The organism is Arthrobacter sp. ov118 (genome assembly GCF_900116495.1).
GTDB lineage: Bacteria > Actinomycetota > Actinomycetes > Actinomycetales > Micrococcaceae > Arthrobacter.
This window is the reverse complement of record NZ_FPAY01000014.1, coordinates 1-55,071: the sequence shown is the minus strand read 5'-3', so window position 1 is coordinate 55,071 and position 55,071 is coordinate 1. Positions and strand designations below refer to the sequence as shown.

The 55,071-nt window shown below is 68.1% G+C and carries 56 protein-coding genes (1 of these 56 only partly in view); 28 read left to right on the top strand and 28 right to left on the bottom strand.

Going from position 1 to position 55,071, the window contains the following annotated elements; genetic code table 11:
* Positions 1 to 458 carry the 3' portion of a DUF429 domain-containing protein gene (locus tag BM372_RS19480; RefSeq protein ID WP_090957100.1) on the top strand. Its footprint begins 298 nt before the window's first position, so the window shows 458 of its 756 coding nt (coding positions 299-756); its start codon lies off the left edge, out of view; its stop codon occupies positions 456 to 458.
* Positions 459 to 539: 81 nt separating this feature from the next.
* Entirely contained in the window at positions 540 to 1,139 is a 600-nt protein-coding gene (locus BM372_RS19475) for a hypothetical protein (RefSeq protein WP_090957099.1), read from the top strand.
* A gap of 55 nt (positions 1,140 to 1,194) precedes the next feature.
* On the opposite strand, the gene BM372_RS19470 is transcribed toward BM372_RS19475, so the two are convergent.
* A complete protein-coding gene (locus tag BM372_RS19470; RefSeq protein ID WP_090957098.1) occupies positions 1,195 to 2,115 on the bottom strand; it encodes an HAD family hydrolase in 921 nt (306 codons plus the stop codon).
* A gap of 181 nt (positions 2,116 to 2,296) precedes the next feature.
* On the bottom strand, positions 2,297 to 3,577 hold the full coding sequence (gene serS / locus BM372_RS19465; protein WP_090957097.1) for a serine--tRNA ligase: 1,281 nt from the start codon (positions 3,575 to 3,577) through the stop codon (positions 2,297 to 2,299).
* Between the two features lie 78 nt (positions 3,578 to 3,655).
* On the opposite strand from serS, the gene BM372_RS19460 reads away from it, so the two are divergent.
* Positions 3,656 to 4,720, top strand: coding sequence for a diacylglycerol/lipid kinase family protein (locus BM372_RS19460; protein ID WP_090957096.1), 1,065 nt, complete (start codon positions 3,656 to 3,658; stop codon positions 4,718 to 4,720).
* Positions 4,721 to 4,731: 11 nt separating this feature from the next.
* On the opposite strand, the gene BM372_RS19455 is transcribed toward BM372_RS19460, so the two are convergent.
* The 3 genes from BM372_RS19455 to BM372_RS19445 form a co-directional block, all read right to left on the bottom strand.
* Positions 4,732 to 4,953 carry a hypothetical protein gene (locus BM372_RS19455; RefSeq protein ID WP_090957095.1) on the bottom strand — a complete coding sequence of 74 codons (222 nt, stop codon included), beginning with the start codon at positions 4,951 to 4,953 and terminating at the stop codon, positions 4,732 to 4,734.
* A gap of 94 nt (positions 4,954 to 5,047) precedes the next feature.
* Positions 5,048 to 6,031 (bottom strand): prephenate dehydratase, encoded by a 984-nt coding sequence (pheA, locus tag BM372_RS19450; protein ID WP_177236083.1) that lies wholly within the window; start codon positions 6,029 to 6,031, stop codon positions 5,048 to 5,050.
* An 18-nt stretch (positions 6,032 to 6,049) separates the two neighbouring features.
* Positions 6,050 to 6,376, bottom strand: a complete 327-nt coding sequence (locus BM372_RS19445; protein ID WP_090957093.1) for a rhodanese-like domain-containing protein — start codon at positions 6,374 to 6,376, stop codon at positions 6,050 to 6,052.
* 340 nt (positions 6,377 to 6,716) lie between these two features.
* On the opposite strand from BM372_RS19445, the gene BM372_RS19440 reads away from it, so the two are divergent.
* From BM372_RS19440 to BM372_RS20560, 4 genes are all read left to right on the top strand, one after another.
* Entirely contained in the window at positions 6,717 to 8,138 is a 1,422-nt protein-coding gene (locus tag BM372_RS19440; RefSeq protein WP_090957092.1) for an amidase, read from the top strand.
* A gap of 624 nt (positions 8,139 to 8,762) precedes the next feature.
* A complete protein-coding gene (locus BM372_RS19435) occupies positions 8,763 to 9,884 on the top strand; it encodes an alcohol dehydrogenase catalytic domain-containing protein (protein WP_090957091.1) in 1,122 nt (373 codons plus the stop codon).
* Positions 9,885 to 10,045: 161 nt separating this feature from the next.
* Positions 10,046 to 11,515 carry a peptide MFS transporter gene (locus BM372_RS19430; RefSeq protein WP_090957090.1) on the top strand — a complete coding sequence of 490 codons (1,470 nt, stop codon included), beginning with the start codon at positions 10,046 to 10,048 and terminating at the stop codon, positions 11,513 to 11,515.
* Positions 11,516 to 11,544: 29 nt separating this feature from the next.
* Complete coding sequence (locus BM372_RS20560; protein ID WP_177236082.1) at positions 11,545 to 11,709, top strand: hypothetical protein; 165 nt, start codon at positions 11,545 to 11,547, stop codon at positions 11,707 to 11,709.
* A gap of 60 nt (positions 11,710 to 11,769) precedes the next feature.
* On the opposite strand, the gene BM372_RS19425 is transcribed toward BM372_RS20560, so the two are convergent.
* Complete coding sequence (locus tag BM372_RS19425; RefSeq protein ID WP_090957089.1) at positions 11,770 to 12,462, bottom strand: DUF4190 domain-containing protein; 693 nt, start codon at positions 12,460 to 12,462, stop codon at positions 11,770 to 11,772.
* A gap of 147 nt (positions 12,463 to 12,609) precedes the next feature.
* On the opposite strand from BM372_RS19425, the gene pgm reads away from it, so the two are divergent.
* Positions 12,610 to 14,271 carry a phosphoglucomutase (alpha-D-glucose-1,6-bisphosphate-dependent) gene (gene pgm / locus BM372_RS19420; protein ID WP_090957088.1) on the top strand — a complete coding sequence of 554 codons (1,662 nt, stop codon included), beginning with the start codon at positions 12,610 to 12,612 and terminating at the stop codon, positions 14,269 to 14,271.
* 134 nt (positions 14,272 to 14,405) lie between these two features.
* Here pgm and BM372_RS19415 read toward each other — a convergent pair whose 3' ends face one another.
* The 3 genes from BM372_RS19415 to BM372_RS19405 all read right to left on the bottom strand — a co-directional run bounded on the left by BM372_RS19415 (position 14,406) and on the right by BM372_RS19405 (position 17,210).
* Positions 14,406 to 15,572 (bottom strand): GGDEF domain-containing protein, encoded by a 1,167-nt coding sequence (locus BM372_RS19415; protein ID WP_090957087.1) that lies wholly within the window; start codon positions 15,570 to 15,572, stop codon positions 14,406 to 14,408.
* Between the two features lie 144 nt (positions 15,573 to 15,716).
* Positions 15,717 to 16,322 carry a hypothetical protein gene (locus BM372_RS19410; RefSeq protein WP_090957086.1) on the bottom strand — a complete coding sequence of 202 codons (606 nt, stop codon included), beginning with the start codon at positions 16,320 to 16,322 and terminating at the stop codon, positions 15,717 to 15,719.
* Positions 16,323 to 16,604: 282 nt separating this feature from the next.
* Positions 16,605 to 17,210, bottom strand: a complete 606-nt coding sequence (locus BM372_RS19405) for a malonic semialdehyde reductase (protein ID WP_090957085.1) — start codon at positions 17,208 to 17,210, stop codon at positions 16,605 to 16,607.
* A gap of 239 nt (positions 17,211 to 17,449) precedes the next feature.
* Here BM372_RS19405 and BM372_RS19400 point away from each other — a divergent pair, with 239 nt between their 5' ends.
* A complete protein-coding gene (locus tag BM372_RS19400) occupies positions 17,450 to 18,805 on the top strand; it encodes a uracil-xanthine permease family protein (protein WP_090957084.1) in 1,356 nt (451 codons plus the stop codon).
* 151 nt (positions 18,806 to 18,956) lie between these two features.
* Here the strand turns inward: BM372_RS19400 and BM372_RS19395 are convergent, their stop codons facing one another.
* Positions 18,957 to 19,310, bottom strand: coding sequence for a hypothetical protein (locus BM372_RS19395; protein WP_090957083.1), 354 nt, complete (start codon positions 19,308 to 19,310; stop codon positions 18,957 to 18,959).
* A 128-nt stretch (positions 19,311 to 19,438) separates the two neighbouring features.
* Complete coding sequence (locus BM372_RS19390; protein WP_090957082.1) at positions 19,439 to 20,350, bottom strand: SDR family oxidoreductase; 912 nt, start codon at positions 20,348 to 20,350, stop codon at positions 19,439 to 19,441.
* A gap of 212 nt (positions 20,351 to 20,562) precedes the next feature.
* Between BM372_RS19390 and BM372_RS19385 the strand changes: the two genes are divergently transcribed.
* On the top strand, positions 20,563 to 21,135 hold the full coding sequence (locus BM372_RS19385) for a DUF6328 family protein (protein WP_256214449.1): 573 nt from the start codon (positions 20,563 to 20,565) through the stop codon (positions 21,133 to 21,135).
* A 4-nt stretch (positions 21,136 to 21,139) separates the two neighbouring features.
* Positions 21,140 to 21,850, top strand: a complete 711-nt coding sequence (locus BM372_RS19380; protein WP_090957081.1) for a DUF6766 family protein — start codon at positions 21,140 to 21,142, stop codon at positions 21,848 to 21,850.
* Positions 21,851 to 21,918: 68 nt separating this feature from the next.
* Here BM372_RS19380 and BM372_RS19375 read toward each other — a convergent pair whose 3' ends face one another.
* Entirely contained in the window at positions 21,919 to 23,043 is a 1,125-nt protein-coding gene (locus tag BM372_RS19375) for a glycerate kinase (protein WP_090957080.1), read from the bottom strand.
* 130 nt (positions 23,044 to 23,173) lie between these two features.
* Between BM372_RS19375 and BM372_RS19370 the strand changes: the two genes are divergently transcribed.
* Both BM372_RS19370 and BM372_RS19365 read left to right on the top strand, forming a co-directional pair.
* Complete coding sequence (locus BM372_RS19370; protein ID WP_090957079.1) at positions 23,174 to 23,983, top strand: histidine phosphatase family protein; 810 nt, start codon at positions 23,174 to 23,176, stop codon at positions 23,981 to 23,983.
* Positions 23,967 to 24,938 (top strand): ADP-dependent NAD(P)H-hydrate dehydratase, encoded by a 972-nt coding sequence (locus BM372_RS19365; protein WP_090957078.1) that lies wholly within the window; start codon positions 23,967 to 23,969, stop codon positions 24,936 to 24,938. Before BM372_RS19370 ends, BM372_RS19365 begins: the two co-directional genes overlap by 17 nt.
* A 72-nt stretch (positions 24,939 to 25,010) precedes the next feature.
* Here the strand turns inward: BM372_RS19365 and BM372_RS19360 are convergent, their stop codons facing one another.
* The 9 genes from BM372_RS19360 to BM372_RS19320 form a co-directional block, all read right to left on the bottom strand.
* A complete protein-coding gene (locus BM372_RS19360; protein ID WP_090957117.1) occupies positions 25,011 to 25,772 on the bottom strand; it encodes a glycerophosphodiester phosphodiesterase family protein in 762 nt (253 codons plus the stop codon).
* A gap of 167 nt (positions 25,773 to 25,939) precedes the next feature.
* Positions 25,940 to 26,185 carry a hypothetical protein gene (locus BM372_RS19355; protein ID WP_090957077.1) on the bottom strand — a complete coding sequence of 82 codons (246 nt, stop codon included), beginning with the start codon at positions 26,183 to 26,185 and terminating at the stop codon, positions 25,940 to 25,942.
* Between the two features lie 106 nt (positions 26,186 to 26,291).
* Positions 26,292 to 27,110, bottom strand: coding sequence for an HAD family hydrolase (locus tag BM372_RS19350; protein ID WP_090957076.1), 819 nt, complete (start codon positions 27,108 to 27,110; stop codon positions 26,292 to 26,294).
* Between the two features lie 174 nt (positions 27,111 to 27,284).
* A complete protein-coding gene (locus BM372_RS19345; protein WP_090957075.1) occupies positions 27,285 to 27,797 on the bottom strand; it encodes a YbhB/YbcL family Raf kinase inhibitor-like protein in 513 nt (170 codons plus the stop codon).
* Entirely contained in the window at positions 27,794 to 28,765 is a 972-nt protein-coding gene (locus tag BM372_RS19340; protein WP_090957074.1) for a carbohydrate kinase family protein, read from the bottom strand. Before BM372_RS19340 ends, BM372_RS19345 begins: the two co-directional genes overlap by 4 nt.
* 56 nt (positions 28,766 to 28,821) lie before the next feature.
* Entirely contained in the window at positions 28,822 to 30,183 is a 1,362-nt protein-coding gene (locus tag BM372_RS19335) for an MBL fold metallo-hydrolase (RefSeq protein ID WP_090957073.1), read from the bottom strand.
* 17 nt (positions 30,184 to 30,200) lie between these two features.
* Positions 30,201 to 30,503, bottom strand: coding sequence for a rhodanese-like domain-containing protein (locus tag BM372_RS19330; RefSeq protein WP_090957072.1), 303 nt, complete (start codon positions 30,501 to 30,503; stop codon positions 30,201 to 30,203).
* 135 nt (positions 30,504 to 30,638) lie between these two features.
* Positions 30,639 to 31,991, bottom strand: a complete 1,353-nt coding sequence (gene nhaA / locus BM372_RS19325; RefSeq protein ID WP_090957071.1) for a Na+/H+ antiporter NhaA — start codon at positions 31,989 to 31,991, stop codon at positions 30,639 to 30,641.
* A gap of 141 nt (positions 31,992 to 32,132) precedes the next feature.
* Positions 32,133 to 32,930: an alpha/beta hydrolase gene (locus BM372_RS19320; RefSeq protein ID WP_090957070.1), complete on the bottom strand. Its 798-nt coding sequence runs from the start codon at positions 32,928 to 32,930 to the stop codon at positions 32,133 to 32,135.
* Between the two features lie 254 nt (positions 32,931 to 33,184).
* Between BM372_RS19320 and BM372_RS19315 the strand changes: the two genes are divergently transcribed.
* Positions 33,185 to 34,291 carry a GTP pyrophosphokinase gene (locus tag BM372_RS19315; RefSeq protein WP_090957069.1) on the top strand — a complete coding sequence of 369 codons (1,107 nt, stop codon included), beginning with the start codon at positions 33,185 to 33,187 and terminating at the stop codon, positions 34,289 to 34,291.
* Positions 34,292 to 34,425: 134 nt separating this feature from the next.
* On the opposite strand, the gene BM372_RS19310 is transcribed toward BM372_RS19315, so the two are convergent.
* On the bottom strand, positions 34,426 to 35,949 hold the full coding sequence (locus tag BM372_RS19310; protein WP_090957068.1) for a SulP family inorganic anion transporter: 1,524 nt from the start codon (positions 35,947 to 35,949) through the stop codon (positions 34,426 to 34,428).
* A gap of 316 nt (positions 35,950 to 36,265) precedes the next feature.
* On the opposite strand from BM372_RS19310, the gene BM372_RS19305 reads away from it, so the two are divergent.
* Complete coding sequence (locus BM372_RS19305; protein WP_090957067.1) at positions 36,266 to 37,276, top strand: bile acid:sodium symporter family protein; 1,011 nt, start codon at positions 36,266 to 36,268, stop codon at positions 37,274 to 37,276.
* A 41-nt stretch (positions 37,277 to 37,317) separates the two neighbouring features.
* Here BM372_RS19305 and BM372_RS19300 read toward each other — a convergent pair whose 3' ends face one another.
* Together BM372_RS19300 and BM372_RS19295 are read right to left on the bottom strand one after the other, a co-directional pair.
* Positions 37,318 to 37,872 (bottom strand): GNAT family N-acetyltransferase, encoded by a 555-nt coding sequence (locus tag BM372_RS19300; protein WP_090957066.1) that lies wholly within the window; start codon positions 37,870 to 37,872, stop codon positions 37,318 to 37,320.
* Positions 37,869 to 39,911 carry an FAD/NAD(P)-binding protein gene (locus BM372_RS19295; protein ID WP_090957065.1) on the bottom strand — a complete coding sequence of 681 codons (2,043 nt, stop codon included), beginning with the start codon at positions 39,909 to 39,911 and terminating at the stop codon, positions 37,869 to 37,871. The genes BM372_RS19300 and BM372_RS19295 overlap by 4 nt, the downstream gene beginning before the upstream one ends.
* A 244-nt stretch (positions 39,912 to 40,155) precedes the next feature.
* Here BM372_RS19295 and BM372_RS19290 point away from each other — a divergent pair, with 244 nt between their 5' ends.
* The 8 genes from BM372_RS19290 to BM372_RS21155 are packed head-to-tail and all read left to right on the top strand — an operon-like array spanning position 40,156 to position 47,940.
* Positions 40,156 to 41,235, top strand: coding sequence for an amino acid ABC transporter permease (locus BM372_RS19290; protein ID WP_090957064.1), 1,080 nt, complete (start codon positions 40,156 to 40,158; stop codon positions 41,233 to 41,235).
* The gene (locus tag BM372_RS19285; protein ID WP_256214448.1) at positions 41,232 to 42,113 is read left to right on the top strand and encodes an amino acid ABC transporter ATP-binding protein; all 882 of its coding nucleotides are present in this window, start codon (positions 41,232 to 41,234) and stop codon (positions 42,111 to 42,113) included. The genes BM372_RS19290 and BM372_RS19285 overlap by 4 nt, the downstream gene beginning before the upstream one ends.
* 8 nt (positions 42,114 to 42,121) lie before the next feature.
* Entirely contained in the window at positions 42,122 to 43,150 is a 1,029-nt protein-coding gene (locus BM372_RS19280) for an ABC transporter substrate-binding protein (RefSeq protein ID WP_090957063.1), read from the top strand.
* Positions 43,147 to 44,322, top strand: coding sequence for an LLM class flavin-dependent oxidoreductase (locus BM372_RS19275; RefSeq protein WP_090957062.1), 1,176 nt, complete (start codon positions 43,147 to 43,149; stop codon positions 44,320 to 44,322). The genes BM372_RS19280 and BM372_RS19275 overlap by 4 nt, the downstream gene beginning before the upstream one ends.
* Entirely contained in the window at positions 44,306 to 45,205 is a 900-nt protein-coding gene (locus BM372_RS19270; protein WP_090957061.1) for a DUF1684 domain-containing protein, read from the top strand. Before BM372_RS19275 ends, BM372_RS19270 begins: the two co-directional genes overlap by 17 nt.
* On the top strand, positions 45,202 to 46,431 hold the full coding sequence (locus tag BM372_RS19265) for an LLM class flavin-dependent oxidoreductase (protein ID WP_090957060.1): 1,230 nt from the start codon (positions 45,202 to 45,204) through the stop codon (positions 46,429 to 46,431). Before BM372_RS19270 ends, BM372_RS19265 begins: the two co-directional genes overlap by 4 nt.
* A gap of 9 nt (positions 46,432 to 46,440) precedes the next feature.
* Complete coding sequence (locus BM372_RS19260) at positions 46,441 to 47,805, top strand: NtaA/DmoA family FMN-dependent monooxygenase (protein ID WP_090957059.1); 1,365 nt, start codon at positions 46,441 to 46,443, stop codon at positions 47,803 to 47,805.
* Between the two features lie 3 nt (positions 47,806 to 47,808).
* Positions 47,809 to 47,940 carry a hypothetical protein gene (locus BM372_RS21155; RefSeq protein WP_256214447.1) on the top strand — a complete coding sequence of 44 codons (132 nt, stop codon included), beginning with the start codon at positions 47,809 to 47,811 and terminating at the stop codon, positions 47,938 to 47,940.
* Positions 47,941 to 48,123: 183 nt separating this feature from the next.
* Here BM372_RS21155 and BM372_RS19255 read toward each other — a convergent pair whose 3' ends face one another.
* Positions 48,124 to 49,101 (bottom strand): ABC transporter substrate-binding protein, encoded by a 978-nt coding sequence (locus tag BM372_RS19255; RefSeq protein WP_090957058.1) that lies wholly within the window; start codon positions 49,099 to 49,101, stop codon positions 48,124 to 48,126.
* 261 nt (positions 49,102 to 49,362) lie between these two features.
* Between BM372_RS19255 and BM372_RS19250 the strand changes: the two genes are divergently transcribed.
* Complete coding sequence (locus BM372_RS19250) at positions 49,363 to 49,923, top strand: SRPBCC family protein (protein WP_177236081.1); 561 nt, start codon at positions 49,363 to 49,365, stop codon at positions 49,921 to 49,923.
* Positions 49,924 to 50,526 carry a DUF6919 domain-containing protein gene (locus tag BM372_RS19245; RefSeq protein ID WP_090957057.1) on the top strand — a complete coding sequence of 201 codons (603 nt, stop codon included), beginning with the start codon at positions 49,924 to 49,926 and terminating at the stop codon, positions 50,524 to 50,526. It abuts the gene before it with no gap.
* A gap of 38 nt (positions 50,527 to 50,564) precedes the next feature.
* Here the strand turns inward: BM372_RS19245 and BM372_RS19240 are convergent, their stop codons facing one another.
* Positions 50,565 to 50,894 carry an antibiotic biosynthesis monooxygenase family protein gene (locus BM372_RS19240; RefSeq protein WP_090957056.1) on the bottom strand — a complete coding sequence of 110 codons (330 nt, stop codon included), beginning with the start codon at positions 50,892 to 50,894 and terminating at the stop codon, positions 50,565 to 50,567.
* Between the two features lie 239 nt (positions 50,895 to 51,133).
* Here BM372_RS19240 and BM372_RS19235 point away from each other — a divergent pair, with 239 nt between their 5' ends.
* The gene (locus BM372_RS19235) at positions 51,134 to 51,454 is read left to right on the top strand and encodes a GYD domain-containing protein (protein ID WP_090957055.1); all 321 of its coding nucleotides are present in this window, start codon (positions 51,134 to 51,136) and stop codon (positions 51,452 to 51,454) included.
* Between the two features lie 123 nt (positions 51,455 to 51,577).
* Here the strand turns inward: BM372_RS19235 and BM372_RS19230 are convergent, their stop codons facing one another.
* Entirely contained in the window at positions 51,578 to 51,955 is a 378-nt protein-coding gene (locus BM372_RS19230) for a winged helix-turn-helix transcriptional regulator (RefSeq protein ID WP_090957054.1), read from the bottom strand.
* A gap of 102 nt (positions 51,956 to 52,057) precedes the next feature.
* On the opposite strand from BM372_RS19230, the gene BM372_RS19225 reads away from it, so the two are divergent.
* Positions 52,058 to 52,921, top strand: coding sequence for an SDR family oxidoreductase (locus tag BM372_RS19225; protein WP_090957053.1), 864 nt, complete (start codon positions 52,058 to 52,060; stop codon positions 52,919 to 52,921).
* A gap of 154 nt (positions 52,922 to 53,075) precedes the next feature.
* On the opposite strand, the gene BM372_RS19220 is transcribed toward BM372_RS19225, so the two are convergent.
* Positions 53,076 to 53,495, bottom strand: coding sequence for a DUF7793 family protein (locus tag BM372_RS19220; protein WP_090957052.1), 420 nt, complete (start codon positions 53,493 to 53,495; stop codon positions 53,076 to 53,078).
* Between the two features lie 669 nt (positions 53,496 to 54,164).
* Between BM372_RS19220 and BM372_RS19210 the strand changes: the two genes are divergently transcribed.
* The coding region (locus BM372_RS19210; protein ID WP_256214446.1) for a M20/M25/M40 family metallo-hydrolase at positions 54,165 to 55,071 on the top strand (907 nt) is incomplete at its 3' end.

The following is a 55,071-nucleotide window of genomic DNA, read 5'->3' as shown; positions in this document are numbered from 1 at the left end:
CCGGCCGGACCGGGCTCATTCCGCTCAGCGTTTCGGCCGACCGCCTGGCTCACCCGGCCATGAGGTGCGCAGTGATCCAAGCCAGGATCGCCCGGGACGTCGGACCGCAGGCCCGGGACGGCTCCGGCCGCCTCGCCGAGGTTTATCCGGCAGCATCCCTGAAACTTTGGGGAATCCACGCCCGCGGCTACAAGGGCCGGGGGATCCCGGAAGCCGCCCAGCTGTCCTCGGCCCTGGCCGAACTCACCCGGACAGCTCCATGGCTGGACCTGGCGGGGTACGGGGCCGATCTTGCGGCCTCCGATGACATGTTTGACGCTGTGATCGCCGCCCTGACGGCCCGGGCCGTACATCTGGGGCAAACGGTGCGACCGGGAGCCGGCGACACCGCGGCAGCCCTGACCGAGGGCTGGATCCACCTTCCCTCCGGCCAGCTGTCCGGACTCGCGGCCCCGTAGCCGCCACTGTTACTCCCCTCGCGTCGCGGTAACTTCTGGCAACTTGCCCCGCAACGGCCACCGGGTAGTGTGTGACCCAGTATGTTCACGCTGACCATCAATCAAACCGACAGCCGGCGCGACGGCGACCGCGTGCCGCAGCTCCTCAAGGACCTGCGGCACATTCCGGCGCGCCTCGATTTCGACCGGTCCGTGGAGGACGAGGTCCAGGGCATCGTGGATTGTCCGCATCAGGCGGTGGAGGCCGCCATGATCGCCCTGCGCAGCGGCAGCTGGTACGTGGGCATCGGCGTGGGTCCGGTGAATGAGCCTCTGCCCAACCAGATCAAGGACGCCTCCGGCCACGGGCTCATCTACGCCCGGCGCGCGGTGGACCGTCTCCGGAACGGCAAGGACCGCGTTCGGGTGGCCGTGGAGGGACCGCTGATGGATCTCGCGGCCGAGGCGGAGGCCGTCCTGCGCCTCCTGGGCCACATTGTGCGCGACCGCAGCCAGGCGGAATGGCGGGTGCTTGATCTGCTCACTCCCGGCGTCCGGGGCCAGCAGAAGGCCGTCGCCGAGGAACTCGGGATCACCACGCAGGCCGTCAGCAAGGCCGTGGCCCGGTCCCAGTGGAATGAAGAGCACGCCGCGCGTCCGGCGGCGGCCCGTCTGCTGGGCCTCATTCTCGAGGTCCGCTAACCGGCAGGGTCGGGGTTCTGCCCGGCAGGGTTCCGCTTTCCGGATTACCCGCCCGTCAGAGGAGGCTGCGGAGCACGTAGGCGGCGCCGTCGTCGTAGACCGACTTCGTCACCTCATCGGCGGCGGCAATCACTTCCACCGGCGCCTGGCCCATGGCCACGCCGCGGCGCGCCCAGGTCAGCATCTCGATGTCGTTGCGGCCGTCCCCGACGGCGACCGTCCGCGCGGCTTCGATGCCGAGCCGGTCGCGGAGTTGCTCCAGGGCACTGGCCTTCGTGACGCCGGCGGCGGCAATGTCCAGCCACGCCGTCCAGCCCACCGAATACGTCACGCCGGCGAGCCCGACGTGGCGGATCGCGGCATGGAACTCTTCGGGGGTGTTCTCCGAGCTGAACACCACCACGCGCACGGCCGTTGCCTCCAGCATCGTCTGGAAGTCGACGCCGATCGCCTCGACGCCAAAGCTGGCGTCCTGGAAGCGCTCGGTGGACAGGAAGTTGAAGTCCTCGTCCTCCAGGGCGTACTTGGCCGAGGGCAGCCGCTTGCGCAGGGCGCGCAGGGCCGGCCCCGGGTCGAAGGTTGCCTTGTGGATGATTTCATAGCCGTCCGGCAGGCCGGAGTCGACACGCAGGATCACGCCGCCGTTCGAGCACACGGCGTAGCCGTTGTCGATCCCGATGTGCTCAATCACGGGCAACGTGGCGTTGAGGGAGCGGCCCGTGGCGATCGTGACGTGGTGTCCGGCGGCCACCACGGCCTGCGCCGCCTCGCGGACCGGCGCTGACATGTGGCCGTCGTGGTCCACGAGGGTGCCGTCGACGTCCAGGGCGACCATCAATTTGTCGCGGGAGTTGTTCTGGCCGGCGTTGTTCTGGCCGGCGATGTTCTGGCCGGCGATGTTCTGGCCGGCGTCGTTCTGATCTGTGGTGCGCCGGTCATCGTTGCCGGCGACTGAGGATCCAGTCATTGTTGTCATCTCCCAAGTAGAGCAGACGCCCCCGGCACCCGCTAGGACTCACGCCACAGCAAAGGCGTGAATTTGCGGTAAACACCCACAGGGTGTCCAGGGCGTGAAAAGTTTGCCCGGGCGGCTGCCGGGGCACGGTGGTGCTTCGAGGTCAGGTGTTTTAGCGGACAGGTGTTTAGCGGACAGGCGTCTAGAGGACGGGGAGGACGGTCATGCCGCCCAGGTACTTCTGCAACGCGGCGGGGACGTTGACGGATCCGTCCGGGTTCTGGTGGTGCTCCAGGATGGCGACGATCCAGCGCGTGGTGGCCAGGGTGCCGTTGAGCGTGGCCACGGACCGGGTGCCCTTGGGGGCGCCGTCCGCGTTAACGACCCGTTCCCGGATGTTCAGGCGGCGGGCCTGGAACGTGGTGCAGTTGGAGGTCGACGTCAGCTCCCGGTACGCGCCCTGGGTGGGAACCCAGGCTTCGCAGTCGAACTTCCGGGCGGCGGAATTGCCCAGGTCCCCGGCGGCCGTGTCAATTACGCGGTACGGGAGTTCGCACTTGGCCAGCATTTCCTCTTCCCAGGCCAGGAGGCGCGCGTGCTCGGCAGCCGCCTGTTCAACCGTGGTGTAAATGAACATCTCCACCTTGTTGAACTGGTGGACGCGGATAATGCCGCGGGTGTCCTTGCCGTGCGAGCCTGCTTCCCGGCGGTAGCAGGAGCTCTGGCCCGCGTAGCGGATGGGGCCGTTGGAGAGGTCCAGAATCTCGTCGGCGTGGTACCCGGCAAGGGCTACCTCGGAGGTGCCCACAAGGTAGAGGTCGTCTTCGGCGAGACGGTAGATCTCGGCGTCGTGCTTAACGTCGAAACCGGTGCCCTGCATGATTTCGGGCCGGACCAGGGTGGGCGTGATCATCGGTACGAACCCTGCCTCGATCGCCTGGTCCATGGCCATCTGGAGCAGCGCCATCTCGAGCCGGGCGCCGACGCCGCGCAGGAAGTAGAAACGGGAACCGGAAACCTTCGCGCCCCGTTCCATGTCAATGGCGCCGATCAGCTCACCGATCTCCAGATGGTCGCGGGGCTCGAAGTCGGGGAATTCGCGGGGCGTGCCCACGGTCTTGAGCACAATGTAGTCGTCCTCGCCGCCGGCCGGGACACCGTCCTCGATCAGGTTGGGGATGGTCCGGAGCAGCTCGTCATGGGCGGTCTGGGCCAGATCGGCCTCGGCAGACGCGGCCTTGACGGAGGCAGCGAGCACCTTTACATCGGCGAGGAGGGCCTGCTTTTCCTCGCCCTTGGCCTGCGCAACCTTCTTGCCGAACAAGTTCTGCTCGGCGCGGAGGTTCTCAAAATGGATCAGCGCTGCGCGCCTGGCCGAGTCCGCGGCTATGATCGCGTCGATCGCGGATTCGTCGGCACCGCGGGCGCGCTGGCTGGCACGGAACTTGTCCGGATTCTCACTGAGCTCTTTTACGTCGATCACCAGACAAGAGTATCCAATCCCGCCGCCGTTGCCGGGCAGGCCAGTCCTGGGACGCCGGCGGGATACTGTTGGATCACAATGCGCGACTGGCTGCTCTACCTCGTCATCGCTGGGGTCCTGGCATTTGCCGTCTCCAGCTGGTGGGGAGTGCGCCGGTTGAAGGCCAAGCACACCCGCAGGGCGGTGTGGGAGGAAACCCACAGCCCGGAGCCAGGCAGGCAGAAGGTCGCAGTGGTCCTGAACCCCATCAAGGCCAGGTCGGCCGAGGCCCGGTCCCTCATTGAAGCCGCGTGCGCCGAGGCAGGCTGGGAGCCACCGCTCGTCTTTGAAACCATCGCCGAGGACCCTGGTTTCTCGCAGGCGCGGACGGCTGTGGCGTCCGGGGCCGACGTCGTACTGGCCTGCGGCGGCGACGGTACCGTGCGCATTGTCGCAGAGGTCCTCGCCGGGACGGAGACGGCCATGGGCCTGATCCCGTTGGGCACCGGAAACCTTCTGGCCCGCAACGTGCATCTGGAGGTGAACGACCTGCAGGGCAACGTGCAGACGGCGTTGTTCGGCCACCAGCGGTTCATTGATACGGCGCGGCTGACGCTGGAGAACTCACGCACGGGCCATTCGGCGCACCATACTTTTCTGGTGATCGCGGGCATCGGCATGGACGCCGAAGTGGTCAGTGACACGAACGACGGCCTGAAGAAAGCCGTGGGCTGGCTTGCGTACACGGAAGCGGGGGTCAGGCATCTTCCGGGGCGCCGGAAGAAGGTTTCAATCGCATTGGATGACCAGCCGGAGCAGTCCCGGAAGATCCGCAGCGTCTTGTTCGCGAACTGCGGCCTGATCCCGGGGGGAATCGACTTCATCCCGCAGGCCATGATCGATGACGGGATGCTCGATATCGTCGTGATGAGCCCGCGCAGCGCAATCGGCTGGCTGTCCATGTACACAAAGATTGTGCTGAAGCACAAAAAGGAACTGCCGGTGATGACGTATTACCGTTCCGGCAAGATCACTATCCGGTGCTCAGAACCTATGCCCACACAGCTCGACGGCGATCCTTCCGGCGAGGCCACGAAGGTCGCCGTCCAAGTGGACCCGGGATCCCTGCTGGTCCGGGTCAAGGAGGGAACAGAGAACGACTAGGCCGACGGGGACTACGCGCTGGCGGCCTTCTTTGCTTCTGCCGCCTTCTTGGCCTCCGCAGCGGCCTTGGCGGCCCTGGCTTCGGACTGCTCGCGGATCATGGCCTGCTCCTCTTCGAAGCGCAGGCGGTCCGCACGGTCCGCGTCATCGCCGTCCCAGTCCTGGTTCTCAGCCGTCGGCCTGGGATTGACAATCATTCCCTGGCCGTCATTTTCTGTGCTGGTCCCTGACATGACCCGCTCCCTCCGGTAGAGGACTTCCCCAATATGGATCAAGCAAGCATACGCACAGTTAAGTAGGCGTGGAAGTGCACCCCGAGGCATTTGTCTACGCTTTGGGCGAACCCCCCGAGGCATATTCCGCCACGGCAGATGCCCCGCCCAGTATGTTTTTCACCCATGCATGCGCGGCCCGGAATGCCTGGTCCGAGGTGTGCGGCGGAACGCTGCTCTCGTGGCCGTCCGCGCGCTGGTAGGACCCGAGGAAGCGGGTGGCCGGGCTGATCCGGTGAAGTCCCGCGAGCGCGTCCGCCATCCGGGCATCGGCCGCATGCCCGTCGGCATCGATGCTGAAGAAGTAATGGCCCAGATACTGCCCGGTCGGGCGGGATTCGATCCGGCTCAGGTTCACACCGCGGGTGGCAAACTGGTCCAGGATCTCCATCAGCGCGCCCGGGCGGTCCTCGGGCAGCGGCACCACCACGGTGGTTTTGTCCGCCCCGGTGCGCGGGGGCAGTTCGCCAGGTCGGCCCACGAGCACAAACCGGGTCACGGCGCCGGGGTTGTCCCCGATGTTTTCGGCCAGCACCGAGAGCAGCGGTTGCTCCGCGGCAACAATCGGGGCGCAGATCGCGGCGTCGTAGTGGGCGCCGTCCCCGTCGAGCAAGCCCATAGCGGCCGCAGCCGTGGAGGAGCCGGGAATGTATTCAGCGTTGGGAATATTCGCCTCGACCCATAGCCTGCACTGCGCCCAAGCGTGCCCGTGGGTGGAGACGCGGCGGACGTCCCCGATTCCCACACCCGCCCTGGCGACGAGGACGAAGCTGATGGGCACCAGCGCCTCCCGGAGAATCCGGAGTTCCTGGCCGGTGGCGATCGCGTCCAGGGTGGCAGTCACGCCGCCCTCGACCGAGTTCTCGATCGGCACCATGGCCGCATCGGCGGAGCCGTCCCGCACCTTGTCCAGCGCCGTGTTCACATTCGAGGACGGGATCCGGAGGGCGTCCGCGGCATCCGGAACCTGCATCAGGGCCGCCTCCGTGAAGGTGCCCTCGGGTCCGAGGAATGTGTAAGTGACGGTGCGTGCAGGCAACGGCTCTTCCTTCTTCATTTACAGGACGACCGGCTTGAGGCCGTTGTCGGACACGAGCGGCATGCCGGTCTCGACCCATTGGTCCATCCCGCCCGCGACGTTCATTGCGGAGTACCCCATGCCAACGAGCCATGCGGCGGCGCGGTAGGACCGGCCGCCGGTACGGCAAATGACGTAGACGTCCTCGTCCGGGTCGAGCTCCTCGAACCGGGCAGGCAGCTGGTCCAGCGGAATGTGCAGCGCACCCTCGGCATGACCGGCAACCCATTCGTAGTCCTCGCGGACATCAACGATCTTGGCACCGTCGGGGATGCCCGACACACTGACGCTCTGGAAGTCGCTCATGTTCGTCCTTTCCGCAGGTTTTCGGGGTCTGATCCCAGCGTATCCCCCGCCGCTGGTACGGCACCCCCGCGGGCTGCACGTTACGCTTCTGGAGAGCACGAAGGAGGCCTCATGGCTGCCGAACACACCCCGAAGCGGCCCGTCCGCGGTTCCAGCCACGGGACATGCCCTTCCCTCACCGCGACCGCTGGACATGATCTCCCCTCCACCGGCACATGCCCTCCCCTCAGAGCGACCGCTGGCCATAATGCCACCCTGCCCACCCGCAGTCCCCGGGAATGGACATGTCCACGCGGGATGGGAAGTCTTCCGCCCCGGGAACGGCTGAGGCCGCGTTTCCTTGGCTGAGATCCACGAACTGTCCGCCGTCCGGCTCCGCGATGCACTCCATTCCGGCGAGCTCTCCGCCCTGCAGGCCGCGGATCATTTCCTGCGCCGCGTCGAGGTTCAGAACCCGCACCTCGGCGCGTTCATCACAATCACTGCGGAACAGGCGCGGATGGACGCCGCGGCGGCGGACCAACGCCACGCCCTCCGCGGCCGGGGCGGCGACGCGCTGCCTCCGCTGCACGGCATGCCTGTCGCGTTCAAAGACCTGACAGATGTGCAAGGGGTCGTCACCACGCACGGCAGCGCGGCCCTGGAGCACAAACCCGCCGTGTCTGACGGCGCACTCCCCGCCGCGCTCAAATCCGCAGGCATAATATCGTTGGGCAAGACCCAGGTCCCCGAGTTCGGCCTGACTGCCTACAGCGAGAACCGCGTCGCCCCGCCGTCGCGCAATCCATACGCTCTGAGCCGCAGTTCGGGCGGCTCCTCGGGCGGCAGCGCTGCCGCCGTGGCCGCGGAACTGTTGCCGTTCGCCCCCGGATCCGACGGCGGCGGCTCCGTGCGGATCCCGGCCGCGGCCTGCGGACTCGTCGGACTAAAACCGGGCCGCGGGCTCGTGCCGGCCGGCGAAAGCTCCGGCGACCCGGCACAGCTCGTGGTTGCCGGGCCGCTCGCCCGCTCCGCCGCCGATGCCGCACTGCTGCTCGATGCCTTGGTGCCCGGACCGGCCGACGCCAGCTACCTGCAACTGACCGCCCGGGAGCCTGGCCGGCTGCGGATCGGCGTCAGCCTGGACAGCCCGTGGCAGACACTTTTCCCTTTCACCCCGGAACGCGAGGCGCTCGACGCGCTGGCCGACGGTGTCGCGCGGCTGGAGGCGGCGGGCCACGAGACCTCGGAGGCAGCGATCCGCTACGACAACCGCTACCCGGACGCCTTCACCACGGCCTGGACGGCCGGCGTCGGCAGTGCGCGAATCGCACCGCAGCGCGAGGCGCTCCTGACCCCGCTCACCCGCACGTTCCGGCGCCGCGCGCAGCAGCGCAGTGCGGCCAAACTCAATGAATCCCTCGGTTTCCTGCGGCAATTCCAGCGGGACACAATCACCCAGTACGCCCGGTGGGACCTCGTACTCACGCCGGCCCTGGCGCAGGCCCCCCGGCCGGTGGGCTGGTTTACCGGCGCGGCGCACGGCGGCAGCTACTGGCCGGCCGCCGAATGGGCCGGCGACGCCGACGAGGACTACCGCAAGCAATGCGAATACGCGCCGTGGTCGTCCATGGTGAACGTCTGCGGCCTGCCGGCAATCAGCATTCCGGTGCACTGGACCGGCGGCGCCCCCGGTTCCGGGCTGCCGATGGGAGTCCAGCTCATCGGGCCAATGGGCTCCGAGGGGCTGCTGCTGCAGGTCGCGGCCCAGCTAGGTTTCTAGCACTGGCCCTGCTGCCGCGATCCGCGCCTTGGACCACAGCGCGGGTCCGCCCCGTTCCGACATGGTCCCGTCTCCCGTTCTGCCGCGTCCCGTCCGAGACCGGACATATCCCGCGTTGCCTGAGGGGAGAGCACATATCCCGCGTGGCCTAGGGCCAGAGCACATATCCCGCGTCGCCTGGGGCCAGAGCACATGTCCAGCGCCCAAGGAGGACATGCCCACTCCTCATGCCACCCGGGGAACATCACCAGCGGTCCCACCGGTCAGGGGACATGTCCCCCACCCTCGAGGCACATGTCCACTGGCCAGGGCGGCAGGCGGACACAAAACAAATATGTCCGCAGACGGGCGCCAGGAACGGGCATGTCCCCCGGACGCACGCTGCACGATGAACGTCGCCGGACGGACATGTCCCGCGCCCGGGGGACATGTCCACTGGTTATGGCGGCGCAGGGACACAAGGTGAATATGTCCACGCGCTGGCCCCAGGAACGGACATGTCCCGGAGTGCGCCGAGCCGCCCGAGCCATGCCCACCCGCGTGCCATCCCCACGAAATGGACGCTGCCTCCGGCCGGCAGATATGGTTCACTCAAACCCCCGACGCGGCCAGGAAAGAGGATCGATGAAGATCACCGGTGCAGTACTTGAGGAAATCGGCCGGCCCCGCCCCTTCGCTGAATCCAAGCCAATCAGCATCTCCGAACTCGACCTGACTGCACCCGGGCCCACCGAGATCCTGGTCCGCCTGGAGGCCGCCGGGATCTGCCACTCCGACCTGAGTGTTGTCGACGGCAACCGGGTCCGGCCGGTTCCCATGCTGCTCGGCCACGAGGCGGCCGGCCGTGTCGTCGAGGTCGGGTCCGAGGTCGACGATCTGCTGCCCGGACAGCGCGTGGTCATGTCGTTTCTGCCGCGCTGCGAGAACTGTGCGAACTGCGCCGAGGACGGCCGGCTGCCCTGCACCGCCGGCTCCAAGAGCAACAATGACGGAACCCTGCTGCACGGCTCCAGGCACTTGAGCCGTGGCGACGAGCCCGTCCACCATCACCTGGGCGTCTCCGGATTCGCGACCCATGCCGTGGTGGACCGCGCTTCGGCCGTACCGGTGGACGACGATATCCCGGCCGAAGTCGCTGCCGTGCTGGGCTGCGCCGTGCTGACCGGCGGAGGCGCCGTGCTCAACGCGGCCCGGCCCCGGCCCGAGGACAGCGTCATGATCGTTGGCCTCGGCGGGGTGGGCATGGCGGCGCTCATCACCGCCGTCTCCCAAGGAATCTCGCGGATCGTCGCCGTGGACACGCTGGACCAAAAACTCGACCACGCCCGCCGCCTCGGCGCCCACGAGACCTACACCCCGCAGCAGGTTGTCGACGGCGGGATCAAGGCCCGGTACGTGATCGAGTGCGCCGGGAACGCCCGCGCCTTTGAAACGGCGTTCGCCGCGACCTCCCCCGGCGGCACCACCGTCACGGCCGGACTGCCCTCCCCCGAGGCCCGCGCCCAGCTCGCGCCACTGACCGTCACCGCCGAAGCCAGGACGATCGTGGGCAGCTACCTTGGTTCGGCCGTCCCGTCGCGGGACATTCCGAAATATGCCCAGCTGTGGCGGGAAGGGAAACTGCCCGTCGAGGAATTGATCTCTGACCGCATCGCCCTGGCCGACATCAACAAGGCCATGGACCAGCTGGCAGACGGCCACGCCATCCGGCAGATCATCATGTTCGACGCCGGAGAACCCCTCTGACGGCAGGGCTGCAGGGCCTGTCAAGAGGTTGGCGGAAATTTTTTCGGATGCCGTGCATGGCTCGGGGATCCGCCTAAATTCCGGCGAAACACCGTCGCGGCTGCTTGCCCCGGGCCTCCGCGAATGTGACAATCGCGCGTCATAATGTCAGCATTAAGTAAATGAGCACAACTCATTTAGACACTCGCCCCGCTACAACGCCGGGCGATACTTCCTTTTTTGGCCACCCAAAGATGCTGGCCAGCCTCTTCTCCGTAGAAATGTGGGAGCGTTTCTCCTTCTACGGCATGCAGGGAATCCTGCTCTACTACATGTACTTCTCCGCGGAGAAGGGCGGGCTCGGGATTGACCAGGGCCTGGCCGCCGGCCTTGTCGGCGCCTACGGCGGCGGGGTCTACCTCTCCACGATCCTGGGCGCATGGCTCGCAGACCGGCTGTTCGGTTCCGAGCGGGTGCTGTTCGGCTCCGCCATCATGATCATGGCCGGCCACATCGGCCTGGCCCTCGTGCCCGGTGTCCCCGGCCTCATTACCGGCCTGGTCCTGGTGGGGGTCGGCTCCGGGGGGCTCAAGGCGAACGCGACCGCCCTCGTCGGCACGCTCTACGGCGAGAAGGACGAGCGCCGCGACGCCGGGTTCTCCATCTTCTACATGGGCATCAACGCCGGCGCGCTGATCGGCCCCCTCGTCACCGGCTGGCTGCAGGAAAGCCAGGGCTTCCACTGGGGCTTCGGCGCTGCCGCCGTCGGCATGGCCGTGGGCCTGACCGTCTACGCCCGGGGGCGCAGCAAGCTCCCCGCCCAGAGCCAGCGCGTCGCGCACCCGCTCCCGGATGCGGAACGCAAAAAATACGGCCTGATCTTCGGCGTCATCGCCGCGGCCATCGCGGTCCTGCTCATCACAGGCGCCGTCAACGCCGAGAACCTGGCCACGTCCATGGCCTACGCGGCCATCGGCGCTTCCGTCATCTATTTCGCCCTGATCTTCAGCAGCAAGAAGGTCACCGCCACCGAACGCGGGCGCGTGGCGGCGTTCATCCCGCTGTATATCGCCTCCGCGGCGTTCTGGGCCCTGTTCCAGCAGCAGTTCACCTTCATCGCCGTGTACTCGGAGGAAAAGCTGGACCGGAACTTCTTCGGCTGGGAAATGCCGGCGGCCTGGGTCCAGTCCATCAACCCGGTGTTCATCATCATCTTCGCCGGCGTCATGGCTGCCCTGTGGACCCGGCTCGGCCGCAAACAGCCAGGCTCGGCGCTGAAGTTCTCCATCGGCCTGTTCGTCATGGGGCTAGCCTTCCTGGCGTTCATTCCCCTCGCCGGCGACGGAAAAACTCCGCTGCTGGCCCTGGCGGGAATCCTGCTGCTGTTCACGCTCGCGGAACTGTTCCTGTCCCCCATCGGGCTTTCCGTGACCACCAAGCTGGCGCCCAAGGCCTTCCACACCCAGATGGTGGCGCTGTTCTTCCTCTCCGTGTCCCTGGGCACAACGCTGGCCGGCATCCTGTCCGGCCTGTACAACCCCGACGACGAACTGCCGTACTTCATCGGGGTGGGCGGAACCGCCATCCTGCTGGCCGTGGGCATGGCAGCGGCCTCGCCGGCAATCAAAAAGCTCATGGGCGGTGTGCGCTGACCCGCTGAACCCCCGCACATCGCAGCCCGGTGGCTTCGCGCGTCCACGCTCCCGCCCCAGGCGGGGCGTCCGACGTCGAACTCATGCCGGCGGGCAATGCCGCCGACGTTGTGGCGCGGGTTGGCGGGACCATCCGCCGCCCGCACCACGACGCCGGGGCCGGGGCCGGGGCCGGGATCGATGCCACGGCCTGAACCACTGAAGCCGGCATCCAGCGCTGATGTTCCGGGCAAACGAGCCCGGCGGCTGTGCCCCTAGACGCTGTAGCCGCTGTTGCGCGCGGTGCCGATGACCAATCCGAAGATGACCAGCACCAGGATGGTCACGGCGATGCCCACGTAACCCATCACGAGGCCGGCGATCGCCATGCCCCGGCCAGCCGGTTCGCGGCGCAGGGCCAGGTGCCCCAGGACGACGGCGGCCAACTGCGGAAGCAGGAAGAACCCGAATCCCACAAGCGCGGCGATGCCGCAGCACATGCTGGCGATGCTCAGCGTTTTGGGGGCTGGCGACGCCCCGTAGTAGGACGGCTGGCCGTAAGCGTTGTAGCTGCCTGGCTGAGCATACGGCGAGGTCTGGTCATAAGGCTGGCCGGGCTGGCTGGGCTGGCTGTAGATCGGCGGGTACGGGCTTGAGAACTGGCCCTGGTCCGGCGCCGGCCGGCCATAATGGTCCTGCCCGGGCCGCTGGCCAGCGTAGGGCTGCTGCGGGTGGCCAGGCTGCTGCGGGTAGTCGGGCGGCTTCGGGGCTCCGGGCTGGGCAGACTGCTCCGGGGCTCCGGGCTGGGCGAACTGCTGCGTCGCGGATTGGCCCTGCTCGTAGCCCTGCTCATGGCCGGAGGGGGGCGCCGGATGCCGTGGCACTTCCGGCTGGTGGTCAGGGAGCCGCAGCGTCGGCTGTTGGCCCTCGGGCGTCTCGTTGTTCCCTTGTTTTGGCTGGTCAGTCATGGCATGTCCCCTCAAGAAGTCTCTGGGTCCAGCGTACCGCCGCAGGGTTTCCATGGGACCGGCCAGTTCGGCGGTCTTCTCGCGTCACAGGACCGGGTTTGCCGCGAAACCGTGTTGCACCGCGCCGTCGTCTGGCATGCTAATGCCATGGCTAGCCGCGCGGGCACAGTTGCCCAACCCCAAGACCTTGTTGACCTCACTGCGCTCCTTGATGCGTACTATGACGTTTCGCCGGACCTTACCGACCCCGGGCAACGGGTGGCCTTCGGCACCTCCGGGCACCGGGGTTCAAGCCTGAAGGCGTCCTTCAACGAACCCCACATCCTCGCCATCACGCAGGCGATCGTGGAGTACCGGGCCGGACAGGGCATCACCGGTCCCCTCTATCTGGCCAAGGACACCCACGGCCTGAGTGAACCGGCGCAAAACTCCGCCCTTGAAGTGCTGGCGGCCAACGGCGTGAACGTCCTCATCGACGCCCGCCACGGCTACACGCCCACCCCGGCCCTGAGCCATGCCATCCTCACGCACAACCGCAATGCCGCCTCCGGCGCGCCGCAGGCCGACGGAATTGTGGTGACCCCCAGCCACAACCCGCCCGGCGACGGCGGGTTCAAGTACAACCCCCCGCACGGCGGGCCCGCGGACACCGACGCCACCGGCTGGATTGCCAACCGCGCCAACGAGCTGCTCGAAAACGGCCTGCGCGGCGTCAAGCGCATCCCCTTGGCCGATGCCCTCGCTGCCGGGACCACCGGCAAGTTCGACTTCCTCAGCAGCTACGTGGACGACCTCCCCTCGGTACTGGACCTGAACGCCATCCGCGAGGCAGGCGTCCGGATCGGCGCCGACCCCATGGGCGGCGCGTCAGTGGACTACTGGGGCGAGATCGGCGAACGCCACCAGCTGGACCTCACGGTCGTGAACCCCACCGTTGATCCGCAGTGGGCCTTCATGACCCTGGACTGGGACGAGAAGATCCGGATGGACTGCTCCTCGCCCTCGGCGATGGCCTCGCTGATTACCAGGATGTCCGAAGGGGCGAAGTTCGACATCGCCACCGGCAACGACGCCGACGCCGACCGGCACGGGATCGTGACGCCTTTGGTTGATGGACGCGGCGGACTCATGAACCCCAACCACTACCTCGCCGTCGCCATCGATTATCTGTACCGGCACCGCAGCGGCTGGAACCCGCAGTCCGTGATCGGCAAGACGCTCGTGTCCTCCTCGATCATCGACCGCGTGGCCGGGAGCCTGGGCCGCAAGCTGGTGGAGGTTCCGGTGGGCTTCAAGTGGTTCGTTCCCGGGCTGCTGTCCGGTGAAGGGGCTTTCGGCGGCGAGGAATCCGCGGGCGCCTCCTTTAACAAGATGGACGGCAGCGTCTGGACCACGGACAAGGACGGCATCCTGCTGGCCCTGCTGGCCTCCGAGATCACGGCCGTCACCGGCCAGTCACCGTCGCAGCTGTACAAGGGCCTTACGGACCAGTTCGGGGACCCCGTCTACGCCCGGATCGACGCGGCCGCGTCGCGGGAGCAGAAGGCTGCGCTTGGCAAGCTGTCGTCCTCCGACGTCACGGCCACCGAACTGGCCGGCGAAACGATCACCGCCAAACTGACCGAGGCGCCGGGCAACGGCGCGGCGATCGGCGGCCTCAAGGTGGTCACCGAAAACGCCTGGTTCGCGGCGCGGCCCTCCGGCACGGAGGACGTCTACAAGATTTACGCCGAGTCCTTTAAGGGTGCCGAGCACCTCAAGCAGGTCCAGGCCGAGGCGAAGGCCCTGGTGGACGGCGTCATTTCCTAGCGGCACGCACAACTACTCGCAGCAAGCGCGCGGCGGCCTCCCACCGGGGCCGCCCACGCCGGGGCCGCCCACGCCGGGTTCCGCCCCCGCCGGGTTCCGCCGGCCGCACGCCCGCGCGCGGCGCTCCGGTACCGTCAGTCGGTCTTGTCCTTGGGGGCGCCTGCGGCCAGCACGGAGCGGTCCCGGCCGAGCGTTTTCGCCTGGTAGAGGGCGGCGTCGGCCGCGGCCACCACGTCCTGCAGGGTCGCCGCCCCGGAGTTGGCGGAGGCGATGCCGTAGCTCACGGTAGGCAGGCGCGCAACGACGCCACGGCCGGTTTCCTGGAGGCCGCGGCTGATCTCTGCCGTGATTTCCCGGGCCCGTGCGGGTGTGACGCCGGGGAGCAGGAGGATGAATTCTTCTCCGCCGTAGCGGCCGACGAGGTCGGTGGACCGCACCGTTACTGTGCAGGCCCTGGCAAAGGCCTGCAGGGCGGTGTCCCCGGCCGAATGTCCGAACTCGTCGTTGATGGACTTGAAGTGGTCCAAGTCCGCGAGGATCAGTGACGCCGTGGTCTTGGTCCGGCGCAGGCGGCGCAGTTCGTTTTCGGCAAGGTCCAGGAAGGCCGCCCGGTTCAGGAGGCCGGTCAGCCCGTCCACCGTGGCACGTGCCCGCAGGTCCTGGGTCAGTTGCTCGTAGCTGAGTTCGGCCATGGTGAAAGACGCAACCACCAGCGTGACGGTAGAGAGCGCCGTCGTCGCAACCGATCCGAAGACGGAGGTGAAGACGGGACCGGACTGACCGTCTACCAGGAAGGCGACAAACCGGCCCGCGTAGAAGAGGGCAAGAAGGCAGGCGACGAAGGCCAGCGGACGGTGAACGTGCGAATAGTCACGCTCGAGCAGGAACAGTTCCCTGCATCCCAGGCCGATCAGCACACCCATGAACCCGAGGTAGAACGCGCCGCCGGCCCAGGTATTCGTGGCCGGACTGTCAAGGATCGAAGCGACGGCCACGATGCCGGGGGCCACCGCAAAATGCCAGCGGGATGTGCGGGCGCTCCGCAGGGAGCGGGCACCGGCCCAGATGCTGGCCGCCCCGGCCACGAGCAACACGTTTCCGGCCGGGTTGGCCCACGCCTGGTGGATTGTCCCGTTGAGCAGGAAGGCCGAATTCCCGATCAGGAAGAGCAGCAGGGCCATGCACCACCAGCCGCTGTACGCAGACCTCGTCCGCCGGAAGGTGATGAAATAGAACAGCAGGAGCAAGGTCAGGTCGACGAGGGCCAAGGCGACCCGCAAGGTAGCGGTATCAAGGATCATGAAGTTCCCCCGTCCTTCGTCCGTCCTCCGATGTGCGTGATTCCACGTCGAAGTTGACCCAAGTATGGCACCCGCCCGCTGGAATCCGTGGTCGGTGTGCCGATGTGACGCACAGCGGCCCCGCAGCCGGCGCGCCGCGTCCGCTCAGCCTAAGGGTCCGGCCCACAGCTTGAGTACCCGGCGCGTGGCGTGCCCGCCGTCGGGCGCCATGTCCACCAGGGCAATCCTGTCCAGCGCGACGGCGTCGCCCGGATTGAGCCGTTTGTCCCCGTGGTGGGAGACGTGCGGGCGGAAGCCTTCCAGTGTGTAGGCCGGGGTGGAGATCCGGCCGGGCAGGTCCTGAACTATCCGGACCAGTGCAGTGTGCAGGCCCGTCAGCTTTTCGCTGGGTTCAATCAGATTGACCGGGATGGATCCGCCCCTGCCGAAACTGTCATCACGGCCCACGATCAGGGTGCTTCCCAGGGCGGCTGCGACGGCCTCCTCCATCAGGTGCGCGAGCCTTTCGGCGAACGGGTCCTCCGGGGTGGCGGCCTTCGCGGTTTCTTTGGGACCGGGGTCCTGGGGACCGGGGCCCTGGGCGTCAGCGCCTCGGGGGCCGGAGCTGGCGCTGTGGGCGGCCGGCCCGACCGAGTCCCGGGCCGCGACGTCGAACTTGACCAGCGTGATGTGCAACGGCCAGTCATCCCGGGGGAACTCCAGTCCCTCGGCTACGGGCTCCACGAACGCCACCACAATGAGGTTCCGCATGAGGCAAGTTTGCCACGCCCCGACGACTGAGGAATCGGGCCTGCGGATCGGCAAATGGCTGCATCCACCGACCCGCATAATCCACTGTGTTGAGGGGGCCCGGGCGGACTAAAATAGGTAGTGGCCCCGGATGCAGGCCATGCGCTGAACCGCAGAATTGCGTCCCGTGTGCCTCCGGCCTGTCCCCCATGGTGCCGGAGGCACCTCCGCGGAAAAAGCTGCCGGAGGCACCTCCGCGGAAAAAGCTGCCGGAGGCACCTCCGCGAACGGGGCACCTGCTTGCTAGACCGTGCGGACGACGTCCTCGTATGCGAACTTCGGCTTGGCCTCACCCCAGGCGTCCGGGCCGGGCTGACCGATGTTGACCACGAGGAAGCTCTTCTGGCTCCCGTCCGGGAAGAACGCGGCGTCGATGGCGGCGAAGTCGGCGCCTGTCATGGGGCCGGCGGCCAGGCCGAGGGAGCGGACGGCGAGGATGAAGTAGCCGGCTTGCAGGTCGGCGTTGTTGTTGCCGGTCGCCGCGGCAACATCGGGCGCGGCGTCATACATGGCCTTGGGGGCGTTGTAGCCGGGGAGGAAGCTGTCCCACTGCTCCTGCCAGGCCGTGTCGTAACTAAGAACGGCAACCAGCGGGGCCGACTGCGTCTTGGCGCGGTTGCCGTTGGAGAGGGCACCCACCAGTGTGGCCCGGGCTTCCTCGGAGCGCACATACGTGACGCGCAGCGGCTGGGAGTTGAACGCCGTCGGGCCGAACTTGGTGAGTTCATAGATGGCGCGGGCCTGCTCGTCGGTGACCTCGCCGGTGAAGGCGTTGGCGGTGCGGGCCTCGGCAAAGATTGCGTCGACGGCGGCTGCGTCGATTACTGCCTCGTCATGGGCGATTGTCATGGGCGTCCCTTTCGCTGTGCCTGCACGCGGTCTCGCACTAGGCTTGCTGCTGTCCTTGGTTGCAACTCCCGGCCGGAACGGCGACTTCCCGGGGACGGCGGTGATGTTGGCCACAGTCCCGGGCGATTCCGGCCGCGCAGCCGCCTGCCCGGCGACTACCCGGGGGTCCGGTGAGGCCCTGCGCGGTAAAGTTGCCCCGGAAGATTCCTTCCCGCCCCATTCTCCGAAAGGCCCCGGCAATGAGCATGCTCGGCACCAAGTGGAAACTCCATGGCAACGGAAAGTCCATCCGCCCCGGTCAAGTTGTCCGGCCCGACGAGCGGCTCACCTGGCCGCTGACGATCGGCGTCGGTATGCAGCACGTCGTGGCCATGTTCGGCGCCACCTTCCTGGTCCCGATCCTCACGGGCATGCCGCCGGCCACCACCCTGTTCTTTTCCGGGATCGGAACGCTGTTGTTCCTGGTGATCACCCAGGGCCGCGTGCCCAGCTACCTCGGTTCCAGCTTCGCGTTCATCGCCCCGATTCTGGCCTCGCAGCAGCAGTTCGGGATCCCCGGGGCGCTCGGCGGGGTGGTGCTGGCCGGCGCGACCCTCGCGATCGTCGGGGCGGTGGTGCAGAAATTCGGCGCCGGCTGGATCAACCGTGTCATGCCGCCGATCGTCACCGGCGCGATCGTGGCGCTGATCGGCCTGAACCTGGCGCCCGCGGCGAAGAGCAACTTCGACCAGGCCCCGGTCACCGCTTTCATCACGCTGGCCGTCATCATCGTGGTCAGTGTGCTGTTCCGCGGCATCCTGGGCCGGCTGAGCATCCTGGTGGGCGTCGTGGTGGGTTACCTGGTCGCGATGCTCCGGGGCGAGGTGGACTTCTCCAAGATGGATTCGGCGGCGTGGGTCGGCCTGCCCCATTTCCAGACCCCTGAATTCCACCTCGGCGTCGTGGGCCTCTTTGTGCCGGTGGTGCTGGTGCTGGTCGCGGAGAACATCGGCCACGTGAAGTCCGTGTCTGCCATGACGGGCCAAAATCTCGACGGCGTCTCCGGCCGGGCGCTTCTGGCTGACGGCGCGGCCACCGTGCTCGCCGGCCTTGGCGGCGGGTCCGGGACCACCACATACGCCGAGAACATCGGCGTCATGGCTGCCACCAAGGTGTACTCGACCGCGGCCTACTGGGTGGCCGGCGCCTTCGCGGTGGTACTGAGCTTCTCGCCGAAGTTTGGCGAGCTCATCGCCACTGTCCCCGCCGGTGTCCTCGGCGGTGCGGCCACGATGCTGTACGGCATGATCGGCGTGCTGGGCGTGAAGATCTGGGTCCAGAACAAGGTGAATTTTTCCAACTCGATCAACTTGACCACGGCCGCCGTCGCCCTCATCGTCGGGATTGCCGACTACACCTGGACCATCGGTGAGCTCAAGTTCACCGGGATCGCGCTGGGCTCCGCCGCGGCCCTGGTGATTTATCACGGCATGACGGCGATCGCGAAGGTGCGCGGCACCGTGGCGGAGCCGGAAACCGAAGACCCGGCGCCCGGCGCCGCCGTCGCGGCAGCGGTCAACGCTGCCGCGAAGCGCACAGCGAAGAAGCGCCGCTAGCGGCCCAGCCGGCCGTAGCACTGCAAGAGACCGAACGACCAAAGACCGGCCCTCCGGCCACCAATCGGTGGCGGGAGGGCCGGTCTTTGTGTTCTTCGGCTAGCCGGCGCGGACTTACACAGCACCGGGGCGGGTCCTGGGTCTGGCGGCCTTACCCGGCGTTGAACTGTTCCTTGTCGTCGTCCCGGTCCTTCGGGGACTTGCTTTCCGGCAGGTCCGTCCCGGACCCGTCGGGCAGCCCTGCCGCATCCTGGCCCGACTCGGAGGAAAAGGACCGGCCGGCGTCGGGCTCTTCGGTGTTGGCTGCATCCATGTCAGCCTCGGACGACGGCATCGCCGCCTGCGCATTCGGCTTGGCGTCCGCGTCGAATCCCGGGTCGGTACTGGCGTTCTCTGCACTCACTTGTTCCTCCGTTCCACCGTGGGGCATCTCCTGCTCCGCGGTCGGTGTTCCGTATCCCCCGGCTTCTTCATTGGGTTCCTCGTGCTGGTTCTCCTGTGTCATGCCGTTTCCTCCTGTTGTTCTGAGTGGAAATGGTGGTTGGACGATGGTCGGCTGTTGGGGGTGAAGCAGGGTTTCTGGTGCCGCTGGTTTGTTGATGGTGCAGAGGCAGCGGCTGCGCCGGCGAGGTTTTACAGGCCCTTGCCTCCTGTCACCGGCAGCACGGCTCCAGAAATATAGGACCCGTGGTCGGACGCGAGCAGCACGTACGCGGGCGCCAGCTCCGCCGGCTGGCCCGCGCGCTGCAGGGGCGTGTCCTGCCCGAAGGTCGGCAGCTTGTCGGGCCATTCAGTGGCGGGAATAAGGGGGGTCCAGATCGGTCCCGGCGCCACGGCGTTGACCCGGATCCCCTTCGGCCCCAGCTCCTGGGCGAGCGCTTTTGTGAAGGCGACCTGCGCTGCTTTGGTCATGGCGTAATCAACGAGCTGTGGGGACGGGTTGAAAGCTTGGATGGACGCGGTAGTGATGATTGAGGCACCCGCTTCCAGGTGCGGCACGGCCGCGCGGGCGGTCCAGAGCAGCGAGTAGAGGTTGGTCTTGAAGACCCGGTCGAATTCCTCCGTGGGGAGCGATTCAAAACTGTCGCGGTTCTTCTGGTACGCGGCATTGAGCACGAGCACATCCAGACGTCCGAACTCCGCCAGCGCATCCTTCACGATGCTGGCGGCGAAGTCCTCGCTCCGGCCGTCACCGGGGAGCAGGAGCGCCTTGCGGCCGGCCTTCCGGATCCACCGGGCGGTGTCCTGCGCGTCCTCTTCTTCCTCCGGCAGATACGAGATGGCGACGTCGGCGCCCTCACGGGCGAAGGCGATGGCAACGGCCTTGCCGATGCCCGAGTCCCCTCCGGTGATCAGGGCCGCTTTGCCGCTCAGCGCGTCACTGCCGCGGTAGCTCTCCTCGCCATGGTCCGGCGTCGGGTCCATGGGCGCGGTGAGGCCCGGCTGCTCCTGTTCCTGCTTGGGAAAACCGCCGGAGTGGTAACCACTGCGGGGGTCGCCCGGCTGGTCCTGCCTGTTGCTCGAAGCGTTGCCTGAATCACTCATAGTCCACCTAACTGCGTGTCGGTTTTCTAGGGTTCGTTCCCGGGCGCCGGCACCAGCCCGGCTCCTCGAAACTATCCCAGCGGAGTCAACACTTCCACCCTATCGGCAAAATAGTCAGCAGACTTACTACCAACTTGTAATAATCCAAGCCTCAAGCTTAAGTTGAGTGTGTGCTGCGGCCCGCAGCCGAACACGTCCGTCAAAGGAGCCCAATGCCAGATCCCGGCCACCCCAACGGCAGCGGCAGGAATGAGACCGCGGAAGAGACGCTGGACCGTAACTGGATGGAACTGCTGCAGGAACTGCGTGTGCTGCAGACCGGCGTGCAGATCCTGGCGGGGTTCCTGCTGACACTGCCGTTCCAGGCCAGGTTCGAGACACTGACGGACTTCCAGACAACCCTCTACCTGTCGCTCGTGGTGCTGGCTGCACTTACCACCGCGACCATCCTGCTTCCCGTCAGCGTGCACCGCCGGCTCTTCCGGCAGCGGCTGAAGGCCACTCTGGTATCCAGCGCGGACAGCATCGCCAAGGTATCGCTGGCAGGCGTGGCGCTGTTGAGTGTCGGGACGTCGACCCTGGTCTTCGACGTCACTGCCGGGCACACCGCGGGCCTTGTTGCAGGCGGGGTCCTGTTCGTGGTGCTGGCAGTGATGCTGGTGTTCGTCCCGGCCCGGCTCCGGCGGAAAGCACGCGAATCCGATGCCCTCCCAGGCGCCCGCGACGACAACCAAGACGGTGGAGACAATTCAGCCCGCGAAGACAACCAAGACGGCAGGGAATAATCCGATGACCAACGTTGCAGACCGACGGCGCGACGCACCTTCGGGAGGAACGGCGGCCCAATGGGCCAAAGAACATGGGCTGCTGCTGGCCAACATCGGGCTTTTCGTCGTCTTCTTCGGCGGCATGGTCCTCAGCGGCGCGGCCAGCTACAGCGAGGACCAGATGGCCCACGGGGAAGCGGCGGTATCCGTGCTGGAATACCTCCGAACGGGCGCCTTCGTCGAAGCGACGTTTGAAAACTGGGAGTCAGAATTCCTGCAGATGGCCATGTACGTCCTGCTGACCGTGTTCCTGTTCCAAAAGGGCTCCTCCGAGTCAAAGCCGATGGGCCGCGTCGCCCCGCAGGATGAGGACCCCCGGGACGCCACGATCAAGGCCGCCACGCCTTGGCCGGTCCGGCGCGGCGGATGGGTGCTCAAGCTCTACGAGCACTCGCTCTCGATCATGTTTTTCACGCTCTTCCTGATGTCATTCGTCCTGCACCTCGTCGGCGGCAGCCAGGACTACAACAGCGAACAGGAAAGCCACGGCCAGCCCACCGTGTCGGTGCTGGGTTACCTCGCCACCAGCCGTTTCTGGTTCGAATCCTTCCAGAACTGGCAGAGCGAATTCCTGGCCGTGGCGGTGCTGGTGGGTGCCTCCGTCTACCTGCGGGAAAAGGGGTCCCCCGAGTCCAAGCCCGTGGCCGAACCACACTACGAGACCGGCGCCTGAACCCCGGCACCGCGATGTTCCCGACGACGCTCCGCCGGCGGCACTTGGCACCCGTTTTGGCGCCGCCCTCAGGCCCCTTCGAGGACCTGGCTGGTGGCCCAGGCAAGGTATTTGGCGGCGTTGGCAACGGCGTCGTCCGGGCTCACGGCAACGTCCAAAAGCTGGGCCGCGGCCACCACTCCGTGCCGTGCAAGGTCTTCGGGGGTGACGAGGATCCGGCCGGCAACCACTATCACCGGAATACCGCGGGACTGGGCGGCGTCGGCCAGCGCGATCGGCGCTTTGCCGGTCAGCGACTGGCTGTCCATGGAGCCTTCCCCGGTGATGACCAGGTCGGCGCCCACGAGTTTTTCGGCAAGCCCGGTAAGCCCGGCCACGAGCTCGAAGCCGCCTTCCAGGGCAGAGGTGCTGAAGGCCAGGAACGACGCCGGAAAGCCGCCGGCCGCACCGGCGCCGGGGACGTTGACGTCCCGGCCCGTGCACTCGCGCAGGACCGACGCCCAGTTGCGCAGGCCGGCGTCGAGCAGCTCTACCGCGTCCCCGTCAGCGCCCTTTTGCGGGCCGAAGACGTGCGCCGCACCGTCGCCGCCGTAGAGCGGGTTCTGCACATCGACGGCGATCCTGAACTTCACCGCCGACAGCCGCGGGTCCAGCCCGCTGGTATCCACCGAGACGACGTCGGCGAGGGATCCGCCGCCGAGGGGCACCACGTTGCCGGCGGCGTCCAGTGGCTTGAGCCCGAGCGCGCGAAGGGCGCCGCTGCCGCCGTCGCTCATGGCCGAACCGCCCACGCCCAGCACGATCTCCGTGGCTCCGGCGTCAAGGGCGGCGGCGATCAGCTGGCCGCAGCCGTAGCTGTGCGCGCGCAGGGCGTTGGCGGGGGTGGGCTCCATGTGCGCCAGGCCGGAGGCCTGCGCCGTTTCGATCACTGCGGTGGCACCGCCGAAGGCGTCCTTGCGGATGGCCCAGGCGGCACCGACCGGTGCGAGGATCGGGCCAACGACGGCATTGATCCTCTCCTCGTATCCGGCCGCGACGGCCGCCTCCAGTGTGCCTTCGCCACCGTCCGCCACCGGAAACTGGATGGCTTCGGCGTCGGGATAGACGCGCAGGGCGCCTTCGGCAATGGCGGAGGCGGCTTCGGCGGCGGTGAGGGAGCCTTTGAATTTGTCCGGGGCAATGAGGATTCGCATGGCTCCATCCTGCCAGCCCGGCTGGTCCGTCGCTGTTCGGTGTCTTCCCCCGGGGCAGCGGCCGGCCGCGACAATGTCAGGCGGCGGTAGTAACGTGGCAGCCACAAAGCTTCGACCCGAGGGCGAGCCGATGGAGCGCGCCGAGGGAGGGACCAACGCACAGGGGGTTGCGGTGAAGGACGACGGACGGGCCAGAAGCCTGCGGGGCGTGACGGAATTGGTGCTGGTGCGCCACGGCGAGAGCCAGGGAAACGTGGCCGCCACGCTGGCCCACGAGGCGGGGGCGCACGTGATCAACGTGCCGGCCCGGGACGCCGACGTCGAGTTGTCGGACACCGGGCGGGACCAGGCGCTTGCCTTGGGCCGGCTGCTGTCAGGGTTTGCGGAGGACCAGCGCACCGCCGTCTGGTCCTCGCCCTACGCCCGGGCGCGCCAAACAGCGGAACTGGCCGTCCAGACCGGCGGCTGGCCAACGGCGGTCCTCGTCGATGAACGGCTGCGCGACCGCGAGCTCGGGATCCTGGACATGCTCACGTCCGCGGGCGTGGAGGCACGGCTCCCCGAAGAAGCCGAACGACGGCGGTGGCTCGGCAAGTTCTACTACCGTCCCCCGGGTGGCGAGTCCTGGGCCGACGTCGCACTGCGGCTTCGCTCCCTGCTCGCCGATCTCGACCGCCGCCACCCCGGCGAGGGCATCCTGCTGGTGTGCCACGATGCCGTGATCCTGCTCATCCGCTACATCCTGGAGGGGCTCACGGAGCGTGAGCTGCTGGACATCGCGGCGACGTCCACCATCCTCAACGCCTCCGTCAGCCGGTTCGTCCGGCCCGGGGGCACCGGACCGTGGCTGCTGGAGAGCTTTAACATGGCCGACCACCTCTTGACTGAAGGTGTTGCGGTCACCCAGCACTCAGGAGACGCCGATGTCCACCCCCGCTAAGTCCGCCCAGGCCGAGGCCGTCACCCCGACCCTGCTGCGAGAGTGGGCCCTTCCGGGCGGAGGTTCCGGAAAGGACGACCGTGGCTCAGTGCTGGTAATCGGCGGCGCCCGGAAGACACCCGGAGCAGCGCTGCTGGCCGGCGTCGCTGCCCTCCGCGCCGGTGCCGGACGGCTCACCCTGGCTGTGGCGGAGTCCGTGGCGGTACAGCTCGCCGTGGGACTGCCGGAAGCGGGTGTTCTGGGACTGCCCGAGACGGCAGCGGGAACTGTCGTGGGTTCTGCCGCCGCGGGCCTTGCTGCCGAGCTGGAAGCCGCCGACGCCGTCCTGGTGGGGCCGGGCCTGGATGACAAAGACCAGGCGACCGCGCTGCTGCGGGAACTCCTCAAAGCCAGCCCCGGCCATCCCGGCAGCGCGCAGGGTGCAGGCTCCGGTGCCGGTTCCGACCCCGACTCCGACTCCAGGCAGCCCTGCTTTGTGCTGGACGCCTTTGCCCTCGGAAGCCTGCCGGAGCTGCAGGACGAACTTGCCGCCTGGGCGGGCCGGCTGATCCTCACCCCGAACATCACCGAGGCCGCCATCCTGCTCGGGCAGGACGTGGACGATCTCCACCGGCAGGTGCCGGAGTTGGCGGAGAAGTACCAGGCCGTGGTCAGCTGCCAGGGCGTCATTGCCCGGCCCGGCCGCAGCAGGGGGAAGGCGGCCGGCGAGGCCGGCCTCTGGGAAATCACGACCGGTCACAGCGGACTCGGCACCTCCGGCAGCGGGGACGTGCTCGCCGGAGCCATCGCGGGCCTCCGCGCCCGGGGAACCACCGATTCGCAGGCCGCTTGTTGGGGAACGCACCTGCATGCGGCAGCCGGCGACCGGCTGGCCAGCAGGCTGGGCGGCCTGGGCTATCTGGCCCGGGAGCTCACCGAGGAACTGCCGCCGCTCATGATGGAGCTGTCGGCCTAAGCTGTCCACCTGCACTCCGGCGCACCTTGGTGGGTTTCCCTGGCGGCGGGCAGCCCTTGCGGGCGGCCCGCGTCAGCCGCCGTACCACCTCCCGCGCTCCAGAAGCACTGCCTTGAGCAGGTCCGCGCGGTCGGTGATGATCCCGTCGACGCCGAGGTCCAGCAGCCGGTGCATCTCGGCGGGCTCGTTGATGGTCCACACGTGCACCTGGAGGCCGTGCCGGTGCGCGCGGCGGACGAAGCCGGGCGTCACGACGCGAACGCGGCCGTAGCGGACCGGGACCTGGAGGGCCTGGACGCCATTTAGGGCGCGCCGGACCACGAAGGACATCAGCGGAACTGGCAGTACAGGCCCGAGCAGAACGAACAGCGCCGTGGACACGGTGCCGGCGGAGCCTGCGGCTGGGCGGCTCAGCTGCCGCAGCACGGCCCGACGCCGCCGGTCCGAGAAACTGGCAACAAGCACCCGGTCGTGCAGCGCGTAGCGTTCGATCGCCGAGGCCAGCGAGGCAACGGAATTCCAATCCTTGACGTCGATGTTGAGCCGGACGTCGGGGTAGGCCTGGACGAGTTCAGCTAATTGCGGGATCGGTTCGGTTCCGCCGATCCTCGCCCTTGCCACGGTCGCCGCCGGAAGATCCGCGATCCGGCCCCGCTCCGCCGTGATGCGGTCCAGGGTCTTGTCGTGGAACAGCAGCAGCACGCCGTCGGCCGTGGTGTGCACGTCCGTCTCCAGGTGCCGGAATCCGAGGTCGACGGCGGCCCGGAACGCGGCCATCGAGTTTTCCAGCCCGTCCAGGGAGAAGCCCCGGTGGGCGATCGCCAAGGGCATCATCCCTGTACCGTCCGAGGCCCGGGCACCGGCGCCCTCTTGGTCCCCGTCGCGGTTGCCGCCGTCGCGGTTGCCGCCGTCATAGTTGCCGTCACGGTTGCCGGGAGGGTCAAAGTAAGGGTGCGGGCTCGTCACCCCTGAAGCGTACCCGGACTTTGCGCGAGGGGAAGTCAGGAATCGTGCGGGCGGATTTCGACGCCGTCGCCGCAGTGCAAGAGCGTGCGGCCGCGCCCGCCGTCGAGGTCCACCCAAACAACGCTGTGGTCCGCCGTAACGGCATCCACCAGGCCGCCCGTCTCGAAGCCCGGCGCGAGCCGGACGCTGACGCGGTCACCTTGGCGCAGCTGCCTCCAATGCCCGTCCGGCTCCACCGGGTTCAAAGGTTGGTCATCCGTGTTGATGCGCTGCTTGGCCATGATTTCCCCACTATCGGTTCAACAATCTGTCACGAGCCTCCAGCCTAGAAGGCCAAGGTGAACATCAGTTGACCGTCCGCTGGGAATCAGGTGACCGGCCAAGGGCCTAGCCTGTCCGGAGGCCGAGTTCGACGAGCTTGAACTCAAGGATCTGAGCAACGCCGTCGTCGTCGAAGTGCGGCGCCTGCTGGTCGGCGGCGCGGATGGCCTCCGGGTGGCCGCTGGCCATCGCGTAACCCTCGCCGGCCCAGCGAAGCATCTCGATGTCGTTGGGCATGTCGCCGAAGGCCACCACGTCCGCGGCGCCGATGCCGAGGGACGCCGCGTATTCGGCGAGGGTGACGGCCTTGTTGACGCCGGGAAGGGACAGCTCCAGCAGGGCCATGTTCGGTGCCGAGTGGGTCGCGGCGGCCAGATGGGCGACGGCCGGAGTCACCTCGGCAAGGAACTCGTCTGCCGTGCCCTCGCGGACTATGGCCAGGAACTTCACGACGGAGTCTGTGGCCGTAAGGGTGCTGCGCAGCGGGGCAGGCTTGAACTCCTCGAGAAGCCGGCTCGAGCCGTTCTCGAGGAAACCCGGCTCCAGATGGAAGCCCGTCAGGGTTTCGGCGGCAAACAGGGCGGAGGGGCGCAACCGCCGGATGATGCGGCGTACCTCGAACATGGCGTCCAGCCCGAGCGCCCGTGCGGAGAGCATGCGGTCAGCCTCAAGGTCCCAGACCACGGCGCCGTTCGAGCAGATGACGGTGCCTGTGTGCCCGAGCTGGTCCTGCAGCGGGTGGAGCCAGCGCGGCGGGCGGCCCGTCACGAAGACCACTTCCACCCCGGCGTCACGGCAGGCGTGGAATGCCCGGACGGTCCGATCACTGATCTTGCCCTCATGGCTGAGGATCGTTCCGTCAATATCGCTTGCAACCAGACGCATACTGCCAGTCTACGTGGGCCTGTGGCGGCGGGCAGCCGCGGGGGTCGCGGGCGTGGGCAACCCGCGGACCCTCGAATTCGCCGGAACGCGTCGAGCTCGCCGTAACATTCCGGCGTCTGCGCAGGCTTCCGGCGATTCCGGTGGACTGGGCGGGCAGCCACGGGGGTGGCGGGGTCAGTGGCGTTCGTAGATCCCGGTGAGCGTGGCGCGGCCCAGGGTGTGGCGCGAGAGTTTCGACTCGAGGCTTGCCGGGGACGTGCGCTCGTCCAGACCCGAGGCCGCCACGTCCAGGGCATGGACCGTGACGACGTAGCGGTGCGGGCCGTGGCCGGGAGGCGGGGCCGCACCAACGTAGCCGTGGAATCCGCCGTCGTTCTTCAGCTGCAGTGCACCGGCCGGAAGAAGCTTGCCGCCTTCGGCTCCCGCTCCGGCGGGCAGCGACGTAACATCGGCGGGAATGTCCAGCACCGCCCAGTGCCAGAAACCGCCGCGGCCAGGGGCGTCGGGGTCGAACATAGTGACGGCGTAGCCCCGGGTTTCCGCCGGTGCGCCGCTCCAGCTCAGCTGCGGGGACTCGTCCTGGCCGCCGGCACGCATTCTGCCGCTGCGCTGGGCCGGCGGGACGGCCTGGCCCTCGGCAAAGGATTCGCTGCTGACGTGGAATGCGGGTACATCGTGGTGTGTCATGGCTGTCCTTCCGTTGTGGCGGGGGCTGCTTCCCCCAATTCCATCTGGGCGAGCTCGGCGCGCGTGGGCGGATTGGCCCCGGCGCGGGACACAGTGACGGCGGCGGCGCGCGAGGCGTGGGCTAAAAGATCGCGCAGGCTGTCGGCGGGAAGTTCGCGCAGGGCCTGACGGTTCTGTGCCCCGTCCAGGCCGAGGTCCACCACTGCGGACAGCAGCGCGGCCATAAACGAATCCCCGGCCCCCACCGTGTCCGCGACCAACACCCGCGGAGCGGCGAACTGGGCAACACCGGCGGCGTTGATGCCCCAAGGGCCCTCGCCGCCACGGGTCACCACGACCATCGCCGGTCCTTCGGAGCCGCCCAGCGCCAGCCACCGGCGGGCGGAGTCCAGGGGATCCGCGCCCGGGTAGAGCCATTCCAGGTCCTCATCGGAGGCCTTGACCACGTCGGCGAGCGCCACAAACTTTTCGGCCTGCCCGCGGGCGTAGTCCACGTCCGGGATGATGCTGGGGCGGCAGTTGGGGTCAAAGCTGATGGTGGCGGACGGGTGCGCGCGCTCGACGGCGGCAAGCACCTCGGCGGCACCGGGCGCCAGCATCGTCGCGATGGAGCCGGTGTGCAGCAGCGTGGTTCCCTGCAGGAGGAACGGCAGGCGGGCCCCGACGCCGGGGAGCTGCCAGGCGAGGTCGAACGTGTAAGTGGCGGCGCCGGCGTCGTCGACCAGTGCGGTGGCCACACTGGTGGGAAGGTCGTCGGGCGCCAGCGGGAGCAGCACGGAGCTCGATTTCAGGTGCGCTGCCAGGGCTTCGCCGTAGGCGTCCCGGCCGTAACGGCCAAGGAACTGGACCGGATGATCGAGCCGGGCCAGCCCTACCGCCACGTTGAGGGGGCTGCCGCCGACATGGGCCTGGACGCCAGAGGACCGCTGGACGACATCAACCAGCCCCTCGCCAATAACTGTGAGCATCCTCATACTCTGCCAGAGAATCCGGTCCGGTGCCCTGCGTTGCGGGCCTCCGGGGCTTAGGCGGCTGTGGTGTCCAGCTCGATTCCGGCCGCCTCTGCGTCGGCAAACCTGGCGTCGACGTGGACAACGTCCCGGCCTGCCCGTTGGAGGAGGCTGGCGGCAACCCCGGCACGGTAGCCGGAACTGCAGTGCACCCAGAGCCGCCCGGCCGGAACCTCTTCGAGGCGCAGCAACAGTTCATGGAGCGGCACGTTGACGGCGCCCACTATCCGGGCCGCGGCGAATTCGTCGGCCCGGCGCACGTCCAGGACGGCGTCCCCCGCGGCCCGGCCGGCCAGCACACCGTCCCAGCCCACGCGGGGATACGAGGCGAGGGCAGCCTGCGGCGCCAGCGCGTGCGGCTCGGAACCGAGCGCGACATCCGGGGAGTCGATGCCGATCCGGGAGAGGTCGCGGATGGCGTTCTCGACGTCCTCCTGCGACCCCACGAGGGTCAGCGGTTCACCCCACGGCAGTACCCAGCCCAGATAGGTGGTGAAGCTGGAGCCTGTCCCGTACTCGAAGCTGACGCTGCCCCTGAGGTGGCTGCTGGCGAAGGCCACGCGCCGCCGCAGGTCCACTACCCATTCGCCGTCGTGCAGCCGACGCGTGAGTTCGGCGGCGCCGAGTTCCTCGGGCACGGCCAGATCCGCGGGACCCGGCCCCCGAACGTTGGCCGGGCTCATGTGGGCGTAATAGGAGGGGTGGTCGGTGAGGTTGGCGATGAGCTGGCGGACGAAGTGGTCCTCGTCCGGGTCCGTCAGGGCATGGTTGGCGGCCAGCTGCTCTCCGATGGTGGAGGACCGGGCGCCTGTGGCGGGTCCGGAGGAGCAAAACGAGCCGAAGCCGTGGGTCGGGTACAACGCGGCGTCGTTCCCGGCCTCGGCGGCCAGGCGCCGGACCGAGGCGTATTGCTCGCGGGTCAGGCCGACGGTGTCCGCGTCGGCAACAAGATCGGTGCGGCCGACCGAGCCGTACAGCAGGCTGCCGCCGGAGAAGACCGCCCGCTTCCCGCCGTCGTCAACGATGAACGACAGATGGTTGTGCGTGTGGCCCGGAGTGGCCACGGCTTTGACGCTCAGCGAGCCCACCCGGAGGGTCTGCCCGTCGGCGACGGGCGTCCGTTCGAACCCGACGGCGTCGGCGGCGTTGACGAGGTAGCTGGCGCCGTGGGCGCGGGCCAGGACCAGGCCGCCGGTGATGTAGTCGTTGTGCAAATGGGTCTCTGCCACGTGCGTGATGGTGACCCCGGCCTCGCGGGCGGCGGCCTCAATGCGGTCCGTGTCCCGTTGCGGGTCGATCGCCAGCGCCGCCGAGCCGTCGTGGACCAGGTAGCTGCGGTCCCCGAGCTGTGGGGTCTCGATGACGATCACTTCCATGGTCCCTCCCCGGAAGATCAGCCCCGGTTGACCGGGTGTCCCTCATCCTGCCACTGCATGATTCCGCCCGTGACGTTGACCGCGTCGTAGCCCTGGTCCTCCAGGTAGGCGGTGGCCTGGGCGCTGCGGCCCCCCGCGGCGCACATGACGTAGACGGTGCCGCTGGCCGGAACCTCGTCGAGGGACTGCACAAACCGTGACAGCGGGATGCTCCTGGCGCCCGGAACCCGGACCGCGGCGTATTCGTCGTCCTCGCGGACATCGACGATTTCGGTGGCGTCGCCCAGGGCGGCCAGGTCCTTGACGGAAATACTCTGCATGCCTGTTCCTTATTCGAGGGCGCCGGGCAGCCCCGCGCGCGTATTCCAGCTTCACAATAATACCCGCTGGCGTATTAGCCTGCTCCGGCCGGGGCCCCAGCCACAACCCCGTCCCTCCCCCTGAGCCTGGCGCGCCTAGCCTGCAGCGGAGCCCTGCTGATAGACGTCCGGGATGCCGTCGTGGTCGGAGTCGATCCTTTCCTCCTCCTCTGTCCGGCGGTAGCGCGCGTTGCGGGTCCGGAGCACCGCGGTGGCGAGGAGCGCGGCCAGCAGCGAGGCGGCGAGGATTCCGACTTTTGCGTGGTCGTCATGGACCGTGCCCTGGCCGAAACTCAGTTCGGCCACCAGCAGCGACACCGTGAAACCGATGCCGGCCAGGATCGACAGCCCGCAGACGTCGATCCAGGCGAAGGAGCCGTCCAGCCGGGCCCGGGTGGTCTTGGTGATGAGCCAGGTGGTGCCAAGGATTCCGGCCGGCTTTCCGAGCACCAGGGCCAGGACGATGCCCACCGCCACGGGGTCCGTCAGGGCGGCGCCGAGGCCCTGCCAGCCGCCGACCGCCACGCCGGCGGAAAAGAAGGCAAAGACCGGGACGGCGATCCCGGCCGAGATCGGGCGGAACCGGTGTTCGAAGATCTCCGCGAGGCCCGGTCCGGCTTCGGGTCCGCCGCTGGCCCGGGAGCGGCGGACAGGCACAGCAAAACCCAGCAGGACTCCGGCCACTGTGGCGTGGATGCCTGAGGCGTGGACCAGCGCCCACGTCGCGGCGCCGAGAGGCAGCAGGATCAGCCAGGGGGCCAGCGCGTGGGTGCCGAAGAACCGGCGGAATTTCTGCACCAAGACTGTGTAGAGGCCCAGCGGGAGCAGCGCCAGCAGGAGCGGCGCGGGATGGAACTCGCTGGTGTAGAACACCGCGATGATGGTGATCGCCAGCAGGTCATCCACGACGGCGAGGGTCAGCAGGAAGATGCGCAGCGCGCTGGGCAGGTGGGAACCGATGATCGCCAGCACCGCGACGGCGAATGCGATGTCCGTGGCGGTGGGGATGGCCCAGCCCCGCAGGGTGCCTGCGTCCGCGAAGTTGACGGCGGCGTAGATGAGTGCGGGAACGGCCACGCCGCCCACGGCGGCGGCCACGGGCACCACGGATTTGCTCGGCCGGCGCAGGTCGCCCGCGACAAATTCGCGCTTGAGTTCGAGCCCGACGAGGAAGAAGAAGATGGCCAGCAGGCCGTCGGCGGCCCAGGCTCCCAGGCTCAGGTCCAGGTGCCAGGGCGCGTAGCCGATGGTGAAATCGCGCAACGCGAAGTAGCTTGCCGACGCCGGGGAGTTGGCCCAGATCAGGGCCGCCACCGCCGCGGCGACCAGCAGCGCGCCGCCCACCGTTTCCTTGCGGAGGATTTCACCGATCCGGAGTGCCTCGGCGTAACTGCCGCGGCCAAAAACGGTGAGGCGAGGGGGTGTGGGAGAAGGAGGCAGGGCGCTCATGGGGTCCTCAAAACGGGGTCGACGGAACTATGCCGACCAGACTTCCCGGCGCACCCAGGATCCAGTCTATTGGCTTTCGGCGGCCAGGGGGACGCGGCGCGGCCCAGGCCTTGGGGGGCGCCGGCGCAGGGAGGCCGGATCTCAGCCCAGCATCTGCTGCACGAGCTCACGGCATTTCCGGTAGGCGGGGGCCTTGGGATCAATGAGCGCATAGTGGTCGCCGGGGACTTTGAGCAATTGGACGGGCGCCCCGGCTGCTTTGGCCGCTCCGGCGTACGTCTCGGACTCGCTGAACGGCACGTCGACGTCGTCTGCAGTGTGAACGGCATAGACGGACGCCTCCAGCGGCACGGCACTCATCGGGTCCGCATATTTATGCCTTTTGGGGTATCTCTCCGACGAGCCGCCCAAGAAGTTGCTCACGGCGCCGTTGCTGAGGTTGAGCCGCTCGGCGGCCGCCAGGTTGAGCACCCCTGACTGGCTCACGACGCCGGTAAGGTGCACCGCACCGTCGTCATCGCCCCTGCGCGTCAGCTGTCGGTCCACCTCCGGGGCGCCGAGTCCGGCGAGCCTGCTGCGGCCCGCCGCCCAGACCGCGAGATGGCCGCCGGCCGAGTGGCCCAAGGCCACCACCCTGTCCAGCCCGAGCCCGTGTTCGGCCGCGATCTCCCGGAGCTTGTCGATCCCCGCCAGGATGTCGGCAAACGTGTTAGGCCAGCCTCCGCCGTTGCCGGCCCGGCGGTATTCCAGGTTCCAGGCGGCCATGCCGTGCGCGGCGAGGTCCTTGGCCAGAGGTTCCCCCAGCTCTGCGCCGTACTGCGAACGCCAGTACCCGCCGTGGATGACCACCACCACGCCCCTGGGCGCGGCCACCTCCGGGAGGAAAAGCTCGCCCCACTGGCTGGGGTCCTCGCCATAGTGGTACTTGTGCCTCTTCACAGCGTCCTCCTTGGGGCCCGGTGAACAGGCGACGGTGACTGCCCCCAGTGTCACCGCCGCTGCGGTAGGGGCCGTAGCCCGCTGCCGCCTTTCAGCCATGTGTCGAGCCTACAGTGGGCTCTGCGCTGCACTGTGCAGAAACCGTGCAGAGCAGGACTTGCGCGGCCGTTCAGCATCGGCCCGGCGGCGACCGGAACGTCTGCTGCGGGGGGTGCTTGCGGAGTGGTGTCGGGGGTGAGCCGTAAGCTGGGGGAATGGCGAGCAACTGGGACCGTTTGGACGCGGGCCTGCGCGGTTCCGTGCAGGAGAACGTGGAACTGTACGAGCGGGTCCGGCCTGCGCTGAAGCTGGTCACCCGGGAGGTCCTGCTCACTCTGCGAACCATGCTCAAGGACACCGAGGTCAGGCCGTTGTTCGTCACCGGCCGCACCAAGACCGTTGAGTCCTTCCGCGAGAAGATCTCCCGCACGGAAGAACCGCTGGACCCGGGCGGCCCGCGCATACTGAAGTTTCCGGACCCGTTCCGGACCCTGAACGACATGGTGGGCATCCGCGTGATCACCAAGCTGCCGGCGGAAAACGCGGCGGCGGCCAACCTGATCAAGCGCCAGCGCCAGCTCTTTGACTGCCGCGGGGACCGCGAAAAGGACATCGGCTCGATCGAGTCCGGCACCTACGGCTACTCCAGCCGGCACCTGATCCTGCGGACCATCCAGAACGAGGCTGTCAAGGAGTACCAGCAGGTCTTCAACCCCGACATTCCGCCGAACGGAAGCTATTTCTTCGAGTGCCAGATCCGCACGGTGTTCGCCCACGCCTGGAGCGAGATTGAGCACGACATCCGCTTCAAGGCCGAAGACCCCCGGGCCTGGACGCCGCACTTCGACCGCCAGTTCACCGCCACGGCGGCCATGCTGGAGACCGTGGAAAGCGCGTTTTCGGACCTGCACGACCGCTACGAGGAGGTCCGCAGTTACTGGGACCTGGACGGCGAGGGCGCCGCCCCGCTGACGCCTAACCGGATCCGCGACGTCTGGCGGACCCTGCTGCCGCACGTGGACCGGAAAGTCGACGACGACTGGGGCTGGGCCGCCGAACTGATGGCCGCCCACGGCCTGAACCAGACCATGCAGCTGGCCGGGCTGCTCAGTGCCAACCGGATCACCGAGGTCCGTGAGGCACTGGACCACCGCTACTCGCCCGGCCCGGACCGCCTGCTCGATGACCTGCTGCTGTGGCAGTACGGCACCGAACACATCGAACTCACCGCGGAGCCGGCCGACGCCGTCCCCCACCCCCGGCGCGACAGCCTGATGCGCCGGCTCAAGCAGATCGAGCGGTACCGGCTCACCCGGGGGTAGGCGAAGGCACCTGGTGGCCCGCCTCCGCGGATTCTCCCCACTTTTGGAACAACGACGCCGGGAATCGCCGGCCGTCCTGCCTGACGCGCGGGGTGCTGCCTCAAAAGTGGGGAATTTTCGTCAGGCGCGCGGGCTTACTGGCCTGCGCCGAGCTTCCCGGCCAAGCGTGCCCGCATCTGCACGCTGGCGTCGTTGAGGCCCACGATCTCCACACTCTTGCCGTGCTGTCGGTACTTCTCCGTGATGGCATCCAGCGCGGCGATCGTCGAGGCGTCCCAGAGGTGCGAGTCGCGCATGTCGATGACCACCCGCTCCGGGTCAAGGGCGTATTCGAACTGCGTGTAAAGATCGTTCGAGGACGCGAAAAACAGTTCACCGTCCACCCGGTAGGTGGCGCGCCGGCCGTCGCCGTCCTCCGTGATGGCGCGGTCCACGGTCACAAAGTGCGCCACTCGCCGGGCGAACAGGACCATGGCGGTCAACACGCCGACGCCGACGCCGATCGCCAGGTTGTGCGTGGCCACGGTGACGGCCACCGTGGCGACCATGACAAGCGTCTCGCTCTTGGGCAGCGCCCTGAGCGTGGCGGGCCGGATGCTGTGCCAGTCGAACGTCGCGACACAGACGAAGATCATGATGGCCACGAGCGCTGCCATGGGAATTAGCGAAACGACGCCACCGAGCGCCACCACGAGGATGAGCAGGAAGACGCCGGCCAGGAAGGTGGAGATCCGGGTGCGCGCCCCGGAGGCTTTGACATTGATCATGGTCTGGCCGATCATGGCACAGCCGCCCATCCCGCCGAAGAAGCCGGTGACGATATTCGCCACGCCCTGCCCCCAGGCCTCGCGGGTCTTGGATGTTCGGGTGTCCGTGATGTCATCGACAAGTTTCGCGGTCATGAGCGATTCGAGCAGCCCCACGAAGGCCATGGCCAGGGAGAAGGGGAAGATGATCTGCAGCGTCTCCAGGCTGACCGGCACATTCGGCAGGAAGAGGAACGGCAGCGAGTCCGGCAGGGCGCCCTTGTCCCCCACGGTGGGGATGTCGACGGTGCCCAGAACCGTTACTAGCGTCAGGACCACGATCGCGACCAGCGGGGCGGGGACGGCGCTGGTCAGCCGCGGCAGGCCGAACACGATCAGCAGGGCCGCCGCGGTGAGTGGATAAACCAGCCAGGGGACGCCGATCAGCTCGGGCAGCTGGGCCAGGAAGACCAGGATGGCCAGGGCGTTGACGAAGCCCACCATCACGGAACGGGGAATGAATCGCATCAGCTTCGCCACCCCGGACAGGCCCAGGATGATCTGGAAAATGCCCGCCAGGATCACAGCTGCCACCAGATAGTCCAGCCCGTGGGACTTCATCAGCGGGGCGATCACCAGGGCTACGGCGCCGGTGGCTGCCGAGATCATCGCCGGCCGGCCCCCAACGAAGGAGATGGTAACGGCCATGGTGAAGGCGGCGAAGAGTCCGATCCGCGGGTCCACGCCGGCAATGACTGAGAAGGCGATCGCCTCCGGGATCAGGGCCAGACCAACCACCAGCCCGCCGAAGACCTCGTTCTTGAGCCGGCGCGGGGACGTCAGGGCGCCCCGCACCGATTGCAGCTGCACGGGCGTGACGGCCGGGGCATCGCCGGCGGTTTTGACGGCCATCGCTGGCTCCGTTCGTGGTCAAAATGATGATCAAGGATGGTCAAGAGAGATGTTGAAGAGGGCACAACTGCGCCTCTAGCGTTCAAAAATTCTGGGGCGCTGCACTGCGCCGGAAGCTCATGCGCCGGAGGGTCCCGGCCGGAAGGGTTAGGCCGAAACGGTGGGGGCCGAATGGCGGGGAGTACGCCGCGATGGGCCCGCCGCCCATCAAATCCTACCAAGGGGGCCATGCCCGGGCGCGGATAAATCTGACATATTTGCGGGACACGCGGTCACGAAGTGGCCGGTTCGCGGATGCCGGTGACACCATTCTTGGATGCTTGAGGCAACCAAAAACCCGAATACCGTCCCGGACGCAGGCACTGGCGCCGATGCGCCGGCCAATCCAGCCCTCGCCGCCGAGGCGAAGATCGCCCGCGTCGCGGTCACCATCTTCCCGATCCTCGTAGTCGTGGCCGGGGTCGCCGGCTTCCTGCTTCCCGGCGCATTCAAACCGCTTGCGCCGAGTGTGCCCTTCCTGCTGGGCATCATCATGTTCTGCATGGGGCTGACCCTGACGCCGCCCGATTTCGCCTCGGTGGCCAAGCGGCCCTGGGCGGTGGCCCTGGGCATCGTGGCCCACTACGTCATCATGCCGGGGGCCGGCTGGCTGATCGCCGGCGCGCTGCACCTGGAGCCGGAGCTGGCCGTGGGCCTGATCCTGGTGGGCTGCGCGCCGTCAGGCACCGCCTCCAACGTCATGGCGTTCCTTGCCAAGGGCGACGTCGCCCTGTCCGTGGCCGTCGCCTCCGTGTCCACCCTGATTGCCCCGATCGTGACGCCGCTGCTGGTACTGTTCCTGGCCGGCTCGTACCTGAGCATCGACGCCGGCGGCATGGTCCAGGACATCGTCAAGACTGTCCTCCTGCCGGTCGTTGCCGGCCTGCTGGCCCGGCTCTTCCTCCGCAAGCTCGTGGCCAAGGTCCTGCCGGCACTGCCGTGGGCTTCCGCCGCCGTCATTTCGCTGATTGTTGCGATCGTGGTGGCCGGCAGCGCAAGCAAGATCGTTGCCGCCGGCGGAATCGTGTTCCTCGCGGTGGTGCTGCACAACGGCTTCGGCCTGGGCCTGGGCTACCTGGCCGGCAAGCTGGGACGCCTGGATGACAAGGCACGCAGGGCCCTCGCGTTTGAGGTCGGGATGCAGAATTCCGGCCTGGCCGCCACCCTCGCAACGGCGCACTTCAGCGCGCTGGCCGCGCTGCCCTCCGCCGTCTTCTCCCTCTGGCACAACATCTCCGGCGCCATTGTGGCCGCGTGGCTGGCCCGCCGGCCTCTGCGGGAGGGTTAAGGCCTACCGGAACCCCCGACGGCGCCGACCCGCCAAACCGCTCATCCCCGGCCGGATTCCGGAAGGAGTGATTCCGGAACAAGGTCCTTCGTGAAGGCCAAAGGTCCGATTGTTTCGGGATCTGCGGCGAGATCGAACTGCGCCGCATAGCCGGCATTCAGGTACAGGTGTTTCGCCTCCGGCTGCCGGGGGCCCGTGGTCAGGTAGACCTTGCGGTAGCCGCGGCGGGCTGCCAGCGCCTCGAGTTCGGCGAGGACGAACCGGGCAAGGCCCCGGCGGCGGTGTGCTGAATGCGTCCAGATGCGCTTGAACTCGGCGGTGTCCGGCCCGTACCGGCGGAAGGCGCCGCCGGCCACGGATTGGCCGTTCTCGCGGACAATGAGCAGGGCCCCGCCCGGGCCGGCGAACTCTTCCGCCGGGTACCGGTTCAGTTCTTCCGCGGCGGCTCCCTGGCCGAAGAGGGTGCCGTACCGGGAGTCGTATTCGTGGGCGAGTTCGTCCAGCAGCGGACGGACCCGGGGATCGCTCATGGGCAGGTTCAGGACCGTCAGCCCGGAGACGGCCAGCGGGGCTGCGGGGAGTGTTGGCGGAATCATGCCGGGTCCTTTCCGGCGGCGGCAGCCTGCGGGATGGCCTGCGCGTCGCTGTGGTGGTTGTGGTGGTGGTCGCTGTTCCCCGCCAGCAGAGACAGGATCCGCCGGGCCAGGGCGTCGTTTTCGCGGAACGGCGCAGCGTTGGTCCGGGGGCGGGCGAAGGCGCCCGCACCCCAGCCGGAGGTGCCGGGCCCGACGCCGAACAGCCGGGGACGCCGCTCCCCCACCGGACTGATGAGCTCGTTGGCGGCGGAGACCAGCAGCCGTCCCGTCGCATGGGTGCCGTCCGCGGTCAGGAGCTGTTGCTCGGTGCCGAGCCCGGAGGTGTAGAGCTGGCGCAGCAGCGGGTTCGCGGAGCGGGCCACTGACGGCGCCGGGAGCCGGGCCTCGATCAGGGCCGCCGCTGACACCGTAATGCCGGACCGGGCCGAGCTGGCCACGAACCGGCCCGAGTACTCCGCGGCGGTGATCTCGAGCCCCGGTCCAATGAACTGCAGCAGCCCCGCCCCGTGGATCGCCAGCATCTCCCGCAGTCTGCGCGGCGGCGGCCCGGAGTCGACGAAGCTGAAGAAGCCATGCCACCAGCCCTGGACGTCACGCTGGGATCTGGCGTTCAGCCGCTCGGAGGGCACCAAGCGGCCCAGTTCCATGTAGGACTTGAGCAGGGAAATGAACAGGGCCAGCGTCTCCGAATGATCGGGCCCGGTCCGGAGGGCAAGGTCCTGGCCGATGTAGTCGGCAACTGCTGCCTGGACGTCCGCGTGGCCGGCGAAAACCCGGCCCTGGAAGGGATGGTCCAGCCGTTCCAGGTCCAGATGGAGCGCCGCGTCCGGGACGGATTCGGCGACGAGCCGCTGGCGGGCCCGGCTGTACCAGTCCACGGCGGAGAATCGTTCGGCAAATTCCTGCCACCCGGTCCGGACCCGCTCCGGGTAGCCGGTGAACAGCTCGCGGTAGTACGCGTAGCCGGCGTCCTTTGCGATCAGGGGCCAAAGTTGCGCCCGGAAGTCCAGCTCGCCGGACGCGGCCAGCCGGGCGGCGACAGCCTCAGCCGTGAAGAACTCCGGTTCCCCCGCCGCCTCGCCGCGCAGGGTCGAGGTGATCTTGGAGTGGTAGGGCACGCCGCGGCGGGATCCGGCCCACAGCCGGGGCTCTTCGCCGGAGGGCACGTAGCGCAGGCCGCCGTCGGGCAATTCCTCGAACCGGCCGCCCCGGCCTTCCATCAGCAGCACCAGCAGGTCCACGAACGCCAGGCCCATGCCGGAGACAATCACGTCCTGGCCGGCCGCGAGCGGTGAATAGTCGACGTCGGTGGTGTAGCTGGGCGCGGCGTGGAACGCGCCGTGCCGGGCGGCGAAACCGGCCCATGCGGCAGAGTCCTCGTCGGGCAGCGAATCTGTGTGCCCCAAGGCGGCGACCACGACGTCGGCGCGCAGCACCTCCCCGCCGGCCAGCCGCACGCGGTAACCCGCTCCCGCTTCGACTTGTTCGGCTGGGCCCAGTCCCGTTTCGCCCTGTTCCTGGGCCCGTCCCGGTGCCTGTTCCGGTGCCTGTTCCGGTTCGACGGCGTACGCCGTGTCCTGGTGCACTGTGACGGTGATGTCAGGTCCGAGGGCGGCGACGGACCGGCGAAAGAACCATTCGAGGTAGACGCTCTGCAGCTGCCGGGTGGGGAACGTGGCACCAGTGAGGGCTCTCAGTTGGGACTGAAGTTCGTCCGGGAGGTCGGGGACGTCCGCGATGGAGCCGTCCATGACCCCGGCGGCCCACTCGGACAGGCTTGGGCCCTCGGCGGCCGGCCCCTCGCACTGGACCGAGGCGTCGGTGAACATCGTGACGTCCGCCGCGGCGGAATTGAGCATCAGCCCAGAATGCTGCTGGTAGCGCCAGATCCGGCCGGACCCCGGTGCGTGGGGCTCCACCACGTGCACGTGCACCGCGGAGGTGTTGAGCGCCTCCCGGTTGGCGGCAAGGCGTTCCAGCAACCCGGCCGTGCGCGGCCCGCCGCCGATGAGGACCAGGGTGGGGGAATGCACTGGCATGAGGTCTCCTGGGTCTGGTTCGGAGCCCTCATGCTAGGCATCCGAAACGGGGCCGGTCGAGGCGCCGGTCATGGCCGTTCACTGCGCGTAACCGCACGTCAAACGGGGAAAGAATTCGACTTGTGACGCCGTGCGAAGCCACGTGAACGCGTGCAACTTCCCGCCTTGCCGGGCGTTTTCAGCGGCCCCTAGATTGGCTGGAATCCAACCCCTATCGAAGCAACTGGAAGAAGCGAGGTGGCGCATGAGTTCAGCAGCAACCACGGTGGCCCAGTCCGTACCCGGGGCGGTGGCGTCCGCCGTCGCAGCCCAGGAAACCGGCACCGGTTCCACTCCCAACAGCCCCACCCCTCCCGGCGCCGTCCCGGGCGGCACCGGAGGCAGGGGACCCGCCACTGACTATGCCGACTACCGCATCATCCCCGCCCGCCACCCGTGGCGCTGGGTGGGTACGGCGGTGGTCGCGCTCGGCGTCGCCGGGATCGCCTGGTCCCTGGCCACGAATCCCCGCTGGGAATGGGGCGTCGTGGCGCAGTGGTTCACCGCGCAGTCGATCGTCAACGGCCTGCTGGAGACGCTCAAGCTGACCGCGATCTCCGGGGCGCTTGGTTTCATCCTGGGCTTCGTTCTGGCCCTGATGCGGCTCTCCGCGTCCCCGCTGCTCGTGTCCGTCTCCTGGACTTTCTCCTGGATCTTCCGCTCCACGCCGCTGCTCGTGCAGATGCTGCTCTGGTACAACCTGGGTTACCTGTACGAGAAGATCAGCCTGGGAATCCCCTTCACGGACATCCGCTTCTTCGAGGCGCAGACCACCACTCTGATCAGCCAGTTCGCCGCGGCGGTGCTGGGCCTGACGCTGAACCAGGCGGCCTATTCCGCGGAAATCATCCGCGGCGGCATCCTCTCCGTGGACCAGGGCCAGCTGGAGGCTGCGGCCGCGCTCGGCATCCCGGCCTGGCGGCGCTCCACCCGGATCGTCCTGCCGCAGGCCATGCGGGCCATCCTGCCCACAGCCTTCAACGAGGTGATCGGCCTGGTCAAGGGCACCTCGATCGTCTATGTCCTGGCCTACTCGGAGCTGTTCTACACCGTCCAGGTCATCTACAACCGCACCCAGCAGGTCCTGCCCCTGCTGCTCGTGGCCACCCTCTGGTACGTGGTGATCACCTCGGTCCTGAGCATCTTCCAGTACTACATCGAGCGGCACTATTCCAAGGGTGCGGTCCGCACGCTGCCGCTGACTCCGCTCCAGAAAGCCCGTAAGTTCTTCGCCACCCATGCGCCCGCTAGCCGGGACACTGCCCGGGAAAGGGGCATCCGATGAGCACCGCAACCGACGCCACCGCCGCCGGTACCGCAGAGCCGGCCACCGCTGCCTCCGCCGCCAACACCCTGAAGCCGATCCCTACCCGCGGCCTCGTTGAGATCACCAAGGTCCGCAAGGCCTTTGGCGCCACGGAAGTCCTCAAGGACATCACCCTGACCGTCGAGCCGGGCGGCGTCGCCGTGATCGTCGGCCCTTCCGGCTCCGGAAAGTCCACGCTCCTGCGCACCATCAACCACCTGGAAAAGGTCGACGGCGGGTTCATCGCGATCGACGGCACGCTGGTGGGCTACGAAGTGCGCGGAAACAAACTCCACGAACTGCGCGAAAAGGACATCCTGAAGCAGCGCACCGAGATCGGCATGGTGTTCCAGAACTTCAACCTGTTCCCGCACCTGACGGCGCTGGAGAACGTCACGGAGGCACCGGTCGTGGCACCGCGTTCAGGTAAGGCCCGCCGGTCCAAGGCTGAGGCCCGCGAACGCGGCCTCGAACTACTGGACCGGGTGGGCCTGAAGGACCGTGCCGGCGCCTACCCCCGCCAGCTTTCCGGCGGACAGCAGCAGCGCGTCGCCATCGCCCGGGCACTGGCGCTGGACCCCAAGATCCTGCTCTTCGACGAGCCCACCTCGGCCCTGGACCCGGAACTGGTCAACGAGGTCCTGGACGTCATCCGCGAGCTCGCCACGTCCGGCACCACCCTGATCATCGTCACGCACGAGATGGGCTTCGCCCGCGACGTCGCGGACACCGTGGTCTTCATGGACCAGGGCCGGATCGTCGAGCAAGGCCACCCACAGGACATTTTCACCAACCCGCGCGAAAAACGCACCCAGAGCTTCTTCTCCAAAGTGATCGAACCGGCTTTCAACATCTAAGGATTTCCATGCCCATCCGCTCCGCCCTCCGCACCGTCCGCAACGGCATTCCAGGCCGCAAAACCGCGGCGCTCCCCGCCGTCGTCCTCATCGGGACTCTTTCCAGCACTCTGGCGCTGAGCGCCTGCTCCGACCCCGGTGCGGCGGCGGCCGGCGCGCAGCCGGCCACGACGGCGGCGCGCAACGGCGTCGTCTACAACACCTCGCCGGACCAACAGCGCCTCCGTGCCAGCAAGGACGCGGCGCTGGCCGCGAAAGTCCCCGCGCTGATCGCCAAGGACGGCAAGCTCACCGTCGCCACCACGGCCGGGGCCATCCCATTGTCCTTCCACGCCACGGACGACAAGACTCCGATCGGCGTCGAGGTGGACCTCGCCCAGCTGGTCGCGGACAAGCTGGGACTGGATCTGGACACCCAGGTCACCTCCTGGGAGAACTGGCCGCTGAAGACCCAGTCCGGGGACTTCGAGGCCGTCTTCTCCAACGTGGGCATCAACGCCGCCCGCGTGAAGCTCTTCGACTTCTCCAGCTACCGCGCCGCGTACATGGGCTTCGAGGCCAAGAAGAGCTCCACTTACAACATCAAGGGCTCCGATGACATCTCCGGCCTGAAGATTTCCGTGGGCTCGGGCACCAACCAGGAGAAGATCCTCATCGCGTGGAACAAGGAACTGGAGGCCAAGGGCAAGGCGCCGGCGACGCTGCAGTACTACTCGTCCGACGCCGACACCGTCCTGGCCCTGTCCTCCGGCCGCACGGACTTGAACCTCGCACCCTACCCCTCCGTCACGTACCGCGAAAACACCCGCGACGACCTCAAAGTGGTGGGCAAGGTCAATGCCGGCTGGCCCTCCGAAACCCTTGTTGCGGCCACGACGCTCAAGGGCAACGGCCTGGCCCCGGTGATCACGGACGCCCTGAACTCCGCCATCAAGGACGGCTCGTACGCCAGGGTCCTGGAGCGCTGGGGACTCTCCGAGGAAGCCCTCCCCGAGTCCAAGACGGTCACCGAGGCCAATTTCGGGTCGGGCACATGAGGTTTCAGGTCCTCGACATCATCCCGCACCTGAAGAACCCTGTCACCGGGGAAATTGTCTCCACTGCGGACCGGCTGAACCAGGTGGTGGAGACCGCGCGCCGGGCCGAGGAACTCGGCTATGACAGCTTCTCGGTCGGCGAGCGCCACGCGGGCGAGTTCATCTCCTCCTCCCCCACCACCGTGCTCGCAGCGATCGCCGCGGTCACGTCCACGATCCGGCTGCAAAGCGGCGTGACCGTGCTCGCCGTGCTGGATCCGGTGCGCGTTGCGGAGGACTACGCCACGATCGACCAGCTCAGCCGCGGCCGGCTGGAACTGGTGATCGGCAAGGGCAACGAGGTGCTGCAGTACCCGCTGTTCGGCCTGGATCTGGCGGACCAGTGGGAGCTCCTGGCCGAGAAGTACGGCCTGCTCCGCCGGCTCTGGACCGAGGAGAACGTCACGTGGTCCGGCACGTTCCGGCCCGCGCTGACCGAACCGACCACCACCACGCCGCGGCCCTTCGCCGGAGCGCCCCGGGTCTGGCACGGCTCCGCCACGAGCCTGACTTCGGCGGCGCTGGCCGCACAGTGGGGTGATCCGCTGTTCACCGCCAACGCGATCCAGCCGCGCGCAAACTACAAGGTGCTGATCGACCACTACCGCGAGGAATACGCCCGCCACGGCCACGACCCGCGGCACCAGTACCTGGGCTCCGGCTCCGGCGCGGGCGGGGTGTTCATTGCGGACACCACGCAGGAGGCCAAGCGGCAGTTCGGCCCGGTCTACGAGGCCCTCACCACGGGCCGCAATGTGCCCGGCAACAACTCCCCGTACCGGGACATCGACCACGCAGTCACCGAAGGGCCCGCCCTCGTGGGCAGCCCCGAGCAGGTGATCGACAAGATCCTCAGCTACCACGAGCTCTACGGCCACGACCTGCAGTCCATCTCGCTGCCCACCACGCTGCCGTTCATCCAGCAGCTGGAGATCCTGGAGCGGTTCGCGCTCGAGGTCATTCCGGCGGTCCGCGCCGCCGCGTCCACCACCCTCTGGGCCCCCGGCGATCCGTACGCTGGCCGCCCGGCGGCTGGCTTTGCCGGCAAAACACCTGCAACCGAGCCCGACGCCGCGGCCCGCGTCGCCGCCAACCACACTATCCACAGGAGTTCCCATGTCCTCGCCCGCTGAAACATCCACATCCGTTGCCCCCGACGGGAACATTGCCGAACGGGCATTCGAGGACCGCGCCTTCGAAGCCGCATGGGCCGATTGGCATGCCGCCCACGAACGCCACCGCGCTGACCCCCATGGCTTCCTGGCCGTCACCCACCTGCATTGGCTGGACACCGTGCCGGCACGCCTCGACGGAGCGCCCGGCACTTGGAGCGCGGAGAACAACGTCGTCCGCCTGGTTTTGGGGCCGGGCGAACGGGTGCTCCGGGACGGGCAGGAACTGAACCCGGACGAAACCGGCGCCACCGTGGTCCTCGGCCCAATTGCCGAACGAGATGGCCTCACCCTTCGGGTGGAGGACGCCGGTGCCGGGCATACGGTGATCGAGGTCGCCAAGCGCGGGGGCCGCCATGTTGTGCGGCCGCGGCATCCGCTTAACCCGCTACTTACGGCGTACCGCGGTACGCCCGTCTATGCACCCTGCGGTGAATATTCCGTGCCGGGCATATTTGTACCATTCGCCGAGCCCCGGCCCATGACGGTGGGCGCGGCCGTCGAAGGCATCCAGCACGTCTACGAGGCCCCGGGCGAGCTCCGCTTCCGGCTGCATGGCCAGGACCTTGCCCTCACCGCCTTCAACGGCCACGTACCGGGCACACTCTCCGTGCTTTTCACGGACGCGACATCGGGCCGGACCACGTACGCAGCCAACCGCTCGCTCACCGTTGCCGCACCCGGCCCCGGCGGAAGGGTCACTCTCGATTTCAACCGGGCCGTGAACCTGCCCTGTGCCTACACCGACCTCGCGACGTGCCCGCTGCCGCCCGCCGAGAACCGCCTGCCGGTGGCCATCGAAGCCGGCGAACAGATCCCCTACGAACGTCAGGACGCCTCATGAGCACACCCCACACCCTGCCCGGATCCGGCCGCGGCCTGCTGATCATTGACCTCGACGGGGCCGGCAGCCACCCGGCTGCGCGGCGCGTTTCACCGGCGGCACCCGACGCCGCGCTGGATCCGGGCCATGTCCGCGGCGCTGTGCTCGCCGCCGAGTCGGCCGGGTTCCACGCGGCGACGTTTTCCGACCCGGGGCTGCCGGACACGGCCCCGGCCGAGCGGCCGGGCGCTTGGGCCGCGGCCCGGCTCAACGCCTTGCAGCGAGCCGCGTTCGCCGGTCCGGTGACCCGGTCGCTCGCCCTCATCCCGGAAGTGGACACGGTCTACACCGAGCCGTTCCACATCTCCACCCAGCTGGCCAGCCTGGACTACGTCTCCGGCGGACGGGCCGGCTGGCTCGTGGCCGCCTCGACCAGCGCGGCCGATGCCGCCGCCGTCGGACGGGAGACGGTCCGCGGGGCACGGCTCGCCGGCGAGGCCGCCGATTCGATCGAGGTCGGCCGCAGGCTCTGGGATTCCTGGGAAGACGACGCCGTGATCCGCGACGTCCCCACCGGGCGCTACCTCGACGTCGACAAGCTGCACTACGTCGACGTCGAGACTGACAACTATTTCGTCAAGGGTCCCTCAATCATCCCGCGCCCGCTGCAGGGACAGCTCCCTGTGCTGGCCCCGGCCGGGCTCCTTGCGCCGGAAGCCGTGGCGGCGGGAGCCGCGGATGCGCTCCTCGTCTCTGCCCCGACGCCCGGGCTGCTGGCCGCCGAGCTTGCGGAGACGCGCGCCGCCCTGTCCGCAGGGACCGCAGGGACCGCGTCCGGCGCAAGTGGACCGGCGCTGATCGCCGAGCTCGACATCGTGCTTGACGCCCGCGGCCAGGCCGCAACGGAGCGGCTGGCCGTTCTGGACGGCCACGCGGCCTGGCAGAGCCCGCGGGCACGGTTCGCCGGGACGGCGGCTGAGCTGACCGAACTGCTCACCGAAGTGCTGGCCGTGGCCGACGGCGTCCGCCTGCACCCCGCCGTACTGGACACGGATCTGGAGGAACTCTCGCGCCTGGTCCTGCCCGAGCTGCGGCGCCGGGGACTCCTGGCCCCAAACGCCCCGGATGCCACCCTCCGGGACCAGCTGGGGCTGGCCCGGCCTGCCAGCCGATACGCGGCCGCAGCCAGCGCCGCCGTCCCTTCCCCCAAGCCAGCCTCAACCACAGCCGCCGGCGCGGAGAACTAAGGAGTCCTTATGAGCCAGACCACTGAATTCACTCCGTCCGGGCAGCTCCAGCTCGGCGTCTTCTTCCAGGGTGTCAACTCCGGAACCGTCTGGAAGGCGCCCGCTTCCGGATCCCAGACGGACTTTGAATCGTTCCGGCGAATCGCCCAGACCGCCGAGCGCGGCCTGTTCGCCGCGTTCTTCCTCGGCGAAGGCCTGCGGCTGCGCGAGCATCTCGGCCGCCCGCACGCGCTCGACGTCGCCGGCCGGCCGGACGCACAGACAGCCCTCGCCGCCCTCGCCGCCGTGACCACCAGCATCGGCCTGGTCGCGACGCAGAACACCACCTACAACGACCCCGCGGACCTGGCGCACCGCCTCTCCTCGCTGGATCTGCTCTCCGGCGGCCGCGCCGCCTGGAACATTGTCACCACGGACAACGCGTGGACGGGCGCGAACTTCCGCCGCGGCGGCTACCTCGACCACGCCGACCGCTACACCCATGCCGAGGCCTTTGTGGAGACGGCCAAGCGGATCTGGGACGCCTGGAACGGGGACGGGACGGTCCGGCGGGTGCACCACAGCGGCAAGCACTACACCGTGGACGTTACGCCGCGGCTGCCGCGCACTGCCCAGTACCGGCCGGTGCTGTTCCAGGCCGGCGATTCGCCCGAGGGCCGGGACTTCGCCGCCCGGCAGGCGGACGTCATCTTCTCCGCCCACCCGCAGCTTGCCGATGCCCTGGACTTCCGCCGCGACATCGTGGAACGCACGCTCCGGGCCGGCCGGGGCGCCAACGACGTGAAGATCATGCCCGCCAGCGAATTCATCCTTGCCGCCACGCCGGAAGAGGCCCTCGAGAAGAAGGCCTGGGTCCGCAGCCTGCAGATCGGTCCGGAACAGGCCATCGCCTACCTCGAGCAGTTCTGGGGCCGGGAGCTGCAGGGCTACGATCCCGACGGCCCCCTGCCGGACATCGACCCCGTAGTGGAGGAGACCTCGGAAACCCGCGGCAGTGGCTTCCACGGCGCCAAGGCCCGCCAGCTCGCGGACCAGTGGCGGGCCGAGGCGGCGGAGAAGGGCCTGTCCATCCGCCAGTTCGTGTCGGCCAAGACCAGCCGGGGCGACTCCACGTTCACCGGTTCCTACACCGAGGTGGCGGACCGCCTCGCTGAGTACGCCCGGACGGGCGCCGTCGACGGCTTCAACATCTCGCCGTGGCTCATCCCCACCGGGCTGGATGACATCATCAACCACCTCGTCCCGGAACTGCAGGAACGCGGCGTGTACCCGACGCAGTACGCGGGCAGCACGTTGCGGGAGAACCTCGGCCTGGCTACCCCGGTGCGCTCTGCTGCCGGCGCCGACGCCCCCACCGTGACGGCGCAGGCCTAGGCGATGGCCGACGCCGGGCCCGCCACGGGGCAAGGCACAAAGCAGGACAGCGAGCACGGCACAGGTCACGGCACAGGTCACGGCACGGCCGACACCGTCCGGCTGCAGCTCACGGTCTGGGAGCAGCTCCACTAACCACAACCGCCACAGCAACGCGGGGTCACTCCGCGCCCAATAACTCCTCCTGGATGGGCGCGATCTGACCCCGCGTTGTGTTTCAGCGTTGGCGGTTAGACAGGGAAATCCCCGCCGGAACCTTATCCGGCGGGGATTTCCCTGTCCTGTGTTTCCGTTTGTGCGGCTTCTGCCTTCGGCGGGCTACTTCTTCGGCAGGCCCGCCGGGTTGAGCTCGGACCTGGTGACGGCCTCGGCGCCCAGGCCCCAGCGGTCCAGGATCTTGGCGTAGCTGCCGTCCTGGATCAGGTGGTTCACTCCCGCCTGGGCTGCGGCGGCAAGGCCGTTGCCCTTCTTGGTGGTGACCGCGATGCTGGCCTTCAGCGGCCAGCCGCCGTCCACCAGACCCACCAGCTTGGTCTTGGTATCGGTGGCCGCCTTGTAGGCCGCCGTGGCGTTCGGGCCGAAGGTGAGGTCCGCGCGGCCGGACTGGATGGCCAGCTGGGAGGCGGAGTCGTCGTCGAAATACTGGAACTCCACAGGCGCGAGCCCGTTCTTTTTGTTCTCTTCGTCCCAGCGCAGCAGGATCGCTTCCTGGTTCGTGCCGGAGCCGACGATCACGCGCTTGCCCGCGACGTCCAGTGCAGATTCGACCTTCGTGATGTTGCTGTCGGCCTTGGCGTAGAAGCCCAGCTTGTCCTCGCGGTAGCTGGCGAAGTCGAACTTAAGCTTGCGCTCCTCCGTGACCGTGACGTTGGAGAGCACGGCCTCGTACTTGCCGGAGTCGACGCCGAGCGGCCAGTCAGCCCACGCGGTCGGGACAATGTCCGCCTCGAGGCCCAGGGTCTGGGCGAGGGCGACGGCGAGGTCCACCTCGTTGCCGACCGGCGTCTTGTTGTCGGTGGCGTACACGGCCAACGGGGCGGCGAACGGGCTCACCGCCACGGTCAGCTTTCCGTCCTTTTTGACGGCGTCCGGGACCAGTGCGGCCGCCGCTGCGTCTTCTGCGGCCGGAATCCGGTCCTGCTGGGGCGAGAGGTTGAACTGCTTGACCCCCGACGACGGCGCCGCCGTGGTGCCGCTGGCGGCGGCGGCACCGGGGTCGGAGCACGCCGCCAGACCCAGGAGTGTGGTGGCGGCCAACGCCACGGTGACGCCGGATTTGAATGAAAGACTGGACATGTTTACCCCTCGAAGATGCTCGGATGTGATGCTGTGCCAGCAACTATCCGGGCCACGCGAAGGGCGGTCAAAGTGCCGTGAAACTCAGGGAGACAAGGGGTAACCGCGCTTAATGCGGACAGTGCGCACGTGACCTGCGGAGGCCAAGTGTTACCGCAGGTTGCACCGCATGACGCGGCGGGACGAAATTGTTCACGCCAGCCCGCCACTGGCCTAGCCTGCATAGAAAGGCAGCACGACACAGGAGGGGTGGACTTGTCAGTGACCACGCAAGAGACTACGCGCCGGACAACGCACCGGATCAGCATCGACGCCCCGGCGGAGCTGATCTTCAGCATGCTGCGGGATTCCTCGCACTGGCCCTACCTCGACGGCCTGACCGTCTATGCCGAGCGTGTCACTGGCGACGATTCGGGCCATGAGCTGCGGACCTCGGTGGTTTCCAACGGTTCGCTGAGCTCCAGCCACTGCTGGCGTGTCTTCGATGCGCCCGGGCTCCGTGCCGAATTCCAGCAGCTGGACCTCGAACCCCCGCTCCGGCTGCTCGGCGGAGCCTGGGAGATCCGCTCGGCGGACGGGCTCAGCGAGGTCACGCTGAACCACTATTTCGAGCTCGACGACGACTACCTCGCCGAACGGATCACCGCGATCATCGGGGACTACGGTCCCCGGGAACTGGAGGCGCTCCGGGCCAGCTGCGAACGGTTCGCCATGCTGCTGCAGCACCACACCGCGCAGGGGCAGTCGGCGCCCGAGCCCGTAGCAGCCCGCTCCACAGCGGTCCGGGCCCCCGTTGTCCAGCCGGCAGTAAAGGAGGCCTGAATGTCGGAGGCCAGATTTACCACAGAGCGTGACGGCTTCGGCCGGCTCCTCGCCGACCGTGAAGTCTGGCGGCAGGCCACCACCATTGCGGCGGCGGGCGAGCTCACAGCCCGCTGGCTGGAGGGCAGAAGCCAGTACCAGCCGGGCACCTTCGCGCCCGGGTTCGACGACGAGACGACCGCCATCGCCGGGCAGCTGGCCCGGCTCAACCGCAACGGGCTCTTCACCAAGGAATCCCAGCCGGGCGTGCAGGTCGACGGTCTCGCGCAACGGGCTTACGTGACGGCCTTTTGCAGCCCGGAGACGGCGTCGGCGCTCCTGGAGCTGTCCACCCGTTCCGGCCTTGTGACCGTCGCCCATGCCCCCGGCGAGGCGAGTAGTGCTTCCATCCCGGTAACCGTGCAGGATGACGCCGTCGTCACCGTGCTGGGCAGCAGCGAAGGACCGGTGAATGAAGACCAGCTGAAGGACTGGGCGGCCGAGTCCAACGAGACCCTGGCCCTCGTCCTGGCGGACGCCTGGTACGTGGAAATCTTCGACCCGGTCTGGGCCAGGAACACGGTCCTGTTGCCGGCCGTGCTGGAGGCGCTGGAGTCCGAATAGCCGGACGGGATGGTCCCGCGGGCAGGGCCGCCGCAGGTTTACATGTCGCTGGCGTCCCAGCCGATACTGGCGGCCTCGTCCAGCGTCCGCGCCTCGAAATGCTCCAGCAGGTCCTTCATGGCCTCGACGCTTTGGGTGAACACGTCCGATGCCCGCCACTGCTCGACCTGTTCCAGGGATTCCCATGGTCCGGTGCTGATGAACCGGTTCTTGACGTCCCGGTCGTGCATCAACACGGCTTTGCCGTTGGGGAAGTCTTCCTTGGTTTTCCTGGCCAAGTCGCGCCAGGCCTGCACGAAATCATTCTCGCGCCCGGGATGCACCAGCCAGATTCCAAGCGTATAAACCGACACGTCGGCCACCTCCATGCTCTGTACGGGGTTGATACGGCCGATTATCTTCTTGTCCGTCTGGTCGGGGTAGGGCCGGATTGCCCGGGCCGGGCCGAGACGCGGGGGCCCGTCAAGAAACCGTTGTAACGGTGGAGCGGAAGGCCTAGCATGTGGGCGGAGCCCCATGCTGGGTGCCGGCCCCGGACCTTTCCATCAGTACGTATCGGCCACGCCCGGCGGACCTGCGCCCCGGGCGTCACAGGATAGGAAAAGCCATGACCAAGTATCTGTTCGAAGCGAACTATGTTGGCGACGGAATCAAGGGCCTCATGCGCGAGGGCGGCACCAAACGCCGCGATGCGGTTGTTGAGGCCCTTAAGTCGGTGGGCGGATCGCTCGATAGCTTCTACTACGCCTTCGGGGACACCGACGTCCTGGGCGTCTTCGACATCCCCGACCAGGCCAATGCCGCCGCCCTGTCGCTCATGATCAATTCCACCGGGACCGTGAACCTGCACTTGAAGCCGCTCCTGACGCCGGAGGACATCGACGAGGCAGCCAAGAAAACGCCGTCCTACCGGCCCCCGGGGCAGTAGGGCACAGCCCCCCACAGGGCACAGCACCCACAGGGCACATCCTCGCGGCCAGCTTCACCTGCCCGCCTCTTGAGGGAGCCGGTTGACCGGCTCCGGGTTACCGGAGCCGGGTGAACCAGGACCTCAGCGCTGGCCGTCCATGATCTCGTCGGCATTCTCCACAACCCAGCCGAAGAGCGGGAGCAGGTGTGCCGTCAGTTCCCGTCCGCGCGGCGTCAGGCTGTAGTCCACGCGTGGCGGAATACTGGGTTGCGCCTCGCGGTGAACCAGCCCGTCACGTTCCAGGACCTTGAGCGTCTGGGCCAGCATCTTTTCACTGATGCCATCGGCCCGGCGCCGAAGATCGCTCCAGCGCTGCTCGCCGTCGTCCAGGGCAACCAGGATCAGGACTCCCCACTTGCTGGTGACGTGGTCCAGCACCACCCTGCTGGGGCAGCCGGCAGGAAAAACGGCGCCGGTCACGGCGGCGGAGCCGCGGGGCAGTCCGGCACTAACCTTCATATCAGTACCTTACTTCAAAGTGCGTACTCTCCACAGGGAAGTTCTGCACAGGTGGCCTTGTTGTCCCTTGCGGAAGAGCAAGAAAACCTGAAAGGACTTCCCATGAGCATCGTCATCACCGGAGCCACCGGCCAGCTGGGCCGCCACGTCATCGCCGCCCTCCTGCAGCGCGGCGTACCCGCCCACCAAATTGTCGCCGTCGGACGCTCCACCGAGAAGCTGGCTGACTTCGCCAGCCGCGGGGTCCAGGTCAAAGCCATGGACTACGACGACGCCGCGACGGTCGCCGAGGCGCTTAGGGGCGCGGACAGGGTCCTGCTGATTTCCTCCAGCGCGGTCGGCCAGCGTGTGGAGCAGCACCGGACCGTGATCGAGGCCGCCAGTGCCGAGGGCGTGGACCTGATCGCGTACACCAGCATCGCGAACGCGGACACCACCGGCATGAAGCTGGCCGCCGAGCACCAGGCCACCGAGGCCCTCCTCGAGGAGTCCGGCGTCCCGTTCGCACTCCTGCGCAACGGCTGGTACCTGGAGAACTACACCGAGCAGCTGCCTGCCACTCTCGCCCAGGGTGCCCTGGCCGGCAGCGCAGGCGACGGCAAGATCAGCGCGGCCACCCGCGCGGACTATGCAGAGGCCGCCGCCGCCGTGCTCGTGGCCGACGGCCAGGCCGGCAAGGTCTACGAACTCGGCGGCGACGAGGCATTCACCATGACCGAGCTGGCCGGGGGGATCAGCGCCGCGGCCAACCGGCCCATCAGCTACCAGGACCTGCCCGCGGCCGAGTACGCCGCAATGCTGGCAGGCTTCGGTGTGCCCCAGGACTTCGCGGACATCCTGGCGGACTCGGACCTCGGGATTGCCCGCGGCGATCTGCACGTCACCACCGCGCACCTCAGCGGGCTCCTTGGCCGGCCCACCACGCCGATGACCGACGCCATCCGCGCCGCAGTGTCGGCTCTTTAGTCCGGGGCAGCGCCGGCCTTCCGGGAAACCGCCGGACCGCCCGGGTCTGTCACCGGCTGGGCTGCGCGGAGAGCCCGTCTCTGCGCTGCCCGGCTTCGGCGTATGGACAATCGAACCCGGAGGGAGCGCACAAAGCCCGGGCAGGCCGCCGTCGTCATGCCAGGGCGGAAAGCCCGTCGGCGCGCCCACCTTGCTGGCTGCCGGCGGCAGTGAATTGGTCCAGCCAGGCCAGGGCGGCGTCCCTGGAAGTGAAGAACTCGTGCGGATAGCGGGTGTGCCGCTTCATGGCTGCAGCGATAACACGATCCACAGTGCTGGATCCCAGCACGGCGATCGCCAAGACCCCTTTTGTCTGAGCGAACTCATACCTGGCGGCCGCGCTGATCTCCACGTCGGTCATCTCGGAGAGCATCGGCATCGGGGTTCCCCCGCTGATCTCTTCCACGGCGCACATGGCGTCCTTGGCGTCGTCGACGTCAACAAAGGAGCCGGGAACCCAGAAGGATTTGATGATGCCCGCGCTGATGCTCAGCACGTTCTTCCCATCAGCAGCTGCTATCTGTCCTGGCATCATCGTGACCATTCTAGGGCCGGCCCTGCCAACCCAGGGCTTTGTGGTTCGTTGCGCGTGGCGGAGCCCAAAAGCCCCCGGAAGCGAGGCCATACTGCCCGGCACCAGTGGACATGTCCCGCACCCCTTGCCCTGAGTGGACATGTCCCCGGTTCGGAAAGGACACTTGCCGCGCCGGGAGGGAACATGTGCCCCGGCGCGTCGCAGGGATGGACATAGTGGGCATATGTGCATCCCTGGGCGCACGCGGAGGACATGTCCCGCACGTGAACTCCAGATCCTCCACGGGACATGCCCTCCACTGCCGCCCGGCCCGGAGCATGTCCTGCGCACCCCGCCCCGAGTGGACATGTCCCCCGCCGGGAGGGAACATGTGCCCCGGCGCGGCTGAGGGATGGACATAGTGGGCATATGTCCATCCCTGGGCGCACGCGGAGGACGTGTCCCGCGGGCCGGGTGCCGCCTGGCGGAGCCGCAGGACATTTCCACAGCTGATTCACAGGAACAGCTCCTATTGGAGTGACAGCCGAAGGGCCGACAATAGTTCGACCTGATAGGAGTATTTGCCGGGCGACGGTGGCCGCGACTTACTGGAGCATCAGTGGCGAGCGTCTTGACCTTTCGGCCTGAAGCAAGCGAACTGGGACCGAATACTGATGGGGGCTCTTCGGCATGATCACCCTGCGCAAGCTCGTCCTTCCCCCGTTCGTCGCCGTCCTGCTGCTCTCGACCTCGGCCTGCACCTCAGAGACGAGCGCGGCTGGTTCCCCGCCCACCAGCGCGAGGAGCAACTCCGACCCGTCCGCCAGCCCCAGCGCTGCCGTGCCTCCCCGCGCTAACTCCGCCAGTCCCAGCACCGCCCCTTCCCGTGCGGCTGCCCAGCAGCTCAATCCTGCGAGTCCTGTGGATGCGCGGTCGGTGCTGGAGGCGTTCAGGTCCCGGGATGTGGCGGCCCACATGGAGGCGCTGCAGCGGGTGGCCGATGCCAATGACGGGAACCGGGCTTCGGGCACGTCCGGGTATGAGGAGTCGGCCCGCTACGTCGAGGAGCAGCTGCGTGCGGCCGGGTACTCGCCGGTCCGGCAGACCTTCAGCTTTGAACGGGAGGGCCGGCGCCGGCAGCAGGTGGAGTCGTTCAACATCCTGGCCGACACCGGGGGCAGCGCCGGGCACACGGTGGTGGTGGGCGCGCACCTGGATTCGGTACGTGAGGGGCCGGGGATCAATGACAATGCCAGCGGCGTCGCGGCGGTCCTGGAGACCGCCCGGTGGATGAAGGAGGCCGGGATCGCGCCGGCCAACCGGGTCCGGTTTGCGTTCTGGGGTGGGGAAGAGGACGGGCTCTACGGGTCCCAGCATTACGTCGACGAACTCAGCGCGGCCGAGAAGGGCCAGACCGCGGCGAATCTGAATGTGGACATGGCGGCCTCGCCCAACGGGGTGCGGTCTGTCCACGACGGGGACGGCACGGACTTCGGCCACGCCGGGCCGGACGGGTCGAAGGCGGTCGAGGACATCCTCTTCCGCTTCTTCGAGGAGAACTCGCTTCCCGCCGAGACCACGCCCTTTGACGGCGGGT

Coding starts and splice junctions, on each gene's coding strand:
- BM372_RS19435 (WP_090957091.1), top strand. CDS start 8,763: ATGAAGATCACCGGTGCAGTACTTGAGGAAATCGGCCGGCCCCGCCCC.
- BM372_RS19410 (WP_090957086.1), bottom strand. CDS start 16,322: ATGCGGAACCTCATTGTGGTGGCGTTCGTGGAGCCCGTAGCCGAGGGA.
- BM372_RS19330 (WP_090957072.1), bottom strand. CDS start 30,503: ATGCAGAGTATTTCCGTCAAGGACCTGGCCGCCCTGGGCGACGCCACC.
- BM372_RS19260 (WP_090957059.1), top strand. CDS start 46,441: ATGAGCCAGACCACTGAATTCACTCCGTCCGGGCAGCTCCAGCTCGGC.
- BM372_RS19230 (WP_090957054.1), bottom strand. CDS start 51,955: ATGAAGGTTAGTGCCGGACTGCCCCGCGGCTCCGCCGCCGTGACCGGC.
- BM372_RS19405 (WP_090957085.1), bottom strand. CDS start 17,210: ATGACAATCGCCCATGACGAGGCAGTAATCGACGCAGCCGCCGTCGAC.
- BM372_RS19315 (WP_090957069.1), top strand. CDS start 33,185: ATGGCGAGCAACTGGGACCGTTTGGACGCGGGCCTGCGCGGTTCCGTG.
- BM372_RS19370 (WP_090957079.1), top strand. CDS start 23,174: ATGGAGCGCGCCGAGGGAGGGACCAACGCACAGGGGGTTGCGGTGAAG.
- BM372_RS19265 (WP_090957060.1), top strand. CDS start 45,202: ATGAGCACACCCCACACCCTGCCCGGATCCGGCCGCGGCCTGCTGATC.
- BM372_RS19345 (WP_090957075.1), bottom strand. CDS start 27,797: ATGACACACCACGATGTACCCGCATTCCACGTCAGCAGCGAATCCTTT.
- BM372_RS19415 (WP_090957087.1), bottom strand. CDS start 15,572: ATGATCCTTGATACCGCTACCTTGCGGGTCGCCTTGGCCCTCGTCGAC.
- BM372_RS19275 (WP_090957062.1), top strand. CDS start 43,147: ATGAGGTTTCAGGTCCTCGACATCATCCCGCACCTGAAGAACCCTGTC.
- BM372_RS19305 (WP_090957067.1), top strand. CDS start 36,266: ATGCTTGAGGCAACCAAAAACCCGAATACCGTCCCGGACGCAGGCACT.
- BM372_RS19310 (WP_090957068.1), bottom strand. CDS start 35,949: ATGGCCGTCAAAACCGCCGGCGATGCCCCGGCCGTCACGCCCGTGCAG.
- BM372_RS19380 (WP_090957081.1), top strand. CDS start 21,140: ATGACCAACGTTGCAGACCGACGGCGCGACGCACCTTCGGGAGGAACG.
- BM372_RS19470 (WP_090957098.1), bottom strand. CDS start 2,115: ATGACAACAATGACTGGATCCTCAGTCGCCGGCAACGATGACCGGCGC.
- BM372_RS19295 (WP_090957065.1), bottom strand. CDS start 39,911: ATGCCAGTGCATTCCCCCACCCTGGTCCTCATCGGCGGCGGGCCGCGC.
- BM372_RS19390 (WP_090957082.1), bottom strand. CDS start 20,350: ATGAGTGATTCAGGCAACGCTTCGAGCAACAGGCAGGACCAGCCGGGC.
- BM372_RS19430 (WP_090957090.1), top strand. CDS start 10,046: ATGAGCACAACTCATTTAGACACTCGCCCCGCTACAACGCCGGGCGAT.
- BM372_RS19245 (WP_090957057.1), top strand. CDS start 49,924: ATGTCGGAGGCCAGATTTACCACAGAGCGTGACGGCTTCGGCCGGCTC.
- BM372_RS19375 (WP_090957080.1), bottom strand. CDS start 23,043: ATGCGAATCCTCATTGCCCCGGACAAATTCAAAGGCTCCCTCACCGCC.
- BM372_RS19385 (WP_256214449.1), top strand. CDS start 20,563: ATGCCAGATCCCGGCCACCCCAACGGCAGCGGCAGGAATGAGACCGCG.
- BM372_RS19285 (WP_256214448.1), top strand. CDS start 41,232: ATGAGCACCGCAACCGACGCCACCGCCGCCGGTACCGCAGAGCCGGCC.
- BM372_RS19365 (WP_090957078.1), top strand. CDS start 23,967: ATGTCCACCCCCGCTAAGTCCGCCCAGGCCGAGGCCGTCACCCCGACC.
- BM372_RS19475 (WP_090957099.1), top strand. CDS start 540: ATGTTCACGCTGACCATCAATCAAACCGACAGCCGGCGCGACGGCGAC.
- BM372_RS19425 (WP_090957089.1), bottom strand. CDS start 12,462: ATGACTGACCAGCCAAAACAAGGGAACAACGAGACGCCCGAGGGCCAA.
- BM372_RS19355 (WP_090957077.1), bottom strand. CDS start 26,185: ATGGCCAAGCAGCGCATCAACACGGATGACCAACCTTTGAACCCGGTG.
- BM372_RS19300 (WP_090957066.1), bottom strand. CDS start 37,872: ATGATTCCGCCAACACTCCCCGCAGCCCCGCTGGCCGTCTCCGGGCTG.
- pgm (WP_090957088.1), top strand. CDS start 12,610: ATGGCTAGCCGCGCGGGCACAGTTGCCCAACCCCAAGACCTTGTTGAC.
- BM372_RS19455 (WP_090957095.1), bottom strand. CDS start 4,953: ATGTCAGGGACCAGCACAGAAAATGACGGCCAGGGAATGATTGTCAAT.
- BM372_RS19290 (WP_090957064.1), top strand. CDS start 40,156: ATGAGTTCAGCAGCAACCACGGTGGCCCAGTCCGTACCCGGGGCGGTG.
- BM372_RS19445 (WP_090957093.1), bottom strand. CDS start 6,376: ATGAGCGACTTCCAGAGCGTCAGTGTGTCGGGCATCCCCGACGGTGCC.
- BM372_RS19350 (WP_090957076.1), bottom strand. CDS start 27,110: ATGCGTCTGGTTGCAAGCGATATTGACGGAACGATCCTCAGCCATGAG.
- BM372_RS19255 (WP_090957058.1), bottom strand. CDS start 49,101: ATGTCCAGTCTTTCATTCAAATCCGGCGTCACCGTGGCGTTGGCCGCC.
- BM372_RS19270 (WP_090957061.1), top strand. CDS start 44,306: ATGTCCTCGCCCGCTGAAACATCCACATCCGTTGCCCCCGACGGGAAC.
- BM372_RS19235 (WP_090957055.1), top strand. CDS start 51,134: ATGACCAAGTATCTGTTCGAAGCGAACTATGTTGGCGACGGAATCAAG.
- BM372_RS19220 (WP_090957052.1), bottom strand. CDS start 53,495: ATGATGCCAGGACAGATAGCAGCTGCTGATGGGAAGAACGTGCTGAGC.
- BM372_RS19335 (WP_090957073.1), bottom strand. CDS start 30,183: ATGGAAGTGATCGTCATCGAGACCCCACAGCTCGGGGACCGCAGCTAC.
- BM372_RS19460 (WP_090957096.1), top strand. CDS start 3,656: ATGCGCGACTGGCTGCTCTACCTCGTCATCGCTGGGGTCCTGGCATTT.
- BM372_RS19400 (WP_090957084.1), top strand. CDS start 17,450: ATGAGCATGCTCGGCACCAAGTGGAAACTCCATGGCAACGGAAAGTCC.
- BM372_RS19225 (WP_090957053.1), top strand. CDS start 52,058: ATGAGCATCGTCATCACCGGAGCCACCGGCCAGCTGGGCCGCCACGTC.
- BM372_RS19395 (WP_090957083.1), bottom strand. CDS start 19,310: ATGACACAGGAGAACCAGCACGAGGAACCCAATGAAGAAGCCGGGGGA.
- BM372_RS21155 (WP_256214447.1), top strand. CDS start 47,809: ATGGCCGACGCCGGGCCCGCCACGGGGCAAGGCACAAAGCAGGACAGC.
- nhaA (WP_090957071.1), bottom strand. CDS start 31,991: ATGAGCGCCCTGCCTCCTTCTCCCACACCCCCTCGCCTCACCGTTTTT.
- BM372_RS19240 (WP_090957056.1), bottom strand. CDS start 50,894: ATGGAGGTGGCCGACGTGTCGGTTTATACGCTTGGAATCTGGCTGGTG.
- BM372_RS19360 (WP_090957117.1), bottom strand. CDS start 25,772: ATGATGCCCTTGGCGATCGCCCACCGGGGCTTCTCCCTGGACGGGCTG.
- BM372_RS19340 (WP_090957074.1), bottom strand. CDS start 28,765: ATGCTCACAGTTATTGGCGAGGGGCTGGTTGATGTCGTCCAGCGGTCC.
- BM372_RS19280 (WP_090957063.1), top strand. CDS start 42,122: ATGCCCATCCGCTCCGCCCTCCGCACCGTCCGCAACGGCATTCCAGGC.